Source organism: Kitasatospora sp. NPDC029367, assembly GCF_055569135.1.
The window spans coordinates 1-44,372 of the sequence record NZ_JBVHYH010000054.1; the positions used below are offsets into that span (position 1 = coordinate 1).

35 protein-coding genes, 2 pseudogenes and 1 riboswitch are annotated in these 44,372 nt (G+C 74.4%); of the genes and pseudogenes, 20 read left to right on the plus strand and 17 right to left on the minus strand.

Annotation, left to right across the window (positions count from 1 at the left end):
* The first annotated feature begins 248 nt into the window (after nucleotides 1–248).
* The 5 genes from ACZ4W5_RS25925 (at nucleotide 249) to ACZ4W5_RS25945 (ending at nucleotide 5,884) form a co-directional block, all read left to right on the plus strand.
* Nucleotides 249–1,016 carry an ABC transporter ATP-binding protein gene (locus ACZ4W5_RS25925; protein ID WP_465657201.1) on the plus strand — a complete coding sequence of 256 codons (768 nt, stop codon included), beginning with the start codon at nucleotides 249–251 and terminating at the stop codon, nucleotides 1,014–1,016.
* Between the two features lie 29 nt (nucleotides 1,017–1,045).
* A complete protein-coding gene (locus tag ACZ4W5_RS25930) occupies nucleotides 1,046–2,953 on the plus strand; it encodes a hypothetical protein (protein WP_465657202.1) in 1,908 nt (635 codons plus the stop codon).
* A gap of 167 nt (nucleotides 2,954–3,120) precedes the next feature.
* The gene (locus ACZ4W5_RS25935) at nucleotides 3,121–4,437 is read left to right on the plus strand and encodes a sensor histidine kinase (protein ID WP_360241830.1); all 1,317 of its coding nucleotides are present in this window, start codon (nucleotides 3,121–3,123) and stop codon (nucleotides 4,435–4,437) included.
* On the plus strand, nucleotides 4,401–5,057 hold the full coding sequence (locus ACZ4W5_RS25940) for a response regulator transcription factor (protein ID WP_360241833.1): 657 nt from the start codon (nucleotides 4,401–4,403) through the stop codon (nucleotides 5,055–5,057). The genes ACZ4W5_RS25935 and ACZ4W5_RS25940 overlap by 37 nt, the downstream gene beginning before the upstream one ends.
* A gap of 377 nt (nucleotides 5,058–5,434) precedes the next feature.
* The gene (locus ACZ4W5_RS25945) at nucleotides 5,435–5,884 is read left to right on the plus strand and encodes an ArsR/SmtB family transcription factor (RefSeq protein ID WP_465657203.1); all 450 of its coding nucleotides are present in this window, start codon (nucleotides 5,435–5,437) and stop codon (nucleotides 5,882–5,884) included.
* A gap of 30 nt (nucleotides 5,885–5,914) precedes the next feature.
* On the opposite strand, the gene ACZ4W5_RS25950 is transcribed toward ACZ4W5_RS25945, so the two are convergent.
* From ACZ4W5_RS25950 to ACZ4W5_RS25980, 7 genes and pseudogenes are all read right to left on the minus strand, one after another.
* Nucleotides 5,915–6,493 (minus strand): nucleoside deaminase, encoded by a 579-nt coding sequence (locus tag ACZ4W5_RS25950; protein ID WP_465657205.1) that lies wholly within the window; start codon nucleotides 6,491–6,493, stop codon nucleotides 5,915–5,917.
* Nucleotides 6,494–6,544: 51 nt separating this feature from the next.
* Nucleotides 6,545–7,987, minus strand: a complete 1,443-nt coding sequence (locus ACZ4W5_RS25955) for an ABC transporter ATP-binding protein (RefSeq protein WP_465657206.1) — start codon at nucleotides 7,985–7,987, stop codon at nucleotides 6,545–6,547.
* Between the two features lie 11 nt (nucleotides 7,988–7,998).
* Nucleotides 7,999–9,765, minus strand: a complete 1,767-nt coding sequence (locus ACZ4W5_RS25960; RefSeq protein WP_465657207.1) for an ABC transporter permease — start codon at nucleotides 9,763–9,765, stop codon at nucleotides 7,999–8,001.
* A gap of 99 nt (nucleotides 9,766–9,864) precedes the next feature.
* Nucleotides 9,865–10,047: pseudogene (locus tag ACZ4W5_RS25965) on the minus strand (VOC family protein); the annotation flags it as partial.
* Between the two features lie 9 nt (nucleotides 10,048–10,056).
* Complete coding sequence (locus ACZ4W5_RS25970; protein WP_465657209.1) at nucleotides 10,057–10,518, minus strand: hypothetical protein; 462 nt, start codon at nucleotides 10,516–10,518, stop codon at nucleotides 10,057–10,059.
* A 48-nt stretch (nucleotides 10,519–10,566) separates the two neighbouring features.
* Nucleotides 10,567–10,956 (minus strand): winged helix-turn-helix domain-containing protein, encoded by a 390-nt coding sequence (locus ACZ4W5_RS25975; protein WP_465657211.1) that lies wholly within the window; start codon nucleotides 10,954–10,956, stop codon nucleotides 10,567–10,569.
* Nucleotides 10,957–11,037: 81 nt separating this feature from the next.
* Nucleotides 11,038–12,688 (minus strand): annotated as a pseudogene (locus ACZ4W5_RS25980) (NRAMP family divalent metal transporter).
* Between the two features lie 320 nt (nucleotides 12,689–13,008).
* A riboswitch (M-box (ykoK) riboswitch) is annotated at nucleotides 13,009–13,186 on the minus strand.
* Nucleotides 13,187–13,358: 172 nt separating this feature from the next.
* On the opposite strand from ACZ4W5_RS25980, the gene ACZ4W5_RS25985 reads away from it, so the two are divergent.
* Complete coding sequence (locus ACZ4W5_RS25985; RefSeq protein ID WP_360241850.1) at nucleotides 13,359–14,684, plus strand: YhgE/Pip domain-containing protein; 1,326 nt, start codon at nucleotides 13,359–13,361, stop codon at nucleotides 14,682–14,684.
* 23 nt (nucleotides 14,685–14,707) lie between these two features.
* Here the strand turns inward: ACZ4W5_RS25985 and ACZ4W5_RS25990 are convergent, their stop codons facing one another.
* The 6 genes from ACZ4W5_RS25990 to ACZ4W5_RS26015 all read right to left on the minus strand — a co-directional run bounded on the left by ACZ4W5_RS25990 (nucleotide 14,708) and on the right by ACZ4W5_RS26015 (nucleotide 23,194).
* Nucleotides 14,708–17,026 (minus strand): FdhF/YdeP family oxidoreductase, encoded by a 2,319-nt coding sequence (locus ACZ4W5_RS25990; protein WP_465657213.1) that lies wholly within the window; start codon nucleotides 17,024–17,026, stop codon nucleotides 14,708–14,710.
* Nucleotides 17,027–17,136: 110 nt separating this feature from the next.
* The gene (locus tag ACZ4W5_RS25995) at nucleotides 17,137–18,054 is read right to left on the minus strand and encodes a LysR family transcriptional regulator (protein WP_465657214.1); all 918 of its coding nucleotides are present in this window, start codon (nucleotides 18,052–18,054) and stop codon (nucleotides 17,137–17,139) included.
* Nucleotides 18,055–18,978 (minus strand): formate dehydrogenase accessory sulfurtransferase FdhD, encoded by a 924-nt coding sequence (gene fdhD / locus ACZ4W5_RS26000; RefSeq protein WP_465657216.1) that lies wholly within the window; start codon nucleotides 18,976–18,978, stop codon nucleotides 18,055–18,057.
* Between the two features lie 45 nt (nucleotides 18,979–19,023).
* Nucleotides 19,024–20,343, minus strand: a complete 1,320-nt coding sequence (locus ACZ4W5_RS26005; protein WP_360241862.1) for an MFS transporter — start codon at nucleotides 20,341–20,343, stop codon at nucleotides 19,024–19,026.
* 75 nt (nucleotides 20,344–20,418) lie between these two features.
* The gene (locus ACZ4W5_RS26010; RefSeq protein ID WP_360241865.1) at nucleotides 20,419–20,886 is read right to left on the minus strand and encodes a GreA/GreB family elongation factor; all 468 of its coding nucleotides are present in this window, start codon (nucleotides 20,884–20,886) and stop codon (nucleotides 20,419–20,421) included.
* Nucleotides 20,887–20,989: 103 nt separating this feature from the next.
* Nucleotides 20,990–23,194, minus strand: coding sequence for a UvrD-helicase domain-containing protein (locus tag ACZ4W5_RS26015; protein ID WP_465657217.1), 2,205 nt, complete (start codon nucleotides 23,192–23,194; stop codon nucleotides 20,990–20,992).
* A gap of 209 nt (nucleotides 23,195–23,403) precedes the next feature.
* Here ACZ4W5_RS26015 and ACZ4W5_RS26020 point away from each other — a divergent pair, with 209 nt between their 5' ends.
* Nucleotides 23,404–24,846 carry a glyceraldehyde-3-phosphate dehydrogenase gene (locus ACZ4W5_RS26020; RefSeq protein WP_380396634.1) on the plus strand — a complete coding sequence of 481 codons (1,443 nt, stop codon included), beginning with the start codon at nucleotides 23,404–23,406 and terminating at the stop codon, nucleotides 24,844–24,846.
* 85 nt (nucleotides 24,847–24,931) lie between these two features.
* Here the strand turns inward: ACZ4W5_RS26020 and ACZ4W5_RS26025 are convergent, their stop codons facing one another.
* Together ACZ4W5_RS26025 and ACZ4W5_RS26030 are read right to left on the minus strand one after the other, a co-directional pair.
* Nucleotides 24,932–25,480 carry a hypothetical protein gene (locus ACZ4W5_RS26025; protein ID WP_465657219.1) on the minus strand — a complete coding sequence of 183 codons (549 nt, stop codon included), beginning with the start codon at nucleotides 25,478–25,480 and terminating at the stop codon, nucleotides 24,932–24,934.
* Between the two features lie 404 nt (nucleotides 25,481–25,884).
* The gene (locus ACZ4W5_RS26030) at nucleotides 25,885–26,217 is read right to left on the minus strand and encodes a hypothetical protein (protein WP_465657221.1); all 333 of its coding nucleotides are present in this window, start codon (nucleotides 26,215–26,217) and stop codon (nucleotides 25,885–25,887) included.
* Between the two features lie 222 nt (nucleotides 26,218–26,439).
* Here ACZ4W5_RS26030 and ACZ4W5_RS26035 point away from each other — a divergent pair, with 222 nt between their 5' ends.
* From ACZ4W5_RS26035 to ACZ4W5_RS26045, 3 genes are all read left to right on the plus strand, one after another.
* Complete coding sequence (locus ACZ4W5_RS26035) at nucleotides 26,440–27,489, plus strand: hypothetical protein (RefSeq protein WP_360241877.1); 1,050 nt, start codon at nucleotides 26,440–26,442, stop codon at nucleotides 27,487–27,489.
* Nucleotides 27,490–27,583: 94 nt separating this feature from the next.
* Complete coding sequence (locus ACZ4W5_RS26040; RefSeq protein ID WP_465657223.1) at nucleotides 27,584–29,455, plus strand: HSP90 family protein; 1,872 nt, start codon at nucleotides 27,584–27,586, stop codon at nucleotides 29,453–29,455.
* A complete protein-coding gene (locus ACZ4W5_RS26045) occupies nucleotides 29,455–32,385 on the plus strand; it encodes a hypothetical protein (RefSeq protein ID WP_465657225.1) in 2,931 nt (976 codons plus the stop codon). Before ACZ4W5_RS26040 ends, ACZ4W5_RS26045 begins: the two co-directional genes overlap by 1 nt.
* Nucleotides 32,386–32,471: 86 nt before the next feature.
* Here the strand turns inward: ACZ4W5_RS26045 and ACZ4W5_RS26050 are convergent, their stop codons facing one another.
* Nucleotides 32,472–33,773 (minus strand): carbohydrate-binding protein, encoded by a 1,302-nt coding sequence (locus tag ACZ4W5_RS26050; RefSeq protein WP_465657227.1) that lies wholly within the window; start codon nucleotides 33,771–33,773, stop codon nucleotides 32,472–32,474.
* A gap of 331 nt (nucleotides 33,774–34,104) precedes the next feature.
* On the opposite strand from ACZ4W5_RS26050, the gene ACZ4W5_RS26055 reads away from it, so the two are divergent.
* From ACZ4W5_RS26055 to ACZ4W5_RS26075, 5 genes are all read left to right on the plus strand, one after another.
* Nucleotides 34,105–34,347 (plus strand): hypothetical protein, encoded by a 243-nt coding sequence (locus ACZ4W5_RS26055; protein ID WP_465657229.1) that lies wholly within the window; start codon nucleotides 34,105–34,107, stop codon nucleotides 34,345–34,347.
* A gap of 93 nt (nucleotides 34,348–34,440) precedes the next feature.
* Nucleotides 34,441–34,968 (plus strand): MauE/DoxX family redox-associated membrane protein, encoded by a 528-nt coding sequence (locus tag ACZ4W5_RS26060; RefSeq protein ID WP_465657231.1) that lies wholly within the window; start codon nucleotides 34,441–34,443, stop codon nucleotides 34,966–34,968.
* Between the two features lie 120 nt (nucleotides 34,969–35,088).
* A complete protein-coding gene (locus ACZ4W5_RS26065; protein ID WP_465657233.1) occupies nucleotides 35,089–35,646 on the plus strand; it encodes a TlpA family protein disulfide reductase in 558 nt (185 codons plus the stop codon).
* Nucleotides 35,643–37,520 carry an ABC transporter ATP-binding protein gene (locus ACZ4W5_RS26070; protein WP_465657234.1) on the plus strand — a complete coding sequence of 626 codons (1,878 nt, stop codon included), beginning with the start codon at nucleotides 35,643–35,645 and terminating at the stop codon, nucleotides 37,518–37,520. Before ACZ4W5_RS26065 ends, ACZ4W5_RS26070 begins: the two co-directional genes overlap by 4 nt.
* 17 nt (nucleotides 37,521–37,537) lie before the next feature.
* Nucleotides 37,538–38,020 carry a S26 family signal peptidase gene (locus ACZ4W5_RS26075; RefSeq protein WP_465657236.1) on the plus strand — a complete coding sequence of 161 codons (483 nt, stop codon included), beginning with the start codon at nucleotides 37,538–37,540 and terminating at the stop codon, nucleotides 38,018–38,020.
* 103 nt (nucleotides 38,021–38,123) lie between these two features.
* Here the strand turns inward: ACZ4W5_RS26075 and ACZ4W5_RS26080 are convergent, their stop codons facing one another.
* The gene (locus ACZ4W5_RS26080; RefSeq protein ID WP_465657238.1) at nucleotides 38,124–39,020 is read right to left on the minus strand and encodes a LysR family transcriptional regulator; all 897 of its coding nucleotides are present in this window, start codon (nucleotides 39,018–39,020) and stop codon (nucleotides 38,124–38,126) included.
* 127 nt (nucleotides 39,021–39,147) lie between these two features.
* Here ACZ4W5_RS26080 and ACZ4W5_RS26085 point away from each other — a divergent pair, with 127 nt between their 5' ends.
* The 5 genes from ACZ4W5_RS26085 to ACZ4W5_RS26105 all read left to right on the plus strand — a co-directional run bounded on the left by ACZ4W5_RS26085 (nucleotide 39,148) and on the right by ACZ4W5_RS26105 (nucleotide 44,179).
* On the plus strand, nucleotides 39,148–40,083 hold the full coding sequence (locus ACZ4W5_RS26085; protein WP_465657240.1) for a DMT family transporter: 936 nt from the start codon (nucleotides 39,148–39,150) through the stop codon (nucleotides 40,081–40,083).
* A gap of 65 nt (nucleotides 40,084–40,148) precedes the next feature.
* Nucleotides 40,149–41,105, plus strand: coding sequence for a GNAT family N-acetyltransferase (locus ACZ4W5_RS26090; protein ID WP_465657242.1), 957 nt, complete (start codon nucleotides 40,149–40,151; stop codon nucleotides 41,103–41,105).
* Nucleotides 41,098–41,886, plus strand: coding sequence for an aminotransferase class IV (locus ACZ4W5_RS26095; RefSeq protein ID WP_465657244.1), 789 nt, complete (start codon nucleotides 41,098–41,100; stop codon nucleotides 41,884–41,886). Before ACZ4W5_RS26090 ends, ACZ4W5_RS26095 begins: the two co-directional genes overlap by 8 nt.
* Nucleotides 41,887–42,086: 200 nt before the next feature.
* Nucleotides 42,087–42,560, plus strand: coding sequence for a hypothetical protein (locus ACZ4W5_RS26100; RefSeq protein ID WP_402478582.1), 474 nt, complete (start codon nucleotides 42,087–42,089; stop codon nucleotides 42,558–42,560).
* The gene (locus ACZ4W5_RS26105; RefSeq protein ID WP_465657246.1) at nucleotides 42,557–44,179 is read left to right on the plus strand and encodes a multicopper oxidase family protein; all 1,623 of its coding nucleotides are present in this window, start codon (nucleotides 42,557–42,559) and stop codon (nucleotides 44,177–44,179) included. The genes ACZ4W5_RS26100 and ACZ4W5_RS26105 overlap by 4 nt, the downstream gene beginning before the upstream one ends.
* Nucleotides 44,180–44,372: the final 193 nt, after the last annotated feature.

The window sequence follows — 44,372 nt, forward strand, 5'->3', positions numbered from 1 at the left end:
CTAAAACGGGGGGGGGGAGGGGGTGGGGCGCGGTTTTGTGGGGGGGGGGGGGTGTTGGGATTGCCTTTGGTCGCCCCCCCTCCGCGGGGGAGGGGCGGCTCCCCACCGCCCTTTCGTCTGCCGGGTGGGGGTGGGGCCAGGCCCACCCCGGTGTGGGGTGCAGGTGGATTCTGCGGCCGGCCCGGTGTCCCTAGATTCGATCACGAGCCGCCTCCGGGGCGGGTGGTGGTGAGACGGGGGAGGACACCGTGCGGGGATCGGTGCAGCCGGCGCTGCGGCTGTCGGGGCTGCGGAAGCGGTTCGGGGCGCACGTCGCCGTGGACGGGGTGGACCTGGTGGTGCCGAGCGGCTCGTTCTACGGGCTGGTCGGGCCGAACGGGGCGGGGAAGACCACCGCGCTGTCGATGGCGGTCGGGCTGCTGCGGCCGGACGCCGGGAGTTCGGCGATCCTCGGGGTCGACGTGTGGAGCGACCCGGTGCGGGCCAAGGCGCTGGTGGGGGTGCTGCCGGACGGGATGATGCTGCCGGAGCGGCTGAGCGGTCCCGAACTGCTGTACTACCTGGGGCGGTTGCGCGGGCTGCCGGGTGCGACGGTGGACGCGCGGGCGGCGGAGCTGCTGGCCGTGCTGGAGCTGGACGGGGCCGGGGACACCCCGGTGATCGACTACTCGACCGGGATGCGCAAGAAGATCGGCCTGGCGACGGCGCTGCTGCACGCGCCGCGGCTGCTGGTGCTGGACGAGCCCTTCGAGGCGGTCGACCCGGTGTCGGCGGCGACGATCCGGGCGATCCTGCGGCGCTTCGTCGCCTCGGGCGGGTCGGTGGTGTTCTCCAGCCATGTGATGGCGCTGGTGGAGCAGCTCTGCGACCACGTCGGGGTGATCGCCGGGGGCCGGGTGCTGGCGGCCGGGCCGGTGGCGGAGGTGCGGGCCGGGCGGGGGCTGGAGGACGTCTTCGTCGAGCTGGTCGGTGGCCGGACCGGTGGGGAGGAGGGGCTGTCGTGGCTGGCGTCATGAGGTCCGGGGGTGTCCTGGATCCCGGGGGTGTGCTCGACCCCGCAGGTGTGCCGAACCCCGCCGTCGTGCTGACCGGGATGAAGCTGGCCGTGCTGCGGCGGTCGATGTCCGGCCCGCGGGCCGCGAGCCTGATCGCGGGCGGGGTGTGCGGCGCCCTGGCGGCGGTGGGCACGGCGCTGCTGGGCCTGGTGGACTTCCCGGTGCCGGAGGCCGGGGTGGGCACGATCGCCCTGGTGCTGCTGGTCTGGACGGTCGGCTGGGCGGTCGGGCCGACCCTCACCGGCGGGGACCCGACCCTGCGGCTGTCGTACTTCGCGCTGGTGCCCCAGCCCCCGCGCCGGCTGGCCTTGGGCCTGCTGGCCGCCTCGTTCGTCGGCGTCACCCCGGTGGTCGCCCTGGTCGCCTTCGCCGTGCTGGTGGTGTTCGGTGCCGGGCTGGGGCTGCTGCCCGCGCTGGTGGCCGTGCCCGCCATGCTGCTCCAGCTGCTGTTCGTGGTGGTGCTCGCCAAGCTCGGCGTGCAGGGCCTGGGCAGGGTGGCCCGGTCGCGGCTGGGCTGGGAGCTGTCGGCGCTGCTGGTCGGCCTGGTGTGCGGGTTCCTGAACACCGGCTGGTTCGGGATCGCCTTCTTCCTCGACCTGCTGGCCGGCCACTGGGCCCCGACCGTCGGCACGCTGGTGCGCGTTCTGCCCTCCGGCTGGTCGGTGGTCGCCGTGGACGCCGCCCGGCGCTCCGACTGGTCCCTGGTCGGCGCCTGCCTGGGCGGACTGCTCGCCCTGTGCGGGCTGCTGTTCGCCGCCTGGACGGCCCTGCTGGCCCGGCAGTTGGTGCGCGGTACGGTGGGCGGCGGACGGCCCGCGGTCCGTCGGCGCGGCCGCCCGCGGCTCCTCCCGGACACCCCCGGGGCCGCCGTCCTCGGCAAGGAGCTGCGCCTGTGGGTGCGCGACCCACGCCGGGCCCGCTTCCTGCGGATCGCCCTGTGGACCGGCCTGTTCACCGGCCTGCTGCCGGTGCTCGGCGGCTTCCCGACCGTACTGCCGTGGATGGGCGTGGTCCTGGCGCTGTACGCCGGCGCGCTCGGCTCCAGCCTGTACGGGCTGGACGCCGGCGCCCTCTGGCTGACCCTGGTCGCCCCCGGCGCGGAGCGGATCGACGTCCGGGCCCGGCAGTCGGCCTGGCTGCTACTGGTCGGCCCGGCCGCGCTGCTGCTCAGCGTCGCCGGGACGGTCGCCGCCCCGAACGGCTGGGCCTGGCCCTGGCTGCTGGCCGCCCTGCCGGCCGTGCTCGGTGCGGGGGCCGGGCTGGTGCCGCTGATGTCGCTGCTCGGCCCGGCGCCGTTCCCGGACCGGCCGGGCGGCAACCCGCTGGACGGGTTCAGCGACGAGAGCGGCGACCAGGTCCGGATGCAGAGCCTCGCGGTCCTGCTGCTCCAGCTGTTCGCCGCGCTGCCGGCCACCGGCGTGGTGCTGGCCGGGACACTGCTGCACAGCGCGCCGCTGCGCTGGGGCGGGACGGCGGTCGGCCTGGCCACCGGGCTGCTGTACGCCTGGTGGCTGGGCCGGGCGGCCCGGCGCCGGCTGGAGACGCGCGGGCCGGAACTGCTGGACGTGATGCGCAAGGGCGTCCGTCGGGCGGCCGGATCCGCGGACCGCTCACCGGAGGAGCAGGACCTGCTGGACCGCCTCTCCCGCCGTCGAACCGCGGCCGCCGGGCTGCTGGTGACGGCCGGGGTGCTGAGCACGGCCCCGCAGGGCGGGGTGGCGCTGGCCATGTCGCTGCTCGCGCCGGCCGATCGGAGCTGGTTCCTGGCCCTGTACCTGCCGCCCGCCTGGCAGGTGCCGGTCGCGTCGGGGTTCATCCTGCTGGGGACGGGGTGCTTCGTGGGGGTGTACCGGCTGATCCGGGCCAAGCAGGCGGCCGAGCGGGCAACCGGCGGGTGAGCCGGGCCGGTTGCCGGGCTGCCATCATGATCGTCCAGCACAGCACAGCACAGCACAGCAGGGCACAGCACAGCAGGGCACAACACCGCAGGGCACAACACAGCACAGCACAGCACAGCACCGCAGGGCACAGCACAGAACCGTCGAGCCGACCGGAGGCCCACCCCGTGAGCACCCCGCAGTCCCGAGGCGCCGAGGCGCTGCGCACCGCCCTCCGGGCGCTCGGCCGCCTCGCCGTCTTCACCCTGCTGATCCCGGTCGGCGCCGTGCTGGCCGTGCTCTTCCTGGTCTCGTTCCTGCTCTGGGTCGGTGTCGGGATGGTCCCGCTGTTCCCGGTGACGACCCGGGTGGTCCGCTCCGCCGCCACCGCCGCCCGCTGGGCCTCCGGCCACTGGTCGCAGGTGCCCGTACCGGTGCCGTACGTGCCGCGCCCGGCGCTGGAACGCACCCTGCACGGCTGGTTCTGGACCGGCCACGACTACCACAAGAACCGCTGGTTCGCGGGCTTCGCGCTCAAGCTCCGCTGGCTCTGGAACGACCCGGCGACCTGGCGGGACGCCGGCTGGCTGCTGGTCGACCCGCTGATCGGCGGCGGCATCGCGGCCACGCCCGTCCTGCTGACCGGCTACGGCCTGTACGGGCTGGCGCAGCCCGTACTGCCCGAACCCGGCCCCGGCTACGGCCTGTTGCCGCTGCCCGGGCTGCTCGGACCGCTGCTCGGCCTGGTCCTGGTGCCCGCCGGTCTCGCCCTCGCCGGGCCCGCGCTGCACCTGCACGGCCGGTGGACCCGCTCCCTGCTCGGCCCCACCGAGCGCTCCCGGCTGGCCCATCGGGTCGAGCAGCTCACCGAGATCCGGCTGGACGCCACCGAGGCCCAGGCCGCCGAGCTGCGCCGGATCGAACGGGACCTGCACGACGGCGCCCAGGCTCGGCTGGTCGCCGTCAGCCTGCGGCTCGGCGCGGTGGTACCACTGATCGACCGGGACCCGGAGAAGGCGAAGCAGGTGGTGACGGACGCTCAGGAGAACGTCACCCAGGCCCTGCAGGAGCTGCGCGACCTGGTGCGCGGCATCCACCCGCCGGTGCTCGCCGAGCGCGGCCTCGCCGAAGGGATCCGGGCGCTCGCGCTGGACGTGCCGTTGAAGGTCGAGGTCCGGGCCGAACTGCCCGGCCGGGCCGAGGCGCCGGTGGAGTCGGCGGTGTACTTCGCGGTCAGCGAGGCGCTCACCAACGCGGTCAAGCACGGCGACGCCCGGCACGCCACGGTGGAACTCACCCACGCCGCCGGACTGCTGCGCGCCGAGGTCGCCGACGACGGCCGGGGCGGCGCCGACCCGGAGGGCGGCAGCGGCCTGCGGGGCATCCAGCGCAGGCTGGCGGTGTTCGACGGTACGCTCACGCTGACCAGCCCCCCGGGGGGCCCGACCAGGCTGATCATGGAGCTGCCGTGCGTGTTGTCCTCGCCGAGGACCTCGTCCTGCTGAGGGACGGACTCGAACTCCTGCTGAGCGCCCACGGCCACGACATCGTCGCCGCCGTGGAGAGCGGGCCGGAACTGTCCGCCGCGCTGGCCGAGCACCGCCCCGACATCGCCGTGGTCGACGTCCGGCTGCCCCCCACCTACTCCGACGAGGGCCTCCAGGCCGCGCTGGCGGCCCGCCGCGAACAGCCCGGACTGCCGGTGCTGGTGCTCTCCCAGCACGTCGAGCAGCTCTACGCCCGGGAGCTGATCGCCGACGGCGCGGGCGGCGTCGGCTACCTGCTCAAGGACCGGGTCTCCAAGGCCGACCAGTTCGTGGACGCCGTCCACACCGTCGCGGCCGGCGGCACCGTCATGGACCCCCAGGTCATCACCCGCCTACTGGCCCGCAACGCCTACGACGAGCCGCTCGCGATGCTGACCCCGCGCGAACGCGACGTGCTCGCGATGATGGCCGAGGGCCGCTCCAACGCCGCGATCGCCCAGCGGCTCCACTTCAGCGAGGGCGCGGTCAGCAAGCACACCTCCAACATCTTCGCCAAGCTCGGCCTCGGCGCCTCCGACGACGACAACCGCCGCGTCCTGGCCGTACTCGCCTACCTGAACGGAACCCGCCCGGAGTAGCCCACACAAAGTCGGCAGGCCCGACTTCCAGTGCGGGGCCCGGGCGCAGAAGGTCGGGCCGGCCTCTGACGGGGGTTCTCGGCCGTTGGGCGTGGGAGGTCGGCGGGCCCGACTTCTGAGGTCGGGGGCCGGTTGGGTGGGCACAAAAAGTCGGCGGGCCCGACTTCTGGTGCGCGGCCGGGTTGGCCCGGCGGGGCCGGAGGGCCGCCCGGGCTGGCTGCTGGGGCGGGTCTTCCTGCCGTTGGGCGTGGGAGGTCGGCGGGGGCGACGTCTGGGGTCGGGGGCCGGTGGGGTGGGCGCGGGAAGTCGGCGGGGGCGACTTTTGGTGCGAGGGCGGTGGGGGTTGGGGGTGGGGCGGGCGTCGGTACGATCGCCGTATGGGTGGTGCGAAGGACGAGGCCTGGGACGCGGATGCGGCCGAGCGGGCGGTGGCGGTGCTGAAGGCGGTGGCCGATCCGTCGCGGTACCGGCTGCTGTGGGCGTTGAGCCGCCGGGAGCTGCCGGTCAGCGAGCTGGCCGAGCTGTTGGGTGCGCACGTGGCGGCCACCTCGCAGCACTTGGCGAAGCTGCGGGCGGCGGGGCTGGTGGTGGCCCGCCGGGAGGGGACGCGGATCTTCTACCGCGCCACCGAGGTGCGTGGGCTGCTGACCGAGGCCGCCGTGATCGCCAACGACCTGCCGGACCGCAGCGGCGGTGACGGCGGCGGTGGTGACGGTGGCGCGGCCCCGGCCGCCGACACGGCGGAGCAGCCCTTCGACCGGGCCGCCCGCGCCGCCCGCGCCGTTCGGGGGGTGCGCCGCCGCCCGGCGACCGGCCCGACGGGCTGAGCCGGGGCCCTTCCCGTCCTACGAACCGCCCTACGACCCGTCCTCGCCGCCGCCGTTGCGGATGACCTGGGCGCGGTGGAACAGTTCGTCGGTCTCGGCGGCGAGCACCCCGCCGAGCAGCAGCTGCGGATCGTAGAAGGACCCGGCGGCCTTGGCCACGGCGACGGCGGACAGGTCGATCTGGTCGAGGCCGGTGCGGCGCAGCCCCTCGATCGAGGTCGCCCAGACGACCTGCCCGATCCCGGCCCAGGCGCAGGCGCTCATGCACATCGGGCAGGGCTCGGCGGTGGTGTACAGGGCGGTGCCGCCCCATTCGGGGCTGCCGTAGGGCTGCCCGTAGTCGTCGATGGCGACCATCTCGCCGTGCTGGGTCGGGGTGTCCGCTGAGGCGGTGCCCCGGGCCACCACCCGGCCCGAGCGGACGATCACCGCCCCGAAGGGGTAGCGCTGGTTCCTGCGCCCCTCCTCGATCGCCGCCGCCATGAAGTGCTCGTGGTCCTGCGGCGCAGCGGCGGCCGCGACCGGCGCCGGGTACGGCGCGAGCCCCACCGCGCCGACCGCGCCTGCCGCACCTGCCGCGCCCAGGAAGTGACGCCTGATCAGTGTCACGGTGTGCTCCGTCCGGTCGGCGTAAGGGAGTTCCACGGCATTGTCCCCGCCCTACGCCTCCTCCGACCGGTATTCCTGCCGGGCCGCGTCGTAGCCGAACAGGCCCGCGTAGCGGCCCCAGTCGGTGGCGGTCTCCAGCTGCCGGTCGACCTGTTCGCTGGTGTAGTGGTGGGCGAGGAGGTCGCGGAAGAAGCCGGCGCGGACGGTGGCGCCGGGTTCGCCGCCGAGGCTGTTGGCGATCAGCTTGACCAGGGGGACGTCGAGGGCGGCGCCGGCGAAGAGGGCGCGGGAATCCTGGACGTCGGCGCGGGCGAAGGCGGTGCCGTCCTCGGTGAGCAGGAGGTCGTCGCCGTGGATCTCGGCGAAGCCGAGCAGGTCGAGGGCGTCGACCTGGGGGAGCATGTCGTCGATGTCGAGGCCGAGTTGGTCGGCGAGGTCGGCGAGGTCGCAGCGGCCGGCGCGGTGGGCGATCATCTCGGCGAGGCCGGAGAGGCCGTCCACGCCGGCGCTGGGCAGCGGGGTGTTGGCGACGGTCCGGCGGTCAGGGCGGTCCGGGTCGGGGCCGTCCGAGCCTGGGCCGTCCGGTCCGGTAAGGCCCGGCTCGGTACGGCCGGGTTCGGGCCGGCCAACGGCCCGGGGGTCCTTGGGCCGGCCGGTCATGATCCGGTACACCCGGTCGACGAGTTCGTCGAAGGCGGCGGAGTCGCGGTCGCGCGGCCGTTCCAGGTCGACCTCGACGGTCTCCCGGATGGTGCCGTACGGGCGGGAGCCGAGGACGACGACACGGTCGGCCATCAGCACCGCCTCCTCGATGTTGTGGGTGACCAGGACGACGGCGCGGGTGGGGAACTGGCCGGAGTCCCACAGTTCCATGAGTTCGCCGCGCAGGTTCTCGGCGGTGAGCACGTCGAGCGCGGAGAACGGTTCGTCCATCATCAGCACGTCGGGTTCGACGACCAGCGCCCGGGCGAAGCCGACGCGTTGGCGCATGCCGCCGGAGAGCTCCTTGGGGTAGGCGTTCTCGAAGCCGGTCAGGCCGATCAGGTCGATGGCCTGGTCGGCGGCCCGGGCGCGCTCGCGCGGGGGCACCCCGCGGGCCTCCAGGCCGAGTTCGACGTTCTGCCGGACGGTCAGCCAGGGCAGCAGGGCGAAGGTCTGGAAGACGAGTGCGGTGCCGGGGTTGGCGCCGGTGAGGGGGGTGCCGCGGTAGCGGACGGTGCCGGAGCTGGGCGGCAGCAGGCCGGCCAGGCAGCGCAGCAGGGTGGACTTGCCGGAGCCGGAGCGGCCGAGCAGGGCGACGATCTCGCCGGCCCGGACGGTGAGGTCGATCCCGGAGAGCACCGGGAGTTCGCCGTCGGCGCCGGCGTAGGACTTGGTGAGGCCGACGGTCTCCAGCAGGATCGCGCCGTCCGCCACGGCGGGCTGGGCCACGGCGGGCTGGGCGACAGCGGGGGCGACGGCGGGGGCGGGGCGGGAGGAGAACGGGAAGCGCATCGGGGGGAACCTCACTGGAGCGAGTAGCGGCGTTCGGCCAGCCGGTACAACCGGCGCCAGACCAGGCGGTTGAGGGCGACGACGTACAGGCTCATCACCGCGACCCCGGCGAGCAGGTGCGGGTGGTCGCCGCGTTCGGTGGCGCGGGCGATGTACGCGCCGAGGCCGGTGGCGGTGAGGGTGGTGCCGCCGAAGGCGACCACCTCGGAGACGATGGAGGCGTTCCAGGCGCCGCCGGAGGCGGTGATGCCGCCGGTGACGTACGCCGGGAAGATCCCGGGGGCGATCAGCCGCCGCCAGCGCTGGAGGCCGCGCACGCCGAGGTTGTCCATGGCCTCGCGCAGGTCGCTGGGGATGGCCATGGCACCGGCGATGGCGTTGAACAGGATGTACCACTGGGCGCCGAGGGCCATCAGCAGCACGCCGCCGAGGTCGATCGACAGGCCGGTGCGCAGCAGCAGCCAGACCACCAGCGGGAACAGGAAGTTGGCGGGGAAGCTGGCGAGCACCTGGACCAGGGGCTGGGCGATCCTGGTCAGCCGGGGGGAGAAGCCGATCCGCACGCCGATCGGCACCCAGACGACGGTGGCGACCGCGACCAGCACCACGACCCGGGCCAGGGTGGCGAGGCCGAGCAGCAGGGGTTCGCCGAAGACGCCGAGGCCGGTGGTTCCGGCGAGGTGGCGGCCGAGGTCGACCAGGCCCCAGAGCACGATGCCGCCGGAGACGACGGCGAACAGGAGGTCGCCGGTGCGCTGCCGGGCGCGGCTGACGGCGAGCGGCCGGTCGTCGGTGCCGAAGACCCGTCCGGCCCGGTTCAGGGCCCGGCCGAGCGGGCGCAGCACCCGGCCGAGCAGGCCGGGCAGCCGGGAGCGGCGCAGCAGGGCGAGTACGACGGAGCGCTGCACCTCGGTGGCCTCGGACTGCTCGTTCTTGAAGCGTTCGGCCCAGGCGGTGAGCGGCCGCCAGAACAGGAAGTTCACGCCGAGGACCAGGACGGCCATGGTGGCGATCGCCCAGCCGACCCGGCCGAGGTCGCCGGCGGCGATGGCGGCGCCCGCGTAGGAGCCGACCCCGGGCAGGGCGTAGCGCTGGTTGTCGACGCTGATCGCCTCGGAGGCGACCAGGAAGAACCAGCCGCCGCCGAAGCTGAGCATGCCGTTCCAGACCAGGCCGATCATGCCGGAGGGAAGTTCGACCTTCCAGAAGCGCATCCACCGGCTGAACAGGAAGGAGCGGGACAGCTCGTCGAGTTCGCGCGGCAGCGAGACCAGCGAGTGGTAGAAGCCGAAGGTCATGTTCCACGCCTGGGACGTGAAGATGGCGAACACGGCCGCGCACTCCAGGCCGAGTTCGGAGCCGGGGAACAGGGCGAGGAAGCCGGTGACGGCCACGGTCAGGAAGGCGAGCACCGGCACCGACTGGAGGATGTCCAGCGCGGGGATCAGCACCCGTTCCAGCCGGCGGCTGCGGGCGGCGGCGTAGGCGTAGCCGAAGGTGAAGCCGATCGAGAGGACCAGCGCGGCGAACATCCGCAGCAGCGAGCGCGCCGCGTCGTAGGGCAGCCGGGCCGGGTCGGTGTCCACGGCGGCGTCGCGCGCGGTGGAGAACCGTACGGTGGTGCCCTGTCCGACCCGCAGGGCGAGGTAGAGCAGGACCAGGACGGCGGCGGCCACGACCACGTCCGCCCAGCCCGCCCGGGCCAGGCGGCTCGTCCGGGGCGGCAGTGGGCTCCGGGACGGGCCCGGGGCGGACTTCGGGACGGACGGGAAGGACATGGCGGGGACCTCCGGCGCGCAAACCCGGGCAGTCTGCTCCCTTCTGACGTCCGTACGCAAATGAACCCGTGCCCGGCCCGCCGCTCAGGCGGCCCGCTGCTCGAGGCCGAGGTAGCGCCGGACCCGGCCGCCGTCGGCGGCGAACCAGCAGCCGCCGCGGCCGGTCAGTGGCTGGGGCTCGGGGATCTCGGCCATCGGCAGGACGTCGCCGTGGAAGGCGCGTAGCAGGGCCTCGCTGCCGGGCGGCGCGGAGAGCTGGACGTGGTCGAGGGCCGTGATCACTGCGGCCTCCTATCGGGTCTGCTGCCGGGCCGCGGTGACCAGCAGCCGGGCGGTCGGGGTGGGCAGGCCGAGGTGGTCGGCGATCCACTGGGGGTCGTGCCCGTGGGTGGCGAACACCCAGGCGGTGTAGAGCCGGTTGAGGCCGGGGGCGTCGGGGCCGAGCAGGAGCGGGCGGACCTGCTCCATCGGGAAGCCCTCCAGCGAGCGGGCGCTGAACCACTGGGCGTCGTCCTCCCCGGGGAGGGCATCGGCGTGGCCGGTGGGCGGCCGGCCCGCCCGCTGCCGGCTGTGGGCCAGCAGCAGGGCGAGCAGCAGCCCGACGGCGGAGCCGCCGATGAGCACGCCGGAGAGGAACAGGCGCAGCGGGGTCGGGGCGACGCCGAGGGCGGCGACCTGGAGGGCCAGGAGGAGCATGGCGACACAGAGCGCCGTACCTCGGCCGGTCCAGGGGAACAGGGCGGTTCTGGTCATGCGGTGTCCTCCTCCGGTGGTGTCGGCGGTGCTGCGGCGGGGCCGGCCTCAGGCGGCGCGGACCAGCCGGGGGTCGTACTTGTAGCCGATCTGGCGGACGGTGGCGATCGCCTCCCGGTGGCCGGGGCCGAGCTTGCGGCGGATCCGGGCGATGTGGGTGGCGATGGTGCGGGTGTCGCCGGTGTCGGGCCGGCCCCAGACGGACTCCATCAACTGGCGGCGGGAGTGCACCCGCAGCGGGTTGCCGACCAGATGGGCGAGCAGCTCGAACTCCAGGTAGGGAAGGTCGAGTTGCTGGCCGTCGACGGTGACGGTGCGCTGCTCCGGGTCGACCACCAGGCCGGGGTCCGGGCTGGGGACGGGCCGCGGGGCCGGGGCGGGGGTGGCGGTGGTGTGGTCCGAGAAGATGGCGTCGAGCCTGCGGTAGCGCACGGCCATGGCGGATGCTCCTTCGTCGGGTCGAAGTGAGAGGGGAGAGGAGAGGGGGAGGCGAGGGCCCGGTCAGTGGGGTGGCTCAGGTCAGTGGTTCAGCGCGGTCTGCACGATCTTGACGATCACCATCACCATCGCGACCAGCAGGTAGGCCCGCAGGGCGCCCATGCCGATCTTGCGGACGGTGGACATCACCGGCTTCTCCAGGGTCTCCAGCGGGGGCATCCGCCAGTTCTCCCGGCCGGTGCGGTCGATGGGGTCCTCCTTGGTGCCGCGGCGGCCGGAGAGGAAGGAGTATCCGGCGACCAGGACGCCCGCCACCCCGCAGCCGGCCATGATCCGCAGGATCGCGTCCGAGCTGATCTCCGGCCAGACGACGGCCGCGGTGAGGATCAGCGAGAGGGTGACCAGGACGCCGACCACGGCGGCGGTGAAGGCGTTGGTCCTGGGACCGTTCACCCAGGGGCCGAGCACGGCCTTGTCGTTGCAGAGCAGCAGCAGGAAGACGGTGGCGGAGGGCAGCAGCACCCCGGCCAGCACCTGGACGAACTGGGTCATCAGGCCCTGCAGGTACCCGGTGGACAGCAGGGTGATGGCGGCCGCCGCGATCACCAGGCCCGCGTAGACGCCGTAGAACCCCTTGGCGCCCTTGACCCCGCGGTGCAGGGAGTGCTTGATGCCGAGGACGTCGCCGATGGCGTACGCGGTGGAGAGCGAGACGGCGAAGGCGCCGATGATCGAGGCGTCCAGCAGGGCGATGGCGAACAGCACGCCCGCCAGGTGGCCGGCCTTGTCCTCGATGCCCTTGGCGACGGCACCGGCGTCGGAGAACTGGCCGAAGCCGTCGGTGCCGGCGAAGGCGGCGGCGGTGAAGCCCATCATGGCGGCGGCGCCGATGATCACGATCGCGATGCCGATCCAGAGGTCGGCCTTCTCGTACTTCATGAAGCGCGGGGTGATCCGCTTGTCGATGACGTACGACTGCTGGAAGAACAGCTGCCAGGGGGGCGACGGTGGTGCCGACGATCGAGATGATGACCAGCATGACCGCGGCCAACTCGCCCGCGCCGCCCGGCATCTGCGGTACCACGAAGTCGTGGGCCAGCTGCGAGGTCTTCGGGTGGACCATGAAGTAGATCGGCACCAGCAGCAGCGAGCCGATGCAGAGGGTCACCGCGACCCGCTCGAAGCGCTGGAAGGAGCCGGTGAAGGCCGAGGCGATGATGATCGCCGCCGCCAGCACCACCGAGGCGGCCTTGGGCAGGCCCAGGTAGCCGGCCGCGAGCGTGACGCCGATGAACTCGGTGACCAGGGTGAGGGCGTTGAGCAGGAAGAGGTCGATGACGCTGAACGCGCCCCAGAACCTGCCGAACCGCTCCAGGATCAGCCGGGCGTGGCCGACGCCGGTGACCGCGCCCAGGCGCAGCACCATCTCCTGGTTGACGTAGAGCACGGGCACCAGCATCAGCAGTGTCCACAGCAGCTGGGTGCCGTAGTTCTGGCCGGCCTGGCCGTAGGTGGAGAAGGCGCCCGCGTCGTTGTCGCCGACCATCACGATCAGGCCGGGGCCGACGATCGCCAGCAGGGTCCTGAGTCTCGCCGACAGGCCGTGGCGCGGCGCGTCGTCGTCGAGCCGGATGGTGCCGAGCGCACCCTTGATGTCGCCGACGTGGGCGTCGTCCAGCACGGCCGAACGCGGCTGCGGGACTGTGGAGTTGAGTGTGGCGTTGGTGGTCATGACGTTCCTCCCGTGGACCCCGGGACAGGCGGGGTGATGGGGGCGCGCAGCAGCGAAAGTCCTGCGGGCGGGCACGGCGAAGCCGCGTGCGGGGGTGAGCAGTGCGGACGTGTTGTCGGACGCAGTGCTGACGCACCGTCTGATGTGCGCGCAGGGAAGGTTGTTACCGCATGCCGGAGGTGTACGAGGACAGGCGGGGGCGGGGGCTACTGTGGCCCGGACTACTGCAATCCATGTCTCTCGCCTCCTCCCGGTCGGCGCACCCCGTGGTGCGTGTCATCGACGCGGCAAGGAGTTCGCCGGCGCGCGGAACGGCCACCGGTTCACCCCAACTCGTCAGAGCTTTGGCACTCCACGGCGTGTCCGACCCGCCCGGGCCGGAAGCCACTTCGGATCAACCCTTAGGTCGGGAAGATCTGTCCTAACCCTGGGCGTCTCTCGACGTCGTCGGATCAGTGGCCTGTGTCCGTGAAGAAGCCTCACCGAACGAGGTGCCTTCTTCAAACCTCCAGAAGCATAGACCGGCGAGAGCGCGATACTTGCGTACTTGGTAGAACCTTTACCTTTGGCGAGGCGTGACAGCCGTCCGGGTGACGCGGGTTTGGGCGCGACGTGACGACGGAACGACTTCCCGCCGGATCCGTACCCGCACACGCAGCTGAGGGGTGGCATGGCGACCGCAGGCTCCCAGACCGCAGGACCTCCGGGGGCTCCCCGGCGAGCGAGGGCGCTGGCGCTCGCCCGGCGCCCGAAGCTCTGGCTCTTCCCCGGTGTGCTGTGCGCCCTGGTGGCCGCACTGCTCTCGCTGCTCTACCTGGGCGGCATCGTCAACCCGAGCGGTCACCTGCACCGGCTGCCGATCGCCCTGGTGAACGCCGACCAGGCCCCGCCCCCGCCCGGCCAGCCGGTCAACCTCGGCACCCAGCTGGCCCGCGCCGTGGTGGCCGGGACCCCGGACGACACCGTCCACTGGCGCCAGACCGACGACGCGGGCGCCCGCGACCTGCTCGCCGCCGGCAAGGTCTACGGCGTGCTGCTCGTCCCCGCCGACTTCACCGCCACCGTCACCGCGCTCGCCACCGGCGGGGCCACCCACCGGCCCACCCTCACCGTCCTCACCAACCCCGGCCTGGGCAGCCTCGGCTCCTCGATCGCCGCCCAGATCGCCCAGAACGCCGCCCACCAGGCCTCGGTCGCGGCCGGGCAGCGGCTGCTGGCCGCCGTACCGGCCCAGGGCGGCCCGGGCACCCAGGGCCCGGACACCGGCGCCACCGCTCGGCTGCTGCTCGCCGACCCGTTCGCCGTCACCACCGTGGTCGGCCACCCGATCGGCAGCCACAGCGGCCTCGGGCTGAGCGCCTTCTACTTCACCCTGCTCGCCGTGCTGACCGGCTTCATCGGCGGCAACATCATCCACAACGGCGTCGACACCGCGCTCGGCTACAGCGACAGCGAGATCGGCCCCTGGCACACCCGCCGCCCGACCGTCCCGATCAGCCGCACCCAGACCCTGCTGCTCAAGATGCTGATGACCGCCGGGATCATGCTGGTCACCACCTCCCTGGTGCTGCTCTGCGCGGTCGGGATCCTCGGCATGGACGCCCCGCACCAGGCGCTGCTCTGGGTGTTCGCCTACTGCGCCAGCCTGGCCGTCGGCCTCGGCGTGCAGGCGATCAACGCCGCGTTCGGCGGGATCGGGCAGCTGGTGTCCATGTTCGTGTTCATCGCGCTCGCCCTGCCGTCCTCCGGGGCGACCGTCCCGCTCCAGGCGGTGCCCGGCTTCTACCGCTTCCTGGCGGTCTTCGAGCCGATGCGGCAGCTGAGCGACGGCATCCGGGCGATCCTCTTCTTCGACGCCCGCTCGGACGCCGGGCTGGCCCGCGGCTGGGTCATGATCGCTGTCGGGGCGGCGCTGGCCCTGGCCTTCGGCTTCGGGATGACCCGCTACTACGACCGCAAGGGCCTGCACCGCTGGACGCCCCAGCCCTCGGAGTAGCCACTCCTCGGGCCTGGTGACGGTCAGGCCCTGGTGACGGTCACCTTGAGGTGCTTCATGATCGGCTGGTCGCTCTGGGTGCTGTGGTCGCCGATCGCGCACAGCACGTTCAGCTCCGGCATGTAGCCGGCCGCGCAGCCGCGCGGGATGTCGTACGGGACGGCCAGGTAGCCGTGCACCGAGCGGGTGGAGCCGTCCCGGGCGGTGCTGGTGATGTCCACCGGGTCGAACTCGGCGATGCCGCGCTCGCGCATGTCGTCCGGGTTGAGGAAGACCAGGGTGCGCAGGTTCTTCACGCCCCGGTAGCGGTCGTTGTCCGAGTAGATGGTGGTGTTCCACTGGTCGTGCGAGCGCATCGTGCCGAGCGCCAGGGTGCCCGGCGCGGGGACGACGTCGGGCAGCGCGGCGGCGGAGAACTCGGCCTTGCCGGAGGGGGTGAGGAAGACCAGCTCGCGGGCGGGCTGCTTGATCCGGAAGCCCAGCGGCAGCCGCACCCGGCGGTTGAAGTCCTCGAAGCCGTCCAGCACTTCGGCCATGGTGTCGCGGATCCGGTCGTAGTCCTCGATGTACCACTCCCACGGGGTGGGGCTGTCCGGCAGGGCCGCGCGGGCCATCCCGGCGACGATCGCGGGCTCGGAGAGCAGGTGCGGCGAGGCCGGGCGCTTCATGCCGACCGACAGGTGCACCATGCTCATCGAGTCCTCGACCGAGGTGGACTGCACCCCGGCGCGCTGGTGGTCCTTCTCGGTCCGCCCCAGGCACGGCAGGATCAGCGCCCGGCGGCCGTGCACCAGGTGGCTGCGGTTCAGCTTGGTGCTCACCTGGACGGTCAACTCGCAGGCGCGCAGGGCCTGGTAGGTGTAGGGGGAGTCCGGGGCGGCGAGCGCGAAGTTGCCGCCCATGCCGACGAAGACGGTCACCTCGCCGCGCCGCATCGCCTCGATCGTCCCGACCGTGTCCAGGCCGTGGGCGCGCGGCGGGTCGATCCGGCAGACCGCGCCGAGCCGGTCCAGGAAGGCGTCGGACGGCCGGTGGTCGATCCCGCAGGTGCGGTTGCCCTGGACGTTGCTGTGCCCGCGCACCGGCGAGGGCCCGGCCCCCTCCCGGCCCAGGTTGCCGCGCAGCAGCAGCAGGTTGACGATCTCCCGCACGGTGTCCACCCCGTGCTCGTGCTGGGTGACGCCCAGGCACCAGCTGAAGATCGAGCGGTCCGCCTCGCGGTAGACCCGCGCCGCCTTGAGGATCTCCGCCCGGGCCAGCCCGCTCTGGCGCTCCAGCTCCGCCCAGGGCATCTCCTCGCAGACGCGCCGGTAGTCCGCGAACCCGCTGGTGTGCCGCTCGATGAACAGCCGGTCCAACGCCCCGTCGTCGGCCGCCGACTGCTCCAGGAGCGCCTTCGCCATGCCGCGCAGCAGCGCCATGTCGCCGCCGATCCGCGGCTGGAGGTTGAGCGTGCTGGTGCGGGTCGCCCGGTTCAGCGCCATGTCGGTGAAGTCGTGCGGGATGATCGTCCGGGTCGCCGCCGCCTCGACCAGCGGGTTGACGTGCACGATCTGCGCGCCGCGCTTGAAGGCCTCGGCGAGCGAGGTGAGCATCCGGGGCGCGTTGGAGGCCGCGTTGACGCCCAGGATGAACAGCGCGTCGGTGACCTCCCAGTCCTTGAGGTCGACCGTCCCCTTTCCGGTGCCCAGTGCCGCCTGGAGGGCCCGTCCGCTGGCCTCGTGGCACATGTTGGAGCAGTCGGGGAGGTTGTTGGTGCCCAGCTCGCGGGCCATCAGCTGGTACAGGAAGGTCGCCTCGTTGCCGAGCCGTCCGGAGGTGTAGAACGCCGCCCGGTTCGGGTCGTCCAGCCCCCGCAGGGTGCGGCCGGCCAGGGCGAACGCGTCCTTCCAGCCGATCGGCACGTAGTGGTCGGTCTCCGGGTCGTAGACCATCGGCTCGGTGAGCCGGCCCTGGTCCTCCAGGGCGAAGTCGCTCCACTCGGACAGCTCGGTCACCGAGTGCGCGGCGAAGAACTCCCGGCCGACCCGCTTGCGGGTCATCTCCCAGGTGACGTGCTTGATGCCGTTCTCGCAGATGTCCAGGTGCAGGCCCTTGGTGTCGTCCGGCCAGGCGCAGCCCGGGCAGTCGAAGCCGGTGTTCTCGTGGTTCATCCGCATGACCGCGCGCGGGCCGTCCAGGTACGCCCCCTCGCGGGCCAGGAAGCGGGTGACGCTCTTCGCCGCGCCCCAGCCGGCGGCGGGGTGGTGGTACGGCGCGTAGCGGGGCGGCGCGGCGGGGGTGGGGCCGACCTCCTCCGGCTCGGGGCGGGCGCCGTCGACGGCATCGTCGGAGGTGGTCACGGTGGTCGCCTTCCGTCGCGCGGGTGGGGGCCTCACGGGCCCGGCTCGACGCTACGCCGGGCCGTCGGCCCCCGCGCGTCGAGCCGCTACGGCCCCCGCGCGTCGAACCGCTACGGGTCCGGCAGGGCGCCCAGCACCCCGGCCAGGTCCGTCCGCCGGGCCACCTCCCGCAGGGCGCGGGCCATCACCGACCCCGGCTCCCGGTCCGCGGTCAGCAGCCCGATCGGCGTGCTGTGCACCGGCTCCACCAGCGGGACGGCCCGCATCCCGGGCGGCACCCCGAAGACGTGCAGCCAGGCGTACGGCACCACGCTCGCCCAGTGGCCGGTGCGCACGTGCGCGAACAGCGAACCCACCGAGTCGGTCTCCACCCGGGGTGCCGGTGCCAGTCCGAGGCCCGCGAACACCCCGTCCAGCACCCGGCGGCCCTGCATGCCCGGGTGCAGCAGGCACAGCGGCAGCCGGGAGGCCTCCGTCCAGGTGGCGTGCGGCCGCCCGGCGAGACCGTCGGCGGGGCCGGTCAGCAGGACGTACCGCTCCTCGTAGAGCGGGAGGCTGCGCACGCCCTCGGCGCCCTGCTCCGGGAGGTAGCCGAGGCCCGCGTCGATCTCGAAGTTCCGTACCCGGCGCAGGAGTTCGTCGGCGGGCAGGTCGGTGGTCAGCTCCACGGCGGCCAGTGGGTGGGCGGTGCAGAACGGGCCGGTGAGCAGCGGGACGGCGCCCGAGGCGGTCGGCACCGAGCCGATCCGCAGCCGTCCGCTCAGCCCGGTGCGCAGCGCGTCCACCTCGTCCCGCAGGGCGTCCCGGTCGGCCAGGATGCGCTGGGCCCACCGTACGATCCGCTCGCCCTCGGGGGTCAGGCCCTGGTACGCCCGGCCGCGCCGCACCAGCAGCACCCCCAGTTCGTCCTCCAGCTTGCGCAGCGCCTCGGACAGCGCCGGCTGGGAGACCTGGCAGGCCTGGGCGGCGCGGGCGAAGTGCCGCTCGCGGGCGAGGGCGACCAGGTACTCGAGCTGGCGGAACAGCATCTACTCGGCCTCGGCGGCGGTCCCGGCCTCGGCCTCGGTTTCGTCGGCGGTTTCGGTTTCGTCGGGGAGCCCGGTCGGGTCGGTCAGGTCGGCCGGCTCGGTCAGGTCGATCCGGTCGGTGCGGGTGTACACGTTCATCGAGTCGCCGCGCAGGAAGCCGACCAGGGTCAGCCCGCTCTCCTCGGCCAGGTCCACCGCCAGCGAGGACGGCGCGGAGACGGCGGCGAGCGCCGGGATGCCGGCCATCACCGCCTTCTGCACCAGCTCGAAGGAGGCCCGGCCGCTGACCATCAGCACCGTGCCCCGGGCCGGCAGCAGGCCCTCGCGCAGCGCGTGGCCGACCACCTTGTCCACCGCGTTGTGCCGCCCCACGTCCTCGCGCAGGCAGAGCAGCCGGCCCTGCGCGTCGAACAGTCCGGCCGCGTGCAGGCCGCCGGTGCTGTCGAAGACCTTCTGGGCGGCGCGCAGCCGGTCGGGCAGCGCGGTCAGCAGTGCGGGGGTGATCCGCAGCCCGTCCGCCGCGACGCTCCACGGCGCGGTGGTGCGCACCGCGTCCAGGCTGGCCTTGCCGCACAGGCCGCAGGAGGAGGTGGTGTAGAAGTTGCGCTCCAGCGAGGCGTCCGGGGCCGGCACACCGGCCGCGAGCGCCACGTCCACCACGTTGTAGGTGTTGCCGCCGTCGGCGGTGGCCCCGGCGCAGTAGCGGATCCCGGCCAGGTGGTCGGCGGCGTGCAGCACGCCCTCGCTGACCAGGAAGCCGGCCGCGAGGTCGAAGTCGCTGCCGGGGGTGCGCATGGTCACCGTCAGCGGACGGCCGCCGACCCGGATCTCCATCGGCTCCTCGGCGGCCAGGGTGTCGGGGCGGTGCGAGGGCACGCCCTTGCGCAGCCGCAGGACCCTGCGGGGTACGGTCACTCGGCCCATGGTCGTCGGCTCCTCGGGTGGGTCGCGGGTCGGCCGCGCGGTCGGTCAGGTCTGTACGGATGAATCCTCGCGCGTTTCCGGGCCGGGCGGGCTGCCGGGGTCGGGCAGGTGGCGGCGGCTGTGGACGCCGGTGACCGCCAGGCAGAGCAGGCCCACCCCGGCCATGCCGACCAGCAGCGCCGGGTAGGAGGCGCGCCCGGCCGTACCGGCCAGCAGCAGCGGGGTGAGGAAGCCGCTGGAGGTGGTGCTCTGGTAGAGCGCGGCGGAGGTCGGTCCGGCGGGGCCGCGCCCGGCGTCGGCGCTCGGGGCGGTGAGCCGCTCCACCTCGTGCAGGCCCGCGCCGAGGGTGAGCCCGTACCCGGTGCCGAGCACGACCGCGGCGGCCAGTACCAGTCCCACCGAGTCGCGGTCGGCGGCCAGCGCGCCGAGCAGCAGTCCGGCGATCACCGTCGCCATCGCGGTGAGGGTGGCCCGGGCGCTGCCCGCGTCGTCCAGCCGGGCCGCGAAGGGCTGGGCGAGCACCCCCATGGCGAGCGTCAGGGCCGCCACCAGACCGCTGAACAGCGGTGCGTAGCCCGGCAGATGGTGGGCGACCAGCGGCGGCAGCACCACGTAGCCGACGGTCGCGGCGCCCAGCACGGCGGGGCTGGCGGGCAGCACGACGTAGCGGAACCGGGGGTGCCGCACCGCCGCGCGGTGGTGTTCCGAGGGCCGGGCCGGGCGGCGCACCGCGGCCGTGTCCGGGAGCCGGCCGGTGGCCCGCAGGACCAGCAGACAGGCCGCGGCATGGGCGAGGCAGGGCACGGCCGTCGGATCGGGCAGCCACTCCGAGAGGACGCCGGAGGCCAGCGCACCGGCCGAGAAGCCGATCCCGGTGGCGTACATCGCGCGGCGCGCGGAGGCCACCGGGGACGTCCCGGGGCCGGAGAGCTCCCGTAGCCAGGTCGTCCCGGCCAGGAACACCAGCCCGGCCGCGAAGCCGGTCGCCAGCCGGGCGACGTACCCGGTGGGCTCGTCCGCCAGGGCCAACAGCGCGCTGGCGGCCGCCGACAGGGCGAGCCCGGCCCGCACCGTGCGTCGGCGCCCGTACCGGTCCGCGGCCGGGCCGCCCAGCAGCAGCCCGGGCACCAGCCCGACCAGGTACACCGAGAACATCGCGGCCAGCGACACCGGCGACCAGTCGGTGTGCACCCGGTAGACGCTCGCCAGCGCGGTGAACTGGTTCGCGCCCCAGGCGGCGACCGCCACGGCGGCCGCGGCCGGTGTCCAGCGGGCGGTGCGCACGTGCGGGGTCTCCTCGGACGGGTTCGCTCGGACGGGGAATCCGGCGGCGGCGGGCCGCCCGTCCAGTGTCCTGTCCGGCATCGTCGCAGGTCAAAGAGGTGGTGCCAGTCGTCCGATCGGCGCGGCCGATCGAACGGGACGGGCCCTGAGCCCCGGCTAGCCGCCGTCCCCCACCGCCAGCACGACCGCGCTCGCCGCACCGCCGGGTGTCTCGTAGCTCACCGTCTCCCCGGCGTGACGGCCCAGCAGCGCCTTGCCGAGCGGGCTGTCGTACGTCACCAGGGTCAGCTCGCGTTCCTCGGCCAGCTCGGAGATCTCGACGGTCTCCTCCTCGCCGTCCGAGAACCGCACGGTGACCGTCGAGCCCACCCCGATCACGTCCGTGGACGGCGGCCCGGCCGCCTCGGCCTCCCGCAGCCGCCCCTCCAGCTCGGCGATCCGCCGGTCCAGCCGCGTCACGTCCGAAGCCCGCTGCAACTCGTCCGCCGCGTCCGCGCGGTCCCCCACCGGATCCTCCCCGCGCAGGGTCGCCGCCACCTCCCCCCGCTCCGCCCGCAGCTGCGCCAACTCCTCCTGCACGGCACGCAGCCCCTCGGCACTGATCGGTTCCGGCCCACCGCTCATCGCACGCTCCCGGGTCTCTGAGGGAACACCCAAACACCGGTCGCCTCTCATTACCCCACCCCGCCGAACCCCCGGCAAATCCTCGGCCGGGCCGGGCCGTGCGTCAGCGGGCGAGCGGCTCGGCCAGGGCGACCGGCTCGGCCAGGGCCACCTGTTCGGCCAGTGCGACCGGTCCGGTCGGGACGACCGGTTCGAGGAAGCGGCTGGGGGCGCCGTGCCAGGAGACGGAGAGGGCCTCGCGGGCGCGGGTGCAGGCCACGAACAGCAGGTTCAGCTCCCCGTTGAGGTCCTCCCGGTGCTGCTGCGGGTCGGTGTCCTCCGGGGTGAGCGCGTTGCCGTTGGGCACCATGGCGTCGCCGACGCCCACCACGGCGACGCAGCGGAACTCCAGCCCCTTCATCCGGTGCATGGTGCCGATCCGCACGCCGGGGGCCGGCGCGCTGCCGAGCAGGTGGGCCGGGATGCCGGCCTGCTCCAGTGCCCGGGCCGTGTCGCGGCCGAGCTGGGCGGTGCGGGTGGCGACGCCGATGTCCTCCGGGCCGACCCCCGAGGCGGTCCACGCCCCGATCCGGGCGACCAGGGCCCGGAGTTCCGCGGCCTGGTCGGCGTGGCCGTGCGCCTCGGGCTGCGCGCCGTGCAGGGTCGAGTGGTAGCCGACCAGCGACTCCTCGCCGCCGTCCAGGTCGTCCGGCCGCTCGCCGGTGAGCAGCGAGGCGGCCCAGCTCAGGATCTCGTGCGTGGTGCGGTAGTTGACGCGCAGCCGGGAGGACCGGCCGACGACCTGGATGCCGAGCGAGCGCAGCGAGACCTTGTTGCCGTAGATCCGCTGGTGGGGGTCGCCGGCGAGGAACAGGTCGTCCGGTCCGGGGGCGGCGAGCGCGCGCAGGAAGCGCCACTGCGCGGGGTGCAGGTCCTGCGCCTCGTCGACCACCACGTGCCGGAACGGGCGTTCGCCCCGTTCGTCGAGGGCCCGGGCGGCGTGCGCGCAGACCTGGAGGAAGGTCCGCTCCCCGCTCTGCCGCAGCTCCTCCTCGAACGCGGCCACCGTGCGCCACAGTTGGGCCCGTTGCAGCGGGCCGAGCGCGGTGCCCCGGCCGGTCCGCGGGGCCTTGAGGTACTGCTCCGGGCTCTCGATCGCCTGGGCCAGGACGACCTGGCGCCACTCCTGGTCCAGGAAGACGTCGGTGAAGTCGACCCCGAGCCGCTGCCCGACCCGGCGCCAACGGGCCAGCACCGCACGCTGGTTGAACAGGATCTTCAACGGGGCGCCGCCGAGCGAGCGGCGCAGCACCTCGTTCGCCAGGGCGTCGACGGTGACCACCCGGACCTTGGCCCGGATCCGCCCGTCGGTGATCAACAGGCCCAGGCAGCGCTCCAGTTCGGCGGCCAGGTCCTTGGTGTAGGTGGTGAGCAGCACCGATCCGTCGGGGGCGTCGGCGGGCAGCCGGCGGGCCAGGTGGTAGGCCCGGTGCAGGGCGACCACGGTCTTGCCCGTCCCGGGGCCGCCGGTGACCCGGGCCGGGCCCTGGTACGAACCCCGGTAGGCGATCCGGTACTGGGCCGGGTGCAGGAAGATCCGCCAGGCGTCGAAGGGGCGCTCCAGGATCTCCTGGAGCTCCTCGGGCCCGGACACCAGGGCGACCCGGCCGCGGGCGTGGGCCATCGCCGACACCAGTTCGTCCCCGGGCCGCCCGGTGCCCACCGGGTCCGCCGCCCGCGCGTACGCCTGGACGATCTCGCGGTCGATCTCGGCCGGTTCCATCCCGCTGGCCAGCCCGACCAGCACGTCGAACTGCTGCTCCGGCAGGACCCGGTGGAGCGCCTCCAGGTGCGCCTCGTCGGGCAGCAGCCGGATGATCGGCAGGATCTCCTCCTCGATGCCCAGGCTGCGCAGGACCTTGTCGGAGCGGTCGGCGAACAGCCGCTGGGGCTCGTCCGAGGCCCGGGCCCGCAGCGAGGCGGAGGCGCGCTCCAGGGCGACGTCGTTGCGGATCTCGACGCCCTGGGTGGCGGCGTTCACCGAGGCGCGGTGCTTGAGCGCCCAGTCGTTGGCCTTGTCGTGGGGGAGCACCTTGAGCAGCAGGTAGCCGTCGCCCCGGTCGGCCTTGAGGACGACCCCGCGCCAGAAGTCGGTGATCCGGATCGTCCGGATCCGCGGGTCCCGCTGGTGGGTGAGCTTCTCCAGGTGCGCGCCGGCGTGGGTGGCCCCGGTGAACTTCTCAAAGGTCTCGAAGACCCGCCGCTGCACCGAGCGCTCCAGCGCCGCGAACTCCATCAGGAAGTCCCGGTGCATCCCCAACGTCGCCACCCGGGCCCCCTCGCGCCTCGTCCGGATCTTCGGTGCGCCCACTCTACTGGGGCACTTGGGGGTGGCGGTGATCACCTTCGGGGGCGGGGAGGTAGGGGAAAGCGCAGGTGGGAGAGGTGGGCTGGAGGGGCCGGGGAGGGACCGGCGGTCGGGCCGGAAGCGGGCGAAGCTACCATGTGGGCAACACCCTCAGCTCGAAAGATGGACTTGTGACTGTCAACGACGACGTGTTCACGGACTGGAAGAACCGCGAGGAGATCGCGGAGTCGATGATCCCGATCATCGGGCGACTGCACCGGGAGAAGGACGTCACCGTCCTGCTCCACAGCCGTTCCCTGGTGAACAAGTCGGTGGTCAGCATCCTCAAGACGCACCGCTTCGCCCGGCAGATAGCCGGCGAGGAGCTCTCGGTCACCGAGACGATGCCGTTCCTGGACGCGCTGACCACCCTGGACCTCGGCCCCTCGCAGATCGACCTGGCGATGCTCGCCTCGGCCTACCGGGCGGACGACCGGGGCCTGTCGGTGGCGGAGTTCACCGCTCAGGCCGTCGCCGGTGCCACCGGTGCGAACAAGCTGGAGCGCCGGTCCGCGCAGGACGTCGTGCTGTACGGGTTCGGCCGCATCGGCCGGCTGGTCGCGCGGCTGCTGATCGAGAAGGCCTCGGGCAACGGCCTGCGGCTCAAGGCCATCGTCGTGCGCAACGGCGGCGGCGACGACCTGGTCAAGCGCGCCTCGCTGCTGCGCCGGGACTCGATCCACGGCCAGTTCCAGGGCACGATCACCGTCGACGAGGCGAACAACAAGATCGTCGTCAACGGCAACGAGATCACGGTGATCTACTCCAACGACCCGAGCGAGGTCGACTACACGGAGTACGGGATCAAGGACGCGATCCTGATCGACAACACCGGTCGCTGGCGTGACCGCGAGGGCTTGTCCAAGCACCTGCGCCCCGGCATCGCCAAGGTCGTGCTGACCGCCCCGGGCAAGGGCGACGTGCCGAACATCGTGCACGGCGTCAACCACGACATGATCAAGCCGGACGAGCAGATCATCTCCTGCGCCTCCTGCACCACCAACGCGATCGTCCCGCCGCTCAAGGCGATGGAGGACGAGTACGGCGTCGTGCGCGGCCACGTCGAGACCGTCCACTCGTTCACCAACGACCAGAACCTGCTGGACAACTACCACAAGGCCGACCGTCGCGGCCGCTCGGCGCCGCTGAACATGGTGATCACCGAGACCGGTGCCGCCTCGGCCGTCGCCAAGGCGCTGCCGGACCTCAAGGCGAAGATCACCGGCAGCTCGATCCGGGTGCCCGTCCCGGACGTGTCCATCGCGATCCTGAACCTCCAGCTCAAGCGGGAGACCACCCGCGAGGAGGTCCTGGACCACCTGCGCGAGATCTCGCTGACCTCGCCGCTCAAGCGGCAGATCGACTTCACCGACTCGCCCGACGCGGTGTCCAGCGACTTCATCGGGTCGCGCCACGCCTCGATCGTGGACGCCGGTGCGACCAAGGTCGACGGCGACAACGCGATCCTCTACCTGTGGTACGACAACGAGTTCGGCTACTCGTGCCAGGTCGTCCGGGTCGTGCAGTACATCTCGGGTGTCGAGTACCCGACCTTCCCGGTGTCGGCGGGCTGATCCGTCGGGCGGGACCTCGCGGCGGGGCGGTGACCTTCGGGTCGCCGCCCCGTCGGCGTCGGGGCCCCGGTGCGGGGAGGGGCGGTCAGGCGCCGGCCAGGCCCGCGTCCGGGACCTTGCCCGACTGGGCCTGCTCGATGCGGTTGACCAGCATCACGGCGAACCGCCGGGCGGCGGGCAGGTCCACCGGCCCGCCCTCGGTGGTCACGCTCGCCACCACGGTGCCCGAGCGCACCACGACGCTCACCCCGTCACCGTCCGCCAGCGGCCCGACGAAGGCCTGGCTCTCGCTGCCCACCGCCGGAGCCTCGACCTTCTTGAACGGCCCGACCGGGTAGGAGGCGAACGTCTCCTTCGCCCGGCTCTTCGCGGCGTCCCGACTGGGCAGGGTCTCCACCAGGAAGCGGGTCACCAGGTCTCCCGAGGAGAACCGGACCGACGCACTGAGCGGCTTGCCGCTGCACGGCGCCGAGGCCGTGCAGGTCACGGCGTGGTCGGCGGTGTCGACCTTGCGCTTCTCCTCCTGCCACCCGGCCATCGCCTTGGCGTCCGGCAGCACCTGCCCGACCACCTTGTCGTCCAGCAGCGGAGCCTCCAGGTCCGCGCTGGGCGCCGCCGCCGGCGGTGCCGTCACCCCGCCGCCCGAGCCGGCCGCGGGCGCCGAAGCCCCGGCGGACCCACCGGGCGAGGGAGCCCCGGCCGTCGTCGCGGTGCCACCCGTAGCCGTGCCACCCGTAGCCGACGCCGCACCACTCGGGACGGCACCGCTCGCCACCGCCGAACCGGGCGCCGCCGCGGCCCCCTTGCCCGGCTCCGATCCCCCGGACGAACACCCCGCCAGCACGCCGGCCAACAGTCCGGCCGCCACCACGGCGGTGACCCGCCGACCACCCATCCCCATGCGCCCACTCCCTTACGGCTGTCCGTGACCCCTCAAGATAGCGACCGCCCTGCACACGAACCGCCCCGCCCCGGGTCCCACCGGCCCGCCTCGGGGCTTACGGGCAGGGCCCGGGTCGCACGGCCAGGCCCCGGGTGTCACGGGCAGGCGGGCAGTTCGTGGAGGCCGAGGGCGAGCAGGGTGTCCAGGGCGCAGTGGGGCACCAGCCAGCCCGAGAGCGGGCCGGCCGGACCGGTCGCGGCGGCGCAGGCGACGGTGAGGGCGGCCTCGGCGGCGAGCAGGCCGTCGGCGAGGACGAAGGCGATGCCGTCCACCGCGTCCGGCCCGACCAGGATCCGGGCGTGCTCGATCCGGGCCCCGGCGGGCAGGCCGCGGGCCAGCCCGTCCCGGACGGCCTCGGGGGAGGGCGGGTGCGGGACCGGGCGGTCGGGGCGGTCGGGGGCGCGGAGGTGGAAGCGAATGGCGTGCACGTGACCCAGCCTGACGGATCGTCGACGCGGGCGGCACCGAGCCCGCTGTCAGAAAACTGTCAGGCAGCAATATGTCACCCGTTCCCGGGCTCCGCCGCCCCCGGCCCCGGGCCGCGCTGGGCTGGGCAAACGGATGTCGGTCGGCCGTGATATGTACTCACCTGGGGCGGTCACTGTGCGGCCGTGCGATAGATGCCGATGATGTTCGAGGGGGCCACACACATGCCGCTGTTCCGACGCCGCTCGGGCGGGGAGGGCGAGCCCGGCGCGCAGGACCGGGCCGGTCGCCGCGGGTTCGGGCTCGGGCTGGGCAGGCGGGCCGCCGAGGCGCCGGCGGCCGACCGGGGGCCCGCGCCTCGGCTCGACCCGGCGTACGGCGACGAGTCCGTACGGCTGCTGCTCGGGCAGGCCGCCGCCGGGGACTGGACGGCGCTGCGCCCCGCGCTGGCCGCCGCGACCGGCGCCGAGCTGACCTTCCTGGTCGGCGCGGTCTCCGACGTCCCCGGGGTCGAGCAGTGGACGGCCCGCGCGGTGGCGGACGCCCCGGGCGACGCGCTGCCGCTGCTGCTCTCCGGCGCCCGGCACGTCACCTGGGCCTGGGAGGCGCGCAGCCGCGCCCGGGCCAAGCACGTCAGCGAGGAGCAGTGGAAGCTGTTCCACCAGCGGCTGGACGTCGCCGAGGAGCAGCTGCTGGAGGTCGCCGAGCGGGAGCCCGGCTGGCTCGCCCCCTGGTACTTCCTGCAGATCAGCGCGCGCGGCGCCTCGCTCGGCGAGGAGGTCGCCACCGCCCGCTTCGAGGCCGCGGTGCGCCGGGTGCCCGGGCATCCGGGCTCGCACCGCCAGCGCCTGCAGCAGCTGTGCGCCAAGTGGGGCGGCTCGCACGAGGCCATGCACGAGTTCGCCCGCTCCGCCATGCTGGCCGCCCCCGAGGGCAGCCCGCTGGGCGAGCTGGTGGCGCTCGCCCACCTGGAGCGCTGGCTGGACCTCCCGGACGGCGAGGACCACGCCCACCTGTCCAGCCCCGCCGTGGTGGCCGAGTTGCAGGAGGCCGCGTTCCGCTCCGTCCTGCACCCGGACTTCGTCCCGGAGCGCGGCTGGCAGTCGAGCTTCAACACCTTCGCGATGGCCTTCTCGCTCGCCGACCAGCGCAAGACGGCTCGGCTGCTGTTCGACGCGCTGGACGGCCTGGTCACCGAGTCGCCCTGGCACTACCTGGCCGGAGACCCGGTCACGGCCTTCCGCGCCCACCGGGACCGCTGCGCCGGGTACTGACCCGCGCCGCCGCCCCCGTACGTCACCCGCACGTCACCCCCGTACGTCACCCGCACGTCACCCCTTCCGCATTCCGCGACCGAAAGAGCCTCCGGTGTCCCCAACCGACAACCCGACGAGTGCGCACACCTTCCAGGTGGACCTGCGCGGCCTGGTGGACCTGCTCTCCCACCACCTCTACTCCAGCCCGCGGGTCTACCTGCGCGAGCTGCTGCAGAACGCGGTGGACGCGATCTCCGCCCGCCGCGCCCTCGACCCCGGGGCGCCGGCCGCCATCACCGTCCGGGCCGACGACGAGCTGTCCGTCACCGACACCGGCATCGGCCTGACCGAGCAGGACGTCCACACCTTCCTCGCCACCATCGGCCGCAGCTCCAAGCGCGACGCCGACGGCGGGCTGGACGGCGACGGCCTGGCCAGGGCCCGCGGCGACTTCATCGGCCAGTTCGGCATCGGCCTGCTGGCCTGCTTCGTGGTCGCCGACGAGATCACCGTGGTCACCCGGCACGCGGGCAGCCCGGACGCGCCGGTCATCGAGTGGCGCGGCCTGTCGGACGGCAGCTACACCATCCGCACCCTGCCCGCCTCGGCCAAGCCCGAGCCGGGCACCACCGTCACCCTCACCCCGCGCGCCGACGCCGCCGAGTGGACCCGCCCCGCCCGGGTGCTCACCCTGGCCCGGGACTTCGGCAGCCTGCTGCGCCACGACGTCACCGTGATCGACGCGGGCGGCACCGAGCACCCGGTCAACCGCACCCCGCCGTGGGCCGAGCGGCACGGCTCCCCGCTGGCCCGGCGCGACGCGCTCGCCGAGTACTGCCGGAGCACCTTCGACTTCGTCCCGCTCGACACCATCGAGCTGGACCTCCCGCTGGTCGGCCTGCGCGGTGTCGCGTACGTGCTGCCCGACGCCGCCCCGCCCTCGCGCCGCCACGGCCACCGGGTGCACCTCAAGGGCATGCTGCTCTCCGACCAGGCCGACGAACTGCTGCCGGACTGGGCGTTCTTCGTCCGCTGCGTGGTGGACACCGACGGGCTGCGCCCGACCGCCTCGCGCGAGGGCCTGTACGCCGACGAGACGCTGGCCGCCGTCCGCGACGCGCTCGGCGCCCGGATCCGCGACTGGCTCACCGGCCTGTCCGCGAGCGACCCGGCGCTGCTGCACCGCTTCCTCTCCGTGCACCACCTGGCCGTCAAGGAACTCGCCCGCTACGACGACGAGTTGCTGCGGATGATGCTGCCCTGGCTGCCGTTCGAGACCACCGACGGCAATGTCACCCTGGACGAGTTCGCCCGCAGCCACCCGGTGGTGCTGGTGACCCGTACGGTCGAGGAGTTCCGCCAGGTCGCCCCGGTCGCCGGTGCGGCCGGGCTCGGCGTGGTCAACGGCGGCTACACCTACGACCGCGACCTGGTGCACCGGCTGCCCGAGATACGCCCGGGCGTCTCGGTCGCCGACCTCGACCCGGGCACCGTCACCGCGCACCTGGACACCGTCGACCCGGCCGCCGAACTGGCCGCCGCCACCTTCCTGGCGATCGCCCGCGAGGTGGTCGGCCGGTTCGACTGCGACGTCGCCCTGCGCAGCTTCCACCCGACCAACGCGCCCGCCCTGCTGCTCGACAACCGGGAGGCCCGGCACGAGCGCACCCGCGCCCAACTCGCCGACGAGGCCGACGGGTTGTGGGCGGACATCCTGGGCTCGCTGCGCGCCGAGGCGCCCCGCGCCCAGCTGGTGCTGAACCACCTCAACCCGCTGGTGCGCCGCGCCGCCGGAGTCACCGACCACGACCTGGCCGTCACCGCCGTCGAGGCGCTGTACGGACAGGCCGTGCTGATGACCCGCCGCCCGCTCAAGGCCAGCGAGTCCGCGCTGCTGAACCGTTCGTTCATCAGCCTGCTCGACCACGCGATGCTCGGCCACGAGGCGGCCGGCCCGGACCACGACGGCCCGAAGGAGGCGTGATGCTGGACACCCCCGCCGCGGTGATGGCCGCGCTGCGCGAGAACGACGCCCGCCCGTACGGCCGCACCCGCACCGTCACGGCCGAGGAACTCGTCGAGGCCGCCGAGCAGTTCGAAGACACCGAGGTCCGCTCGATGGCCCTGCTCGAACTCATGGAGGCCTACGAGTACGACGGCGAGAGCAACAAGAGCCCGGTCGTCTTCGCCCGCATCCTCAAGCTGTGGGACCAGGACCCGGACGGCTTCGGCGACTGGGCCGAGCAGCAGGTGTTCTGGCGCTTCAAGTGGGTGGCCGGCTCGCTGCGGGACAACCCGGACGTTCCGCTGGCCGCCGTCGAGCGCTGGCTCACCGAACTGCGCGACCGCTACCGGGCGGCCGGCCACGGCCTCCAGCCGTACTACGCCCAGCGCTACCACCTGGCCCGGCACACCGGCGTCGGGGTCCAGGACGCCTACGAGCTGTGGACGGCCCGCCCGCGCACCGAGCTGAGCAACTGCCACGCCTGCGAGACCCGCGCCCGCGCCCGGCACTTCCTCGACCTCGGCGAGGACGCCCGCGCCCTGGAGACCCTCGCCCCGGTGCTGAGCGGCCGCAGCAGCTGCGCCGAGGAGCCGTGCCTCAGCCAGTCCGTCGCGCTGCTGCCGCTGCTGCGGCTGGGCCGGCTCGACGAGGCCCGCTCCACCCACCTCACCGGCTACCGGGCCGCCCGCGGCAAGGCCTCCATGCTGGCGGCGGTGGCCCGGCACATCGAGTTCTGCGCGCTGTCCGGCAACGAGCCGCGCGGGCTGGAACTGCTCGCCGAGAACCGCGACCTGTTCGCGGTCACCGGGGAGCCCGGCGCCCGGCTGGACTTCCTGACCGGCGTCGAGGTGCTGATCGCCGCCCTGGCCGCGGCCGGGCACGGCGAGCTCGCGGTCAGCGGCCCGGCCGGCCGCAGCTGGACGGTCGACACCCTGCTCGCCCACCTGCGCACCGAGGCCGACGCCCTGGCCGCCCGCTTCGACGCCCGTAACGGCACCGACACGGTCGGCGCCGCCCGGCGGGCCCGGCTGGCCGTCCGGCCGCTGCTGGCCGAGCCGCTGGCGCTGGGCGTACGGGCCGTCGCCGCACCGGAGTTGACCGGCGCGGCCCCGGCCGCCGCCGCCCCGCTGCGCACCGTCGAGGCCGAGCCGGAGGACTTCGCCGCCCTGGTGCTGCGCGCCCGCGAGCTGGAGCTGCTCGGCCACCCGGACGGCGACCGGCTGTGGAAGCGGGTCGCCGAGCGCGCCGCCGCGCCGGACTTCACCCACCTGGAGCACGCCGAACTCGGCGGCCCGGAGCGGCTGCGCGCCGAACTCGCCGAGCAGCGCGCCCACGAGGCGCTCCAGCGGGACGACCACGCCGAGGGCGCGGCCGGCCTGCTGGCGGCCGCCGAGCTGTTCGAGCAGGCCGGGCTGCCCGGCCCGGCCCTGATGGTCCGCACCCGGACGCTGGTCGTCGAACTCGGCGAGGTCGAGGGCGCGGTGGCCGACTGGCCGGCGCTGGACGCCGCGCTGGCCCGGGCCGGGGAACTGCACGCCGCGGGCGCCATGACGGACGACGACTACCTGATCGTCCTGCAGTCGCTCGCCTACGCCGCCCACCACGACCTGGTCGAGGCGCTGCCCGAGCCGTCCGCCGGGACGGTCGCGCGCTTCGAGGCGGCCGTCGGCGGCTACCGGCGCGCGGCCGTCGAGCTCGGCTCCGCCCGCCGGGCCGCGACCTCCCGGCAGTACGTCGCCGACGCCGCCGCCCGGCAGGGCCGGTCGGCCGAGGCGGCGGCCGAACTGCGCGAGGTGCTGGCCCAGTTGGACGCCGCCGAACTGCCCTGGCACACCCCGCGGGTGCTCGGCCTGCTCGGCCAGGTGCTGCTCCAGGGCGGCGAGCCCGGCCAGGCGGTCGAGGTGTTCCACCGGGCGCTGGCCGAGGCCGTGCGCTGGGGCGACGACGCCTACCCGTACGCGCCGACGTACATGCTGCTCGGCCACGCGAGCCTGGGGGTCGAGGACTTCGGCGGGGCGGTCCGGGCGCTTTCCGAGGCCGCCGCGCGCTTCGACCGGCTGGGCGCCGGGGCGGTCGAGGACGCGGCCCGGGTGCGGCTGCAGCTCGCCGAGGTGCTGCGCGGCACCGGCCGGGACGCCGACGCGGTGGCCGTGCTGGAGTCCGTCCTGGACGCCTCGGCCTCGACCGCCGGCCTGGACGCCCGGATGGTCGCCCAGGCCCGGCTGGACCTCGCCCGGGGCCTGGTCGAGCTGGAGGAGTACCGGGACGCGGCCGAGGAGTACCTGCGGCTGGCCGAACTGGTCGCCGGCTGGGAGGACCAGGAGACCCACACCATGGTCGCCTGCGAGACCGCCCTGACGCTGGCCCGGGCGGGCAGCTGGGAGGCCGCCGAGGCCGCCCTCGGGCGGGCCCGGGAGGCGCACGGGAAGGCCCCGCAGGTCGACCGACTGGCGGCTACGTTGCGGGAGTTGGCCCAGCTCACGATGCGCGAGCGGGGCGGCCCCGAGTGGCTGGACGCCGCGCTCGCCCTGCTGGCCGAGGCCGACGCGCTCGGCGAGGCCGCCGAGCGGTACGGGCAGGAGTACACCGCCTGGTACCTGCGCGGCGGTTCGCACTACGCCCGGGCGCGCTGCCTGGCCGTCGCCGACCGCTTCGAGGAGGCGCTGGCCGAGGCCGAGCGGGCCGTCGAGGTCTACGGCGAGCAGGGTGAACCGGCCGGGGCGCCGCAGCCGGAGTCGCTGCGGGCCGAGGCGGTCCGGCTGGCCGCGCTGATCGAGGGCGGCGACCTCGACCGCCCGAAGGCCGCGGTGAAGCGGCTGACCGCGGCGATCGCCCGCGCCGAGGCGGCCGGCCTGACCGAGGCGCCGCAGGTGCTCGCCGAGCTGCGGGGGCGGATCGCCGGCCACTGAGCCGGGGCGTCCCCGGGGCCATTCCCGGGTACGCGGTGAGGGGCGGGCGTCCACGACGCCCGCCCCTCACCGCTGTTCCGGCGGGGTCAGCAGGGGCCGTCGTCACCCCAGACGCCCCACTGGCCGCTGGCGCTCGGCACCTCGTTCAGCGTCCACCACTTGGCGTGGTAGTTGTGGCCGTTGTACGAGACCTTGGCGCCCGCGGTGTACGTGGTACTCGGGCTCCACGCCGGGGCGGTGCAGGTGCCCGGGGTGGTCGGGGGCGTGGTCGGCGGGGTGGTGGGGGGAGTGGTCGGCGGGGTGGTGGGCGGGGTCGCCCCGGCGAACTTCACGGTGTACTTGGTGAAGTCCCAGTCGCTCTGCGCCACGCTGGAGCAGGAGCCGGACAGGCCCGGGTCCACCGGCCCGGTGCACTGGCGGTCCCGGTTGACCGACCAGAAGGTGTAGCGGGCCAGGCCGTGCGCCGTGGCGAAGTCCAGCACGCTCTGGAAGTCGGCCTGGCGGAAGTACTCGGCGGCGTCGGTGCGGCCGTTCATCATCGACACGCCCTCGTGGGCGTACGCGGTGGCCTCGCTCCAGCCGAAGGTGGTCTGCAGGATCTGGTTGAACTTCACCAGCGCGTCGGTCTGCGCCGCGGCGCCGTTGAAGCCGCCGTCGAACGGCATGATCGAGTAGTTGTTCGGCGTGAAGCCCTCCGACTTGGCCTCGTTGAGCATCTGGGTGCCGAACCAGCCGGTGCCCGCGTTGGTCCCGGCCGTGGTGATGGAGATGTACAGGCCGGGGTTGTTCTGCTGGAGGATGCGGGCCGCGCCGATCTCGTTGTGGATGGCGGCGGTGTTCTCGTACTCCGGCTCCTCCAGGTCGAAGTCGATCGCCTTGAGGCCGTACTTGGTGATGACCTGCTGGTACCCGGCGGCGGTCGCCTCCGGGGTGCCGCAGACCTGGCCGAGCTTGGTGCCGCCGTACCCGCCGACCGACACCGAGACGTCCCCGCCCTTGCCGCGGACGGTCTGGATGACGGCGGGCATGGTGGTGTCGGAGTCGATCGGGGAGGTGCCGCCCCAGGCGGGCGAACAGCTGTTGCCCTGGGCGAGGACGAAGGCCAGCTGGAAGGCCTTCTGGCCGGTGGCGTCCATCACGGCGGCGGCGTCCGGCGGGCTGTTGTCCTCGGGCATCAGGTACGGCGCCGAGGCGTACCAGTTGCTGCCCAGTCCGGCGGTGGCGGTGGTGCCGGCGGCGCCGGTGGTGGAGGCGGAGGCCGGGCCGGTGCCGGCCAGGGCGGCGAAGCCGCCGGCGACCAGGCCGAGCACGCCGGCCACGGCGAGGGCGGCCCGGGATCTGCGGGTGGTCGGTGCGGTGCGTGGCTGTGGGGGAAGTACGCGTTGCATCGGGGGGCCTTTCCGGGAAACGTGCGTGGGGGAGGGCCCGTGCGCGCCGGAGGTGGGGGTGGCGCGGGCAGGCCGAACTGTCCCGGGGCGTGGGGTGGTTGCCCAGAGCTCCCACTGGTATAGACCTGTCCCGGAGGGCCGGTCAAGGGTCCGGCGGGGCGGGAGTCGGGCGGGGTCCGGGTGGGGGCGGAGTGGGGGTGGAGTGGGGGTGGAGCGGGGCGACGGAAGGGGAATCCGCTGCTCCGGATCAAAGCTCGATGATCCTCGAACTTGGTCTAGACAAGTTCTCGAACGGTCGGTTAGCTTTCGGACCACGAGATCTCGTGAGTAAGTGCACAGCCTCTCCAATCCACCTTCCCGAGCGGAGGAAAAAATGGTTCAGGCGATTCTCAACCTGGTCGACCGGGCGGTTTCCGGCGGACGCAAGGCGCAGGCCGCCGACGCGTATTGCCAGTGCCCGGCCGGCACCACCACCAACTGCGTCGGCGAGACGCTCTACGTCCGGGAGTGCTGCTCCTGGAACTGTGCCGCCGCCCCCACCTGCATCACCTACGCGATCGTGGGCGGCTGCTGACCCGACCGGCTCGGCCGACTGATCCGGCCGGCTGACACACGGCCGCCGGTGCCCCCGCCCTGCGTCGGCGGGGGTACCGGCGGAGGGGGAGTCATGACCGCATACCTCTTGCTCGGCTGCCGCGCCGTCATCGCGGTGGTGTTCGCCCGCTCCGCCTGGGCCAAGCTCCGCGCCCGCCGCGACTTCCGGTCCGCGCTGCGCGCGATGGCCGTCCTGCCGCCCCGGCTGACCGGCGCCGCGGCGATCGCAGTGCCGCTCGCCGAGGCCCTCCTCGCCCTGCTGGTCTGGGTGCCCGCACCCGTCGCCAGCTGGGCCTTCGCCGCGACCGGCGGACTGATCACGCTCTTCGCCGCCGTGCTGGTCCGGCTGCTGCGGCAGGGCGCCGACGTCTCCTGCCCCTGCTTCGGGGCCTCCGGCGTACCGGTCAGCCGGGCGCACGTGGCCCGCAACCTGGTGCTGCTCGGCGTCGCCGCGGCGGGCCTCGCCGCGGCCGCCGCCCCCGACCCCGGCGGCGGCCCGGGCGCGGCCGGGGCGGTGGTGGTGCTGCTGGCCGCCGGCTTCCTGAGCGCCCTGATCATCGCCACGGACACCCTGATCGAGCTCTTCTCGACGGCCCGCTGAGCCGTCGCCCCGAACCGCGGCCGCCGAGCTCTCCGCCCGGCACCGGGGGCCGTACCCCGGTGGAAAACGGGCCCTACCTCCTTGAATCCCCCTTAGTCCGGAACGAGGCGCGAAACCGTAATGTCCACGCTTTTCATCGTCCTCATCGGTGGCATTTCCCTGTTCAATCTGATGCTGACCCTGGCGCTCGCCCGGAAAATCAACAACAACGGTTCGCCGACCTCCTTCGGAAATGTCCGGGTCGGTGTTTCCATGCCCGAGAACCGACTTCCCGACGGCACCCCGATGCCGGAATTCCGGGCGGTGTCCGAAACGGACGGAGAAGTCACCCGGGCCGACCTCGCCGGGGCGCCGGCGGTGGTCGGCTTCTTCTCCGGCAGCTGCGGACCCTGTCTGGAGCAGGCGCCCGACTTCGTCAAGGCGGTCACCGGCTACCCGGGCGGCCGTGGGCAGGTGCTGGCCGTGGTCAAGGGCAGCGGCCCGGTGGTCGCCGAACTGCGCACCCTGCTGGAGCCGGTGGCCCGGGTGGTGGTGGAGCCCGCCGGCGCCCTGCCCGGCTCCACCGCCGAGGCGTTCGGGATCGTCCGCTGGCCCAGCTACGTCGACATCGCCGCCGACGGCCGGATCACCAACCACCTCGCCCCGGGCGAACTCGTCCTCCCGACCACCGCGCGATGAGCACCCCCTGGTCCGCCGGCCCCGGCGCCGAGCAGCCCGGGGCCGGCCGGGCCCTGCGCTCGGCCCTGGCCGCCTGCGCGCTGGCCTGGCGCTCCGGCCGGGCGGCGCTGCTGCTCTCGCTGCTCTGCGGGGTGACGGCCGGTCTGCTGCCCGCCGTCGCCGCCCTGCTGGTGAGCCGGCTGTTCGACGAACTCGGCGGTGCCGCACCCGGCTCGACCTCCGGCTCGCCGACCGGCACCTGCGTGCTGCTGATCGTGGTGAGCCTCGGCCTCGCACTCGCCCCCGCGCTCAGCGAGTACACCCGAGCCCGCTCCGGGCGGGCGATCCGACTGCGGGTGCAGGAGGAACTGTTCCAGGCCGTCAACCGGCTGCCCGGGCTGCGCCCCTTCGAGGACCCGCGGTTCCAGGACCGGCTGCGGCTCGCCCAGCAGGCCGGCGGCGCCGCCCCGGACATCCTGGTCGGCGCGGCCTTCGGCAGCCTCCAGGCGCTGATCACCGTGCTCGGCTTCCTCGGCACCGTCTTCGTCGTCGGCCCACTGCTCGGCCTGCTCACCCTGCTGCTGACCCTGCCGCTGGTGCGCAGCCAGCTGGCGGCCGGCCGCCGCCGGGCCGCCGTCCTGGGCGAGACCATGGCCCGCAGCCGGCGCCAGTCCTTCTACGGCAGCCTGATCGCCGACGTCGACGCGGTGAAGGAGATCCGGCTCTTCGGCCTCCAGGACTTCCTGCGCGGGCGCGCCCGGCGCGAACTGCTGGCCGTCAACGGCGCGGAGGAGCGGACCGACCGGCAGAACCTCGCCCGCCGGCTGCCCGCCTCGCTGCTCGGCGTCGGCGTCTACGCGCTCGGCCTGCTGTGGGCGGTGCGCGCCGCCCGGCACGGCGAACTCTCGCTCGGCCAGGTCTCGATGTGCCTGGCCGCGGTGGCCGGCATCCAGACCGGCGTCGGCCAGCTCGCCGCCAGCGGCGCCTCCGCCTACCAGGCCGCCCTCACCTTCGACCACTACCGGGCGCTCGGCCAGGCCCCGCCCGACCTCGCCCCGGCCACCGACCCGCGCCCGCCCGCCGCGCTCACCGGCACCGTCGAGTTCCAGGACGTCTGGTTTCGCTACCACCAGGACGCGCCGTGGATCCTGCGGGGCGTCGACCTGACCCTGCGGGCCGGCGCCGTCACCGCCCTGGTCGGCCTCAACGGCGCGGGCAAGAGCACCCTGGTCAAGCTGCTGTGCCGGCTCTACGACCCGGACCGCGGCCGGATCCTCTGGGACGGCGTCGACATCCGCGAGTTCCCGCCCGACGAGTACCGGCAGCGGATCGGCGTCGTCTTCCAGGACTACTGCCGCTACGACCTGACGGCGGGGGAGAACATCGGCCTCGGCCGGCTCGCCCACCTCGACGACCCGGACCGGATCACCGCCGCCGCCCGCGCGGCCGGCATCCACGAGCGGGTGCAGCGCCTCGACGGCGGCTACGGCGCCCTGCTCAGCCGGATCTTCCTGCCGGAGGGCACGGACGCCGGCTGGGGCCGCTCGCTGTCCGGCGGGGAGTGGCAACGGCTCGCCGTGGCAAGGGCGTTCATGCGGCGCGACGCCGACCTGATGATCCTGGACGAACCCAGCGCCGGGCTCGACGCCGCCGCCGAACAGCAACTCCACGACAACCTCCGGGAGTTGCGCCGCGGCACCGGCAGCCTGGTGATCTCGCACCGGCTGAGCACGGTGCGCGAGGCCGACCGGATCGTGGTGCTCGGCGCGGGGCGGGTGGTCGAGGAGGGGACGCACCGGGCGCTGATGGCGCGCGGCGGCCCGTACGCGGAGCTGTTCACCCTGCAGGCGTCCGGTTACCAGGACGCCGCCGTGCCGGCCCCGTCGGCCGGCTGACCGGAGGAGGCGGAGCGATGCGGCTGTTCCTGGTACTCGGCCTGGTGGCGCTGGCCGCACCGGTGGCCGGGCTGGTGCTGCTGCGCACCGCGCTGTCCGTGGTCGTGGTGGCGGGGCCGAGCATGAGCCCGGCGCTGCGGCCCGGGCAGCGGGTGCTGGTCCTGCGGCGCGGCCTGGCCCGGCTGCGGGCGGGGCGGATCGTGGTGGTCGCGCCGGACGGGCTCGTCCCGTCGGGGGGTGGTCCGTTGGGCGGTCCGGCGGGTGGGGCTCCGGCGGCCCGGCGGCCCGCCCGGTTGCTGGTGAAGCGGCTGGCCGCGCTGCCCGGGGAGCCGGTTCCGCCGCCGGTCCGCCCGGTGCTCCCGGCCGGCACCGTACCGGGCGGGCATGTGGTGCTGCTGGGCGACAACCCGGACTTCAGCACCGACTCCCGGCTGTGGGGCGCGGTGCCCGCGGACCGCGTGGTGGGGGTGGTCCTCGACCGGGTGCGGCTGCGGGGCTGAGCGGACCCAGTCCGTTACGGGCGGGTGCCGCCGTACGGGCCGCCGCCGTACGGGCCGGGCCGCCGCCGTGCGGGCCGGTGCCGCCGCGAGGACCGGTGCCCGCTCAGGCCGGTGCGGCCGCGGCCGGGACCAGGCCCGCCGCCACCCCGGCGAGCAGCCCGCCGACCGCCGGGGACCAGGGGCGCCCGGTCGGCCCGGTGAGGGTGAGGGTGCGGTGCACGGCCGGCCGGATCGGCACCAGGACGCACTCCGGCGGCAGCATCGTCACGGCCAGCGCGGGCATCACCGAGACGCCGACGCCCGCGTGGACCATGCCGATCAGGGTGTTGAGGTCGCGGATCCGGTGCCGGGGCGTGAAGCGGGCGCCGGCCCGCCGGTAGGCCTCGCGGATGTGGCGTTCGCAGCCGCCCTCCGAGAGCAGGAAGTCGTCGTCCGCCAACTCGCCGACGTGGACGGTCTGCTGGCCGGCCAGCGGGTGGTCCCGGCGCAGCAGCGCGTGCATCGAGTCGGCGCCGAGCGCGACCGCGCCGGGCGGCAGCGGGCCGGCGTCGACCAGGACGGCGGCGTCCACCGTGCCCGCCTCCAGCCAGGTGGCCAGTTCGGCGTCCTCGCCCTCGAAGACCCGGACGGTGACCTGGGGGTGCGCCGCCTTCCAGTCCCGCAGCAGCCCGGGCAGCAGGGCCTGGCAGACGGTGGTCGGCGCGGCCAGCCGTACGGTGCCGGTGAGGCCGCCGCAGTGCCGGGTGGCGATGGTGCGGACGGCCGCCGCGGAGGCGACGGCGGTGCGGGCGTGCGGCAGCACCTGCTCGCCGAGCGGGGTGGGGCGGCAGGGCGCGCCGCGCCGCAGCACGGGGGCGCCGAGCGCGCGCTCCAGGGCGGCGACGGCGTGCGAGACGGCGGACTGGCTGATGCCCAGTTCGTCGGCGGCCGCGCCGAAGCCGCCGGTGTCGGCGACCGCGACCAGCGCCCTGAGCTGGGCCAGATTGACCTCCGAGGCCATGAGACTTCCTCATCCTCCGTGCATCGCCACTTGTTGGACTCATGCTCCGTCGGCGGGCCACCCTCTGTCCAGGACGCGGGAACGGGCCGCGCGACGGACACGGGAACGGGACGGGGAGGTGGTCGGGGTGCGGCGCTGGTGGCCGGGCTTCGTGGCACTGTCGGCGATCTGGGGCGCCAGTTTCGCCCTGATCAAGGTGGCGGTCGACGCGGGGGTGCCGCCGGTGTGGGTGGCGCTGTGGCGCAGCCTGCTGGGCGCCGCCACGCTGTGGGCGGTCCTGCTGCTGCGCGGCGAGCGGGCCCCGCGCGACCGGGCCCTGTGGGGCCACTCGGCGGTCGTCGCGGTGCTGCTCAACACGGTGCCGTTCGCCCTGTTCGCGTTCGGCGAGACCAGGGTGAGCTCGGTGCTCGCCGGGGTGCTGAACGCGACCACCCCGCTGTTCACCCTGCTGTTCGCGGTGCTCACCGTGCCCGCGGAGCGCCATCCGGGGGTTCGGCGGCTGGCCGGCCTCGGGCTCGGCTTCGTCGGCGTGCTCACCGTGCTCGGGGTGTGGCGCGGCTTCGGCCCGGGGGCGACCGCCGGCGCCCTCGCCTGCCTGGCCGCCGCCTGCTGCTACGGCGCGGGCTTCGTCTACCTGCGCCGCTTCCTGTCCGGCCGCCCGGAGTCGGTCACCACCCTCTCCGCCGTCCAGATCACCTGCGCCACGGCCGAACTGGCCCTGGTCGCCCCGCTCGCCGCCGGTGCCCCGCACTGGCCGGGCGGCTCGGCGGCCACCGCCCTGCTGGTGCTCGGCGCGCTCGGCACCGGGCTGGCGTACCTGCTCAACCTCGGCCTGGTCCGCACCGCCGGCACGGCCGTGGCCTCCGCCGTCACCTACGTCATGCCGCTGTGGTCCACCGCACTGGGCGCCGTCCTGCTCGCCGAGCCGGTCGGCTGGAACGCCCTGGCCGGCGGCGTCCTGGTGATCGCCGCGGTCGCCCTCACCCGCCCGCCCGGGACCCCGTCGGCCGCGGCCGCCCCGCCTCGGGTGGCGCCTGCCCGGCCCCGGCGCCCGGTCGGGTGATCGGGCTGACGTTCGGTGGCCGGTGGATTACGGGTCGTGCCCGGAGGGCCGCTAGGGTGGCCCCCGTGGTGAGGTCGTGGGATGCGGCGGTCCAGCGGGCGCAGGACCGGTTGGCGGCGGGGGTGCGGTTGCGGGCCGCCGTGGAGGGCGAGGAACAGCGGTTCGCCCGTTGGGACTTGGCGTCCCTGCTGGAGGGCGAGCTGGGCGAGCTGGTGGACCCGGACGGGCTGGACCGGCCCGCCGAACGGGGCTGGCGGGAGCGGCTGGGGGAGAGCGGCCGGGACTGGCCGGGCGGGGAGCTGTACCGGCGCCGGTACTGGGTCCTGGACGGGCGGGGCGAGGTCGTCGGCACGGTCGCGGTGGACAACTGGACCAAGGGCCCGAGCCAGCTCGCGGTGTCCTCGCTCTACCTGCGGCCGCAGGCGCGCGGGCAGGGGCTGGCCGCCGCCGCGCTGGACGAGGTGTACGCGGCGGCCACCGCCGAGGGCCTGCCGGGCTTCCGGCTGGAGGCGCACTGGAGCTGGCAGTCGGCGGTCCGCTACTACCTGCGCCGCGGGCTGTGGGTGGTGGGCTGGAAGCGCTCGCTGTCGTTCGCCCGGATGCCCCAACTGCCCTCGCACCGGGTGCGGGAGGAGGACGGGCGACTGCTCCTGCTGGTCGCGGACCGGCAGCGCGGCTGGGTGCCGATACTGGCCGCCGGGCAGGAGGGCCGCTGGCTGCGGCTGGACGAGACGGCGGACTACCGGGGCTGCGACAGCTGGGTGCACGAGTACGCCCGGTCGACGCTGGCGCTGTACCTGGCGCTGGCGGGCCGGCCGCTGGTGCGCGGGCCGCAGTGGTGGGCGGAGGCCTGGCGCTGGGCGGAGGCGGGCGAGCCGGAGGGCCTGGCGGCCAGGATCGAGGAGATCGAGCGGACCGCGCGGGCGGCGGGCCGCAGCGTGGCCGGACCGTACCGGCCGGTGGTGCTGCCGCAGGCGTCACCGCTGGTGTCCCCGCGGCTGGCAGACTCGGGGGATGGCTGAGATCGAGATCGACGGCGCGCCCGCGGACCCGGCGCGGCTCGCCGCGCTGGGGCTGCTCAACTACGGGCACTTCACCACTCTGCGGGTCGAGGGGGGTGCCGTCCGCGGCCTGGAGCTGCACCTGGACCGGCTGGTCCGGGACTGCCGGGCGCTGTTCGCCGTCGAGTTGGACCGGGCGGTGGTCCGGGAGCGGATCCGTGCGGCGCTGCCGGCCGACGGCGGGCCGGGGATCGTCCGGGTGACCTGCTACGATCCCGCGCTCGGCCTGGAGCGCCCCGCCGCCCCGGCCGCCCCCGTCCTGCTGGTGACCACCCGCCCGGTCGGCGCCGTGGCACGGGCCCCGCTGCGGGTGCGCACGGTGGCCCACCGGCGGGAGCTGCCGACGGTGAAGCACGTCGGCCTGTTCGGTCTGGTGCACCACCGCCGCGCGGCCCAACTCGCCGGGTATGACGATGTGTTGCTCACCGACGGGGACGGCCTGGTGACCGAGGGGGCGACCTGGAACGTCGCCTTCCTGGCGGGGGAGCGACTGGTGCTGCCCACCGGCCCGGTGTTGCCCGGCATCACCGAGGCGCTGTTGAGCGGCGCGTACGACGGTCCGCAGGCCCGCGAGCCGGTCCGCGTCGACGAGTTGGCGCGCTTCGACGCGGCCTTCGCGCTGAACGCGGGCGTCGGCCTGCGGCCGCTCGCCGCCGTCGACGGCACCGCCTTCGACCCGGACCACCCGCTGCTCGCGGACCTGCGCGCCGCCTACCTCGGGATCGCCGCCGACCGGGTGTAGGCGCCGTCCGGGTGTGGGCGCCGACCGGGTGTAGGTGCCGACCGGGCGGATCACCCGGACGGGTGACAAACCCCGCGCGAAACCGGCGCGACGGCACGGACGACCTGCCCGGAACCCGCGGGTGCGGCCGATTCTGAGGTGGGATCAGCTACGCTCTCGCCCGCCCCGCCCGAGCCGTCGAAGCAGAGAGTAGCCACGACATGAGCAGTCCTCCTGCCGCCCCCGCGCCCCGTTGGCCGCTGGTCCTCCTGCGCGTCACCGCCACCACGCTGGCGCTGCTGGCCCTGCTCCAGACCATGCTCGCCGGCAGCTTCCTCAACGGCACCTACGACTCCCTCAAGGACCACGAGGACAATTCGAGGCTGCTGGCCGCCGTGGTGGTGGTCCAACTGGTGGTGGCGGTGCTGGTGCGCCGGCCCGGCGGCGGGCCGCGCTGGCCGCTGTGGACCACCGCCCTGCTCGCCGTCGCCGTGACGGGGCAGATCGGCGCGGGCTACGCCCGGTCGATCGGGCTGCACGTCACCCTCGGCGTGCTGCTGGTCAGCGGCATCCTGTTCGGCCTGGTCGGCGCCTGGCGGCTGCCGCTGCCCGCCCGGGAGGGCCTGCCCGAGGCGGGCCCGGACGGCGGCGGACGGCTGCCGCGCCCCGGCGGGCCGGTGGCGGTGGAGCGGTGAACCGCCGCCGCTTCCTCGGCATCGGCGCCTCGGTGCTCGGCGCGGGCGCGTTGGCCGCCGTCGCCGTCCCGTCGGCGGCGTACCTGTTCGCGGAGGGCCTCCCCGGGCGGCTGCTCGGCAGCGACCTGGAACTGCCCGCGGCCTTCCAGGTCCCGCTGCCGGTGCCGGCCGTGCTCCGGCCGGTGCGCAGCGACGGCGGCAACGACTACTACGAGATCACCCAGCAGGTCGCGACGCTGGAGATCCTGCCCGGGGTGCGGACCGAGGCCTGGACCTACGGCGGGACCTTCCCCGGCCCGACGCTGGTCACCCGCTCCGGCCGGGCCGCGGTGGTCAAGCACCGCAACCAGCTGCCGGTGCCCTCGGTGGTCCACCTGCACGGCGGGCACACCCCGGCCGACAGCGACGGCTACCCGGTCGACCTGCTGCTGCCGGTCGGCTCCCCCGATCCCGCCGCCTCCACCGGGGCACCCGGGTCCGCCGCCCCGGCGATGGACGGCATGGCGGGCATGCCGGGGATGGCGGGCATGGCGGGGATGCGGCACATGAGCGGCCGCACCGTGGTCGGCGAGCGCACCCACACCTACCCGGGCAAGCAGCGCGCCGCCACCCTCTGGTACCACGACCACCGGATGGGCTTCACCGGCCCCGGCGTCTGGCGCGGCCTGGCCGGGTTCCACCTCGTCCAGGACGACGAGGAGGCCGCCCTGCCGCTGCCGCGCGGCGATCGCGACCTCCCGCTGATGATCACCGACCGCTCCTTCGCCGCCGACGGCTCCTTCAAGTACCCCGCCGCGGACGCCTCGGCGGCCACGCCAGGCGTCACCAACGGCTACATGAACGGCGTCCTCGGCGACGTCATCCTGGTCAACGGCGCCCCGTGGCCGCGCCTGGACGTCGACCGCGCGCACTACCGGCTGCGCCTGCTCAACGCCTCCAACTCCCGGCTCTATCGGCTCGAACTGGACCCGCAGCCCGCCGGCGGCGACGCGCTGGTCCAGATCGGCTCCGACGGCGGCCTGCTCGCCGCCCCGGTCGGCCACGACGGGATCGAGATCGCCCCCGCCGAGCGCTTCGACGTGGTCGTCGACTTCTCCCGCTACCAGCCGGGCACCCAGGTCCGCCTGGTCAACCGCTTCGGCAGCGGGCGAGCCGCCGAGGTGATGCGCTTCGACGTCTCCTCCCGGGCGGTGAACGACGACACCAAGGTGCCCGACCAGCTGTCCACCGTCGAGCAGTTGGACCCGGCCGCGGCCGTCGCCACCCGCGACTTCGCCTTCCGGCGCAGCGGCAGCGACGGCTGGACCGTCAACGGCGACCCGTACGAGCCCGGGCGCAGCCTCGCCGCCCCCGCCCTCGGCCGGGTCGAGCGCTGGCGCTTCTCCACCGACGTGCACCACCCCGTGCACGTCCACCTCGACCCCTTCCAGGTGGTGGCCCGTAACGGCAAGGACCCGGGCCCGTGGGACGAGGGCTGGAAGGACACCGTGGACCTGCGGCCGGCCGAGACGGTGGAGGTGCTGGTGCGGTTCACCGACTACGCGGGGACGTACATGCTGCACTGCCACAACCTGGAGCACGAGGACATGGCGATGATGGCGGACTTCACGGTGGGCTGAGCCCGGCCGCCCGCCTGCTCCCCGCCCCGGCCCTCCGTTCCTCCGTTCCTCCGTTCCTCCGTTCGGCCCAGTGGCGGGGGGGGGGGGGGGGGCCCCCCCGCCCGGTGGTCCCCAGGCGCACGAAAAGAACCCCCCCCCTACCACCCCTCCCTAACGCCCCCCTGCCGGGAGGGAGGCCCCGAGGGGGGTTTCC

What these genes read in the sequence shown, in the direction of transcription:
- ACZ4W5_RS26010 (WP_360241865.1), bottom strand. Translation starts at nt 20,886, where the DNA reads ATGAGCGGTGGGCCGGAACCGATCAGTGCCGAGGGGCTGCGTGCCGTG.
- ACZ4W5_RS25995 (WP_465657214.1), bottom strand. Translation starts at nt 18,054, where the DNA reads ATGCTGTTCCGCCAGCTCGAGTACCTGGTCGCCCTCGCCCGCGAGCGG.
- ACZ4W5_RS26070 (WP_465657234.1), top strand. Translation starts at nt 35,643, where the DNA reads ATGAGCACCCCCTGGTCCGCCGGCCCCGGCGCCGAGCAGCCCGGGGCC.
- ACZ4W5_RS25945 (WP_465657203.1), top strand. Translation starts at nt 5,435, where the DNA reads ATGGGTGGTGCGAAGGACGAGGCCTGGGACGCGGATGCGGCCGAGCGG.
- ACZ4W5_RS25975 (WP_465657211.1), bottom strand. Translation starts at nt 10,956, where the DNA reads ATGGCCGTGCGCTACCGCAGGCTCGACGCCATCTTCTCGGACCACACC.
- ACZ4W5_RS26100 (WP_402478582.1), top strand. Translation starts at nt 42,087, where the DNA reads ATGAGCAGTCCTCCTGCCGCCCCCGCGCCCCGTTGGCCGCTGGTCCTC.
- fdhD (WP_465657216.1), bottom strand. Translation starts at nt 18,978, where the DNA reads ATGGGCCGAGTGACCGTACCCCGCAGGGTCCTGCGGCTGCGCAAGGGC.
- ACZ4W5_RS26065 (WP_465657233.1), top strand. Translation starts at nt 35,089, where the DNA reads ATGTCCACGCTTTTCATCGTCCTCATCGGTGGCATTTCCCTGTTCAAT.
- ACZ4W5_RS26060 (WP_465657231.1), top strand. Translation starts at nt 34,441, where the DNA reads ATGACCGCATACCTCTTGCTCGGCTGCCGCGCCGTCATCGCGGTGGTG.
- ACZ4W5_RS25960 (WP_465657207.1), bottom strand. Translation starts at nt 9,765, where the DNA reads ATGTCCTTCCCGTCCGTCCCGAAGTCCGCCCCGGGCCCGTCCCGGAGC.
- ACZ4W5_RS26005 (WP_360241862.1), bottom strand. Translation starts at nt 20,343, where the DNA reads ATGCCGGACAGGACACTGGACGGGCGGCCCGCCGCCGCCGGATTCCCC.
- ACZ4W5_RS26075 (WP_465657236.1), top strand. Translation starts at nt 37,538, where the DNA reads ATGCGGCTGTTCCTGGTACTCGGCCTGGTGGCGCTGGCCGCACCGGTG.
- ACZ4W5_RS26080 (WP_465657238.1), bottom strand. Translation starts at nt 39,020, where the DNA reads ATGGCCTCGGAGGTCAATCTGGCCCAGCTCAGGGCGCTGGTCGCGGTC.
- ACZ4W5_RS26045 (WP_465657225.1), top strand. Translation starts at nt 29,455, where the DNA reads ATGCTGGACACCCCCGCCGCGGTGATGGCCGCGCTGCGCGAGAACGAC.
- ACZ4W5_RS26050 (WP_465657227.1), bottom strand. Translation starts at nt 33,773, where the DNA reads ATGCAACGCGTACTTCCCCCACAGCCACGCACCGCACCGACCACCCGC.
- ACZ4W5_RS26035 (WP_360241877.1), top strand. Translation starts at nt 26,440, where the DNA reads ATGCCGCTGTTCCGACGCCGCTCGGGCGGGGAGGGCGAGCCCGGCGCG.
- ACZ4W5_RS25955 (WP_465657206.1), bottom strand. Translation starts at nt 7,987, where the DNA reads ATGCGCTTCCCGTTCTCCTCCCGCCCCGCCCCCGCCGTCGCCCCCGCT.
- ACZ4W5_RS25985 (WP_360241850.1), top strand. Translation starts at nt 13,359, where the DNA reads ATGGCGACCGCAGGCTCCCAGACCGCAGGACCTCCGGGGGCTCCCCGG.
- ACZ4W5_RS26095 (WP_465657244.1), top strand. Translation starts at nt 41,098, where the DNA reads ATGGCTGAGATCGAGATCGACGGCGCGCCCGCGGACCCGGCGCGGCTC.
- ACZ4W5_RS25970 (WP_465657209.1), bottom strand. Translation starts at nt 10,518, where the DNA reads ATGACCAGAACCGCCCTGTTCCCCTGGACCGGCCGAGGTACGGCGCTC.